This is a genomic window from Staphylococcus massiliensis CCUG 55927 (assembly GCF_000298075.1).
Classification (GTDB): domain Bacteria; phylum Bacillota; class Bacilli; order Staphylococcales; family Staphylococcaceae; genus Staphylococcus; species Staphylococcus massiliensis.
Window position 1 is genome coordinate 1,306,080 of the sequence record NZ_JH815593.1, and the last position, 57,671, is coordinate 1,363,750.

The 57,671-nt window shown below is 39.2% G+C and carries 44 protein-coding genes (1 of these 44 only partly in view); 10 read left to right on the forward strand and 34 right to left on the reverse strand.

Going from position 1 to position 57,671, the window contains the following annotated elements:
- The 6 genes from A33S_RS0106550 to A33S_RS0106575 form a co-directional block, all read right to left on the reverse strand.
- Positions 1-830 (reverse strand): EamA family transporter (locus A33S_RS0106550; RefSeq protein WP_009384070.1); only part of this gene is annotated, 830 nt, incomplete at its 3' end.
- Between the two features lie 183 nt (positions 831-1,013).
- On the reverse strand, positions 1,014-2,090 hold the full coding sequence (locus A33S_RS0106555) for a M42 family metallopeptidase (RefSeq protein WP_009384071.1): 1,077 nt from the start codon (positions 2,088-2,090) through the stop codon (positions 1,014-1,016).
- A gap of 371 nt (positions 2,091-2,461) precedes the next feature.
- A complete protein-coding gene (locus tag A33S_RS0106560; RefSeq protein ID WP_009384072.1) occupies positions 2,462-2,818 on the reverse strand; it encodes a DUF3139 domain-containing protein in 357 nt (118 codons plus the stop codon).
- A gap of 188 nt (positions 2,819-3,006) precedes the next feature.
- Entirely contained in the window at positions 3,007-5,070 is a 2,064-nt protein-coding gene (locus A33S_RS0106565) for an AAA family ATPase (RefSeq protein ID WP_017176657.1), read from the reverse strand.
- 320 nt (positions 5,071-5,390) lie between these two features.
- Positions 5,391-6,548, reverse strand: coding sequence for a nitrate/nitrite transporter (locus tag A33S_RS0106570; protein ID WP_009384074.1), 1,158 nt, complete (start codon positions 6,546-6,548; stop codon positions 5,391-5,393).
- 409 nt (positions 6,549-6,957) lie between these two features.
- Entirely contained in the window at positions 6,958-7,512 is a 555-nt protein-coding gene (locus tag A33S_RS0106575) for a helix-turn-helix domain-containing protein (protein WP_009384075.1), read from the reverse strand.
- A 109-nt stretch (positions 7,513-7,621) separates the two neighbouring features.
- On the opposite strand from A33S_RS0106575, the gene A33S_RS0106580 reads away from it, so the two are divergent.
- The 3 genes from A33S_RS0106580 (at position 7,622) to A33S_RS0106590 (ending at position 9,423) form a co-directional block, all read left to right on the forward strand.
- Entirely contained in the window at positions 7,622-7,879 is a 258-nt protein-coding gene (locus tag A33S_RS0106580) for an aminotransferase class IV (RefSeq protein ID WP_009384076.1), read from the forward strand.
- A gap of 73 nt (positions 7,880-7,952) precedes the next feature.
- Complete coding sequence (locus A33S_RS0106585; protein WP_009384077.1) at positions 7,953-8,456, forward strand: L-lactate permease; 504 nt, start codon at positions 7,953-7,955, stop codon at positions 8,454-8,456.
- A gap of 1 nt (position 8,457) precedes the next feature.
- Positions 8,458-9,423 carry an L-lactate permease gene (locus tag A33S_RS0106590; protein WP_327078786.1) on the forward strand — a complete coding sequence of 322 codons (966 nt, stop codon included), beginning with the start codon at positions 8,458-8,460 and terminating at the stop codon, positions 9,421-9,423.
- A gap of 304 nt (positions 9,424-9,727) precedes the next feature.
- On the opposite strand, the gene nreC is transcribed toward A33S_RS0106590, so the two are convergent.
- From nreC to A33S_RS0106630, 8 genes are all read right to left on the reverse strand, one after another.
- Positions 9,728-10,378, reverse strand: a complete 651-nt coding sequence (gene nreC / locus A33S_RS0106595) for a nitrate respiration regulation response regulator NreC (protein ID WP_009384079.1) — start codon at positions 10,376-10,378, stop codon at positions 9,728-9,730.
- Between the two features lie 3 nt (positions 10,379-10,381).
- Positions 10,382-11,431, reverse strand: a complete 1,050-nt coding sequence (locus A33S_RS0106600; RefSeq protein WP_009384080.1) for a sensor histidine kinase — start codon at positions 11,429-11,431, stop codon at positions 10,382-10,384.
- Positions 11,428-11,895: a nitrate respiration regulation accessory nitrate sensor NreA gene (gene nreA, locus A33S_RS0106605; RefSeq protein ID WP_009384081.1), complete on the reverse strand. Its 468-nt coding sequence runs from the start codon at positions 11,893-11,895 to the stop codon at positions 11,428-11,430. The genes A33S_RS0106600 and nreA overlap by 4 nt, the downstream gene beginning before the upstream one ends.
- 16 nt (positions 11,896-11,911) lie before the next feature.
- Positions 11,912-12,589, reverse strand: a complete 678-nt coding sequence (narI, locus tag A33S_RS0106610; protein ID WP_009384082.1) for a respiratory nitrate reductase subunit gamma — start codon at positions 12,587-12,589, stop codon at positions 11,912-11,914.
- Positions 12,582-13,157, reverse strand: coding sequence for a nitrate reductase molybdenum cofactor assembly chaperone (locus A33S_RS0106615; protein WP_009384083.1), 576 nt, complete (start codon positions 13,155-13,157; stop codon positions 12,582-12,584). Before A33S_RS0106615 ends, narI begins: the two co-directional genes overlap by 8 nt.
- Positions 13,150-14,703: a nitrate reductase subunit beta gene (narH, locus tag A33S_RS0106620; RefSeq protein WP_009384084.1), complete on the reverse strand. Its 1,554-nt coding sequence runs from the start codon at positions 14,701-14,703 to the stop codon at positions 13,150-13,152. The genes A33S_RS0106615 and narH overlap by 8 nt, the downstream gene beginning before the upstream one ends.
- On the reverse strand, positions 14,693-18,364 hold the full coding sequence (locus A33S_RS0106625) for a nitrate reductase subunit alpha (RefSeq protein WP_017176658.1): 3,672 nt from the start codon (positions 18,362-18,364) through the stop codon (positions 14,693-14,695). Before A33S_RS0106625 ends, narH begins: the two co-directional genes overlap by 11 nt.
- Positions 18,365-18,867: 503 nt before the next feature.
- Positions 18,868-19,755 (reverse strand): nuclease-related domain-containing protein, encoded by an 888-nt coding sequence (locus A33S_RS0106630; protein WP_009384086.1) that lies wholly within the window; start codon positions 19,753-19,755, stop codon positions 18,868-18,870.
- 204 nt (positions 19,756-19,959) lie between these two features.
- Between A33S_RS0106630 and A33S_RS0106635 the strand changes: the two genes are divergently transcribed.
- Entirely contained in the window at positions 19,960-20,727 is a 768-nt protein-coding gene (locus A33S_RS0106635) for a sulfite exporter TauE/SafE family protein (protein ID WP_009384087.1), read from the forward strand.
- Between the two features lie 188 nt (positions 20,728-20,915).
- Here the strand turns inward: A33S_RS0106635 and A33S_RS0106640 are convergent, their stop codons facing one another.
- The 10 genes from A33S_RS0106640 to A33S_RS0106685 form a co-directional block, all read right to left on the reverse strand.
- Positions 20,916-21,350, reverse strand: a complete 435-nt coding sequence (locus A33S_RS0106640) for a VOC family protein (protein ID WP_009384088.1) — start codon at positions 21,348-21,350, stop codon at positions 20,916-20,918.
- A 70-nt stretch (positions 21,351-21,420) separates the two neighbouring features.
- A complete protein-coding gene (cobA, locus tag A33S_RS0106645) occupies positions 21,421-22,344 on the reverse strand; it encodes a uroporphyrinogen-III C-methyltransferase (RefSeq protein WP_009384089.1) in 924 nt (307 codons plus the stop codon).
- Positions 22,335-22,640, reverse strand: coding sequence for a nitrite reductase small subunit NirD (gene nirD / locus A33S_RS0106650; protein WP_009384090.1), 306 nt, complete (start codon positions 22,638-22,640; stop codon positions 22,335-22,337). Before nirD ends, cobA begins: the two co-directional genes overlap by 10 nt.
- A gap of 10 nt (positions 22,641-22,650) precedes the next feature.
- Positions 22,651-25,056, reverse strand: coding sequence for a nitrite reductase large subunit NirB (gene nirB, locus A33S_RS0106655; RefSeq protein ID WP_009384091.1), 2,406 nt, complete (start codon positions 25,054-25,056; stop codon positions 22,651-22,653).
- Between the two features lie 2 nt (positions 25,057-25,058).
- Positions 25,059-25,517, reverse strand: a complete 459-nt coding sequence (locus A33S_RS0106660; protein ID WP_009384092.1) for a precorrin-2 dehydrogenase/sirohydrochlorin ferrochelatase family protein — start codon at positions 25,515-25,517, stop codon at positions 25,059-25,061.
- 1 nt (position 25,518) lies between these two features.
- Positions 25,519-26,247 (reverse strand): sirohydrochlorin chelatase, encoded by a 729-nt coding sequence (locus A33S_RS0106665; protein ID WP_009384093.1) that lies wholly within the window; start codon positions 26,245-26,247, stop codon positions 25,519-25,521.
- 128 nt (positions 26,248-26,375) lie between these two features.
- Positions 26,376-27,206 carry a formate/nitrite transporter family protein gene (locus tag A33S_RS0106670; protein WP_009384094.1) on the reverse strand — a complete coding sequence of 277 codons (831 nt, stop codon included), beginning with the start codon at positions 27,204-27,206 and terminating at the stop codon, positions 26,376-26,378.
- Between the two features lie 224 nt (positions 27,207-27,430).
- Positions 27,431-27,607, reverse strand: a complete 177-nt coding sequence (locus A33S_RS12410) for a hypothetical protein (RefSeq protein WP_009384095.1) — start codon at positions 27,605-27,607, stop codon at positions 27,431-27,433.
- A 94-nt stretch (positions 27,608-27,701) separates the two neighbouring features.
- Positions 27,702-28,175: an SRPBCC family protein gene (locus A33S_RS0106680; RefSeq protein ID WP_009384096.1), complete on the reverse strand. Its 474-nt coding sequence runs from the start codon at positions 28,173-28,175 to the stop codon at positions 27,702-27,704.
- Positions 28,176-28,196: 21 nt separating this feature from the next.
- A complete protein-coding gene (locus A33S_RS0106685; RefSeq protein WP_009384097.1) occupies positions 28,197-28,778 on the reverse strand; it encodes a helix-hairpin-helix domain-containing protein in 582 nt (193 codons plus the stop codon).
- A gap of 245 nt (positions 28,779-29,023) precedes the next feature.
- On the opposite strand from A33S_RS0106685, the gene A33S_RS0106690 reads away from it, so the two are divergent.
- The 3 genes from A33S_RS0106690 to A33S_RS0106700 are packed head-to-tail and all read left to right on the forward strand — an operon-like array spanning position 29,024 to position 30,954.
- On the forward strand, positions 29,024-29,362 hold the full coding sequence (locus A33S_RS0106690; protein WP_009384098.1) for a PadR family transcriptional regulator: 339 nt from the start codon (positions 29,024-29,026) through the stop codon (positions 29,360-29,362).
- A complete protein-coding gene (locus tag A33S_RS0106695; RefSeq protein WP_009384099.1) occupies positions 29,352-30,131 on the forward strand; it encodes a hypothetical protein in 780 nt (259 codons plus the stop codon). Before A33S_RS0106690 ends, A33S_RS0106695 begins: the two co-directional genes overlap by 11 nt.
- Entirely contained in the window at positions 30,121-30,954 is an 834-nt protein-coding gene (locus A33S_RS0106700; RefSeq protein WP_009384100.1) for a hypothetical protein, read from the forward strand. The genes A33S_RS0106695 and A33S_RS0106700 overlap by 11 nt, the downstream gene beginning before the upstream one ends.
- 185 nt (positions 30,955-31,139) lie before the next feature.
- On the opposite strand, the gene A33S_RS0106705 is transcribed toward A33S_RS0106700, so the two are convergent.
- Positions 31,140-31,694 carry a GNAT family N-acetyltransferase gene (locus A33S_RS0106705; protein ID WP_009384101.1) on the reverse strand — a complete coding sequence of 185 codons (555 nt, stop codon included), beginning with the start codon at positions 31,692-31,694 and terminating at the stop codon, positions 31,140-31,142.
- A 231-nt stretch (positions 31,695-31,925) separates the two neighbouring features.
- On the opposite strand from A33S_RS0106705, the gene A33S_RS0106710 reads away from it, so the two are divergent.
- Positions 31,926-33,170, forward strand: a complete 1,245-nt coding sequence (locus A33S_RS0106710) for an aminoacyltransferase (RefSeq protein ID WP_017176659.1) — start codon at positions 31,926-31,928, stop codon at positions 33,168-33,170.
- Positions 33,171-33,246: 76 nt separating this feature from the next.
- On the opposite strand, the gene A33S_RS0106715 is transcribed toward A33S_RS0106710, so the two are convergent.
- From A33S_RS0106715 to A33S_RS0106750, 8 genes are all read right to left on the reverse strand, one after another.
- Positions 33,247-34,641, reverse strand: a complete 1,395-nt coding sequence (locus tag A33S_RS0106715) for a branched-chain amino acid transporter BcaP (RefSeq protein WP_009384103.1) — start codon at positions 34,639-34,641, stop codon at positions 33,247-33,249.
- Positions 34,642-34,794: 153 nt separating this feature from the next.
- Positions 34,795-35,850 carry a PTS sugar transporter subunit IIC gene (locus A33S_RS0106720; protein WP_009384104.1) on the reverse strand — a complete coding sequence of 352 codons (1,056 nt, stop codon included), beginning with the start codon at positions 35,848-35,850 and terminating at the stop codon, positions 34,795-34,797.
- A gap of 242 nt (positions 35,851-36,092) precedes the next feature.
- Complete coding sequence (locus tag A33S_RS0106725) at positions 36,093-36,752, reverse strand: ABC transporter ATP-binding protein (RefSeq protein WP_009384105.1); 660 nt, start codon at positions 36,750-36,752, stop codon at positions 36,093-36,095.
- 10 nt (positions 36,753-36,762) lie between these two features.
- Positions 36,763-37,677, reverse strand: coding sequence for an ABC transporter permease (locus A33S_RS0106730; RefSeq protein ID WP_009384106.1), 915 nt, complete (start codon positions 37,675-37,677; stop codon positions 36,763-36,765).
- A complete protein-coding gene (locus A33S_RS0106735; RefSeq protein ID WP_235044510.1) occupies positions 37,674-38,831 on the reverse strand; it encodes an ABC transporter permease in 1,158 nt (385 codons plus the stop codon). The genes A33S_RS0106730 and A33S_RS0106735 overlap by 4 nt, the downstream gene beginning before the upstream one ends.
- Before the next feature lie 31 nt (positions 38,832-38,862).
- A complete protein-coding gene (locus tag A33S_RS0106740; RefSeq protein WP_009384108.1) occupies positions 38,863-40,374 on the reverse strand; it encodes a DUF6583 family protein in 1,512 nt (503 codons plus the stop codon).
- A gap of 218 nt (positions 40,375-40,592) precedes the next feature.
- The gene (allB, locus tag A33S_RS0106745; protein ID WP_009384109.1) at positions 40,593-41,966 is read right to left on the reverse strand and encodes an allantoinase AllB; all 1,374 of its coding nucleotides are present in this window, start codon (positions 41,964-41,966) and stop codon (positions 40,593-40,595) included.
- Complete coding sequence (locus A33S_RS0106750; protein ID WP_009384110.1) at positions 41,963-43,342, reverse strand: cytosine permease; 1,380 nt, start codon at positions 43,340-43,342, stop codon at positions 41,963-41,965. Before A33S_RS0106750 ends, allB begins: the two co-directional genes overlap by 4 nt.
- 315 nt (positions 43,343-43,657) lie before the next feature.
- Between A33S_RS0106750 and A33S_RS0106755 the strand changes: the two genes are divergently transcribed.
- Together A33S_RS0106755 and A33S_RS0106760 are read left to right on the forward strand one after the other, a co-directional pair.
- On the forward strand, positions 43,658-44,041 hold the full coding sequence (locus A33S_RS0106755; protein WP_009384111.1) for an aggregation-promoting factor C-terminal-like domain-containing protein: 384 nt from the start codon (positions 43,658-43,660) through the stop codon (positions 44,039-44,041).
- A gap of 107 nt (positions 44,042-44,148) precedes the next feature.
- Positions 44,149-44,499 (forward strand): hypothetical protein, encoded by a 351-nt coding sequence (locus tag A33S_RS0106760; protein WP_009384112.1) that lies wholly within the window; start codon positions 44,149-44,151, stop codon positions 44,497-44,499.
- A gap of 315 nt (positions 44,500-44,814) precedes the next feature.
- On the opposite strand, the gene A33S_RS0106765 is transcribed toward A33S_RS0106760, so the two are convergent.
- Positions 44,815-57,671, reverse strand: the 3' portion of a protein-coding gene (locus A33S_RS0106765; protein WP_017176660.1) for an Ig-like domain-containing protein. The gene runs 1,189 nt beyond the window's last position; only the last 12,857 of its 14,046 coding nucleotides appear in the window; its start codon lies off the right edge, out of view — the gene reads right to left on this strand; its stop codon occupies positions 44,815-44,817.

Genomic DNA, 57,671 nt, shown 5'->3' on the forward strand with positions numbered 1-57,671 from the left:
CCAAATGAAACATGTAACCAAAGTACCGATGTTAAGATTGCCATCAGTGGTTCGATTGTCCCAAGTAACCCTGCTTCTTGTGGCGATATGTAATTCAAACTTTCAATATAAAACCAGAACGCAATCATCGTTCCGAAGACAATCGAAATCATAAAACAAATAATGGTCATCATCGACCAACTTAAATAATCCATGTGCCATGGTGGATATATAAAGCTTAGTCCAATGCCACCAATTAGCATCGCCCATCCAACAACGCTTAACGACCCCCATTGCGCGAATAACGGAATTGGATAAATCGTGTAAAACGCGAGCGCAATCGCTGATATTAGTCCCCAAATGATAGCAGGCATTGGTACCGATAAGTTATCAAGCTGCCCGTTCGTTAATAGTAGGAACGTACCACTTAACGCGAGAAGTATCGCGATGGCCTCCTTACGCTTAAAGGTCGCTTTCTTACGCATAACATAATATAAAATGATGACGATAGGTCCTAAATATTGAAGAAGCGTAGCAACCGCTGCGTTCCCATGCTTGATTGCAGACATGAACGTAAACTGAACGCCAAGCATACCAAGTAACCCGTAAATTAAGATTTTAACGACCGACGACTTGTGCGACCATATGTACATCATACTTCTACCATTAATAAAATAAGACACGATGAGTAATAACACGCCTGAGAGTATCAACCGTATCGCAACGAACTCGCCTACAGGTAGGTGCGCCTTCTGGAAAAGCCACTGCGTAACCGTACCACCGACACCCCAACATGTAGCCCCTATGATAACGAGTGAGTAGCCAAACCAACGTTTATCAGTTTGCACCATGTAACTCACCCCTTAATAATATTTTTATTAAATTGTGTGACGATTTCATTTACTTTATCATGACTATTCATCAAAAGGCAATATGACCGTAAATAAAAAAAACGGAACTGAAGTCGCGATCGACTTCAAATTCCGTCTAAAGTAAAGCGTTCCATTGTATAGGGCTTTTCAAAAAGAAAGCAATTACCATTTAATAGATTCAACTTTATCGTCGTCTAAACCTTTCACGATTTCAGTTACGAGTTTAACCGCGTTCAGATAGTCATCCTTATGAATCACTGAAACGTTAGAGTGCATGTAACGTAAAGGAATGCCGATTGAAATTGTTGGCGCACCTTCGTTAGCTAAATGCATGCTACCAGCGTCAGTACCGCCGCCTGGAATGCTATCCCATTGCACATTAATGCCTTTATCTTTCGCAACTTCTTTAATATACTTTCTGAAACCATAGTGACCGATATTTGTCGCATCAAGTAATAGAACGAGCGGTCCATCGCCTAACTTACCGTTGTGGTGTTCGTTATATAAACCTGGTGTATCGTAAGCAACACCCACGTCAACTGCGATTGCTAAGTCAGGTTTAATCTTGTTTGCCGCAACTTTCGCACCTCTTAAACCAACCTCTTCTTGCACGTTCGCACCTGAAACTAAGTTGATGTTGATGTCCTCATCTTTTAAAGCTTCCATAACATCTACTGAAAGCGCGCATCCGAATCTATTATCAAAAGCCTTTGCACAAAGGTAGTTATCATTCGCGAGCGTTTCGAACTCTGAATAAGGCGTAATCATGTTACCAAGCTCGATACCTAACGCTTCAACTTCTTTCTTATCTTTAACACCTAAATCGATGTACATATCTTTAATTTCAACAGGCTTCTTACGCTCTTCTGGCGTTAAGATGTGTGGTGGTTTCGTACCAATAACACCACGGTATGTTTTACCTTCGTCAGTAGTTATGGTTAACTTTTGAGAAAGCATGACTTGGTTCCACCAACCACCAACTGGCGTAAACTTGATGTAACCATTATCTTCAATATAAGTTACCATGAATCCAATTTCATCTAGGTGACCGGCTAACATAAGTGTCTTAGAGCCGTTCGTCGCGTTTTTCTTCCCGAAAATGCCCCCTAAGTTATCTTCGATCAGTTCGTCACTATAAGGTTCAAGTAACGACTTCATTTCCTTCTTAACGTTGTATTCATGTCCAGCAATACCGTTAAGATCAGTTAATTGTTTTAATAATTGAGTTGTTTTATCCAATTTAAATTTCCCCCTTTAATAGTCTCAAATACATTTTAACATTAAATTAATTTGAATATTACAAATTTGATTTTTATTCATTTTATATATAAAAGCGTTAAAGTGTTGAAATAATTAAAAAGTGAGGTTGATTGGGTTGAGAGTATACCGTGGAGATGGCGTCATTTGGGGTACGAGGACGAGGGGCGTTGTTGGGAACTATATGCGATGCGACTTAGATACGTGCAGCACTACTTAACGTTAGCAACATTTAAAAAGCCCCGAATGAACGTTTAATCATTCGGAGCTCTAATTCAGAATCGCTTGTGCCGCTAACGACACGGGTGTAACTAATTTAAATGCCTCGCTTGTAACGCTACGATATCTAAGCGCTAATCTTTTTTCTTATATTCTTGGCTAAAGAAGTTACGCTTAGCATCTTTTTTACTCTTCTTAGTCTTTTTATCAAAACCTTGAGAATAAATACCTTTTTTCATTTTTATTGGTTGTACGATATACGTAAGGTTTGGTTCATCTTTATATTGAATCTCTTTAAAGAAGATACCTTTTCTAGCATCATATTCACTTTTTTCACTCTTAATATCTTTATCCCAACCCTTGTCTTTAACAAAGGAGTCTATAAAGGCTAGGTTCTGATGCTTTTGATAACCTTTGAATCCAAAGAACCCTAACCCGCATAATATAAAAATAAGAATAAGAATGATGATGAGTTTCCAATATTTTTTCATAATTTTATCATCCTTTAATATCTACTCAATTTATCATATTTTACCATACGCTTCCTATCGTAACACGAATCTTTGTCGCCAGGTTTTATATACGTTCATACGTCACAAAACTTTCAAAATCAATTTAAGTGCTTTATGTAAAAAGGTTGGGCCATCGTCCTGTCACGATGACCCAACCTAGTCAATCTTTATTCACCATGTACGATAATTTCATCATTGTCTACATCGATTTTGATGTCTTTTACGTCTGAATGATCTAAATAGTAATCTGTAATTCTATCACGTACGTTACGTTCTACGACGCGACGTAACGGTCTTGCGCCTAACTTTTCATCATAGCCTTTTTCAATTAACCATGCTTTTGCATCTTTTGAAACTTCTAAAGAAATATCTTTTTTATCTAATGTGATTTGTACATCATCTAATAATAAATCTAAAATTTCATGTAGGCTATCTTTATTTAAATGATTAAATTCGACGATTGCGTTGAAACGGTTTAAGAATTCAGGACGGAAGTAGTTGTTTAATTTGTCCATGATATCTCCTTCATCATCCTTATCATATCCGAATCCTGCGTTAGACGTTGCGATAATAATCGTGTTCTTAAAGTTGACGATATTACCTTGTCCATCTGTTAAGTTACCATCATCCATAACTTGAAGTAATAGCGTTAAGACTTGAGGATTCGCTTTTTCAATTTCATCTAACAGAATAATTGAGTAAGGATTGCGACGTACTTTTTCTGTAAGTGTATTGGAATTATCATCATAACCCACATAACCTGCAGTCGTACCGATCATTTTAGAAACCGCAGTTTGGTCCATGTACTCACTCATGTCTAAGCGAATCATCGCGTTCTTGTTACCGAATAAATCAATCGCAAGTTGTTTTGCAAGTTCAGTTTTACCTACACCAGTTGGACCTGTAAATAAGAAACTACCAATTGGTCGATTACCCTCATCAAAGCCTGCACGATTACGACGAATAGCGCGAGATACAGCTTCAACAGCATCATCTTGTCCGATAATTTTAGTTTTTAAGCGTTTAGAAATATTCTTTAAATGTTCAATATCAGATGCATCCATTTGAGAAACTGGAATACCAGTTAAGCGCTCTACAGAATCAGATACGTCTGATACAGTTGCTACTTTAGTTTCACTTTGTACATCTTGATTTAATTGTTCATTTAAAGATTTAATTTCTTTTTGGAGACGATCTGCCTCTTGATATTGTTCATCTTTAACCGCTTTTTCTTTTTCTAATTCTTTCTCTTTTATCGTATTTTCAATTTCTACTTTATTCATTACGGGATGTTGTGCTGAAATGTGAGCTGCAGTGATGTCTAATACATCGATGGCTTTATCTGGGAGTAAGCGTTGAGGAATAAATTGAACCGATAAATCTACGCACGCTTTTAGAACGTCATCTGGAAGTTTCACTTGATGGTGTTCTTCGAATTTATCGCGGATGCCTTCTAAAATTTTGATTGTGTCTTTTGAAGATGGCTCTTTAACATGCACTTCATTAAAGCGTCTTGATAAGGCAGCATCTTTTAAGATGTTGTTTCGATATTCATCTTGCGTTGTCGCACCAATTAGCGCGATTTCACCGCGACTTAACGCTGGTTTAAGAATATCGGATAAACCTTTACTACCTGAGTCAGAACCCGTGCTTCCAGAACCAATAATTTGGTGAATCTCGTCAAAGAAGAGAATCACATTCCCTTTTTCTTTGATATCATCTACAAGTTTTTGCACATTTTCTTCAAAAGCCCCGCGGTATTGCGTACCTGCTTCAAGGGAAGAGATATCAACTGCATAAATTTCTTTATCTTTAATGGAAATTGGTACGTTACCTTTCACAATCTCGTTCGCTAGTCCTTCAACGATTGCAGTTTTACCGACACCAGCTTCACCTACGAGCATTGGATTGTTTTTCGTTCTACGACTTAAAACTTTTGCAGTATCTTGGATTTCTTTGTCACGTCCAATCACTGGATCGAGTAAACCATCTCGAGCTTCTTGTGTTAAATTACGTCCGTGTTTCGCTAAGAAACTATCATCTTGTTGACTTGGTTGTTCTTTCAAAGCAGTAGGCGCACCGCCTTGTCCTTGTCTCATAGCTTGAAGCTCTGCTTCTGAAACTTCTTGACCATTAATATAATATTTTCTTGTACTATTTGAATCATTCATACCTTGCATCATTTGTCTAAAAATTGCATCAAAATCATTACCAAAAAAGTTGTTATTCATACAATTTCACCTCATTAATATTTAGTTGTAGTCGCAACGTCAAAGCGTTGCTCGAGTAAGTCAGTTTCATTTCTTTCAGGATCTTTTATGCCTTACTAACTGACTACATGTCTTATTATATACCATTGGTCAAAGATAGTCAAGGTCAAATATTAACTTTTCTTCACCTTTTGAAAAGTCCTTTAAAACCTGTCGTAACAGTACTTATAGGGCTTTTCATAAAGAAGAAATGATAAAATTAATCAAAAAAGGTCAAACTAACGTCAAAAAAAAAGTTTATCTCTCCTATTCAAAGAGATAAACTTTGACCTTAGTGTATATTAAGCATGCGTAAGTTTCTTAGAATGATGCCACATTGTTACGAGCGCGATTAAACCAAAGATCGCAAGCAAGATAAACGCGAAGTGGCTTGTACCTGTTGCACTTGTCACAGCTGAGATAACAAGTGGTGGGAAGAATCCGCCTAAGCCACCCATCATCGACACGATACCATTGGCAACGCCTGCTTCTTTAGAGAAGTAAGATGGTACGAGTTTGAAGATTAAACCGTTACCAATACCAGCACAAGCGCTGATCACTAAACAACCGATTGTAAATAATAGAATGCCGTTTGAGAAACCAAGCACAAATGCGCCTGCAATCATGAGTACAAACATAAACATTAATACTTTAACAGCGTTGAATTTATCACCTAAGATACCGCCAATTGGGCGTAGTAACGTCGCAATCGCGATGAAGATACCTGTACGGATACCTGCGTCGACTTTGTCGATTGAATAATGTTCAACTAAATAGTTTGGTAGGAATAAACCGAATGCTACGAAAGCACCAAATGTAATAAAGTACCAGAAACTTAAATAGTATAAACGATAATTTTTCATTAATATTTTAGATTGAGCTACTAATGGCACTTTGACTTTCTTTTCTTTGCCGTCACCGAAGATAAACATGAGTAACGCGAATATTGCCATTACAAGTAAGTAACTACGTACAGTGTTTTGCCAACCAATAGCGCCTGCAATAGGTGGCGCTAGGAATGCTGAAACGGCAGTACCTAAGTTCCCCATGCCGTAGATACCGTTCGCAAGACCTACTTTTTCTTTAGGGAAATATTTAGGTAACGATGTAACCCCTACTGAGAAGATGGCGCCCCCAACTCCAAGGAAGAAGCCTGCAATCATTAACATCGTCGGTGAAGTCGCTTGGCTTAAGAAGAATATCTGCACAAGCAACACGATGAAGCTCGAGAAGAACACCCATTTAGCACCTATGATGTTCGTTAAATATCCAAATGGAACACGTAACACTGACCCCAGGATAACTGGAATCGCTAATATAATCGATAATTGTCCACTTGTGATTTTAAAATCTTGGGAGATAAATGGCATCAGTGGCGCGATAATCGTCCAAGCCATGAATCCCGCTACTAAACTTAACGTTTGTAGAGTTAACTGTAAGCTCCCGTTTGACTTATTCATTTTGATTTCACCCTTTAACATGAGATTTTTCGAGTCGTACATGATTTATGATCCAACCATGTTCACGACTTTTAATTCATCTTCATTGTAAGGTGTTTGTGAATTTTTGAACATAAGGATAAACCCTATAGGGTGCTAGGTATTTCCCTGTACTTGTGAATTATTTCTCATGATTGTGGGTGCTATAGGCTGCTCCCTTCCCTCTTCTTGAAAATGGGGGTTCAAGTAGTCGTATGATTGAAGTTAAAATATGTAAAAAATCATTTCGATCAAAAACGAGAATTATTAAACTTCTTAAAGATATCTTTTACCTCAGTTTTATTAAACGGGATATAAGCTCAGTATAAAAATTTTTAATGATGATTCTAATTATGAGCTCATTTATAACCACCTTTATACCCTTTATTATTTAATTAGACGAATCTATAACTAATATATATTCACAAAGATCTTCATTATTATTAATAAATTGATGGCTTACATGAGCCTCAAAGTAAAATGAGTCCCCTTTTGAAAGATAATACCTTTGAACGTCATTATTTTCACTTAATTCCACAGTAATTTCGCCTGTTAAAATATAAATATATTCTTTCACTCCAAAAGTGTGTGCGGGAAAAAGTCCAGTTGCAGAATTGGAAGGTAGCTTATTAAAGATAAATTCAATATTTGACCCTACATTTGGAGATAATAATTTTCTCTCAAAACTGTTTTCAGGGTCAACATATTTTAAATGGTTATTTGCTTTAATTTTTACGACTCTGTTTGCTTCCAATTCTCCTAACAACTCTGAAATGGTAGTATCTAACCCTTTAGCAATTTGAGCAGCTACTTTAATAGTAGGTTGTTTTTCACACCTTTCAATTTTAGATAACATTGCTCTACTTACACCAGTTTTCTTCGAAAGCGCTTCCAATGAATAGCCTTTACTAACTCTTTTGTTTCTAACATTTTCATGAAACTGCATATATAGTTCTCCTATAGTAGAAATTTTTCTTGTATTGTAACTATTAATTAAGTATACTTAACCTAATTCTACTATAGTAGAAACTTGAAATCAAAAAGGGGGGAAGGATATGGAAAATGTGATTTTCATTGATGAAAAATTTTTTACTAAAGAATACGCTAAAATTAGCGTTTATGATCATGGACTTTTATATGGATATGGAGTGTATGAAGGAAATAGGTGCTATTCGAAAAACATTTTTCAACTAAATGAACAAATTGAAAGACTTTATAAGTCAGCTAAGATAATAGACTTAATATTTGTTTATACTATGGCTATCTCAACACGTAGTGAACAAAGGCTTGAATTATATATCAACACCTCCTAACCGTATGATTTTTTCAATAGTAGCTAATGCAAAATCAATCATAAACGATATAAATAACTAAGTAGGTGATGATATGATTCATTTGATCTTAGCCTTATTACCTTTAGTCATTGTTCTAGCTTGTCTTTTAATATTAAAATTTTCAGCTCTTAAAACTGGAATAATAACATTTACAATTTTAGCTATTTTAGTTTTAATTAATACTCCCTATCAAATCACATTCTATAAAGTAGTTGAATCCTCTGTAAACGGGATTTTGATATCAAGTATAGCAGCATATGTAATATTCTTCGGAGTACTACTTTTTCACTTAATGAATGAATCTGGAAAAATACAAGACATTTCTACTCAAATTAAACTTTTAACTAATGACCAAGTACTTCAAGTAATAATATTAGTTGTATGTATTTCACCTCTTATAGAATCAACAAGCGGTTTTGGTACAGCATTTTTAGTAATTACTCCTATTTTAATGTCACTAGAAATTAATCACTATAAAGCAGCTTGTATAGGAATTTTAAGTTTATTAGCTGTTCCGTGGGGGGGCTTTAGCTACCGGTACTGTTATTGGGACTGAAATAGTCAATCTCGACTTAAAGCATGTAGGGTTTTTGACTTCAATATTAACCGTTCCATCAATATTATACTTTTTAGGACTATGTATCTATATACTCGGAGGCTCTACTTTATTAAAAAACAATATATATAAAATACTAATATATACCTTAATTTTTTCGTTATCTAATATTTTCTTCAATTTTTTTATTAGTGTAGAACTTGCTGGGGTTCTAAGTTCTTTATTAACACTAGTAATTGGCATAACTCATATAAACATTCAAAATGGAAGAACTAATAAATCCTTTAATGCACTAATCAAATTATTAAGCCCTTATATTTTCTTAACTATTTTAGTTCTAATTTCACGTACCATACCTATTTTTGAAACCTTTTTAAAAAATCATTTTGTAATATCTATTGAAAAATTTAACTTTAGACTATTACTTTTACATTCTCCAGGGTTTTGGCTTATTATAACTTGTATTTACACTATAATTAAATTTAAAATAAATGCACACATTATTTTTAAGTCATTGCATAAAACTTTGAATCAATGGGGAATTTTTGTAATTTCAACTACACTTTTTATTTCAATGGCTGAAATTATGGATACCTCTGGAATGATAACTACTATTTCAAACGGAATTAATAATAATGTCGGTAAATATTTTATTGTAATTTCAGGCATTATAGGTAGTGTTGGAGGTTTTTTAACAGGTAGTAACACTGGAGCTAATGCTATGTTCATGAAGTTACAGATCCATACTGCGAGAGAGTTAAATCTATCAACGAGCTTAATCGCTGGATTACAAAATGCATCTGCTTCTAATTCAACTATGAGTACACCTTCTCGTATATTATTAGCAGCTAATTTATGCGACATTAAAGAACATGAAAGCAAATTACAAAGAGAATTCATAAAGATAACCGCTTTTTCAACACTAACTTTAATAGTAGTGTCTTTTTTAATAATTACCTTTATCTAAAATATTTTAATTTATGTAGGTTAGCTAAAAAGGTCATTACATCAATCAATATAATTTTTATTCTCATATTATTAAACTTAAAATATTAAATTTTATTGCTACATTGCTTGGTTGTTGACTCGCCATTAAGTTTCAAGCTATCACGACAACCTCTCTCCGGCCTCTACCACATCTATCCCACCGCCGTCCACCTACTCATACCTCAGTAAAATTCCCTTCCTCCAAATCACTAACACGTTTTCGCCCACCTTCAAACCACAATAAAAAAGCACTCGCAATGAGTGCTTACATCTTAGCTATCCAATTAAAAATCAAGTAACTTCTTCTTCAAGGCATATTCCACAAGCTCAGGCTTCGATTTCAAGTTCAACTTATCCATGATACGCGTTTTATGCGCTTCCACCGTTTTAACAGAAACAAATAACTTATTCGCAATATCTTTATTACCGTACCCTTTCGCGATCAACGGCAAGATTTCAAGTTCACGCTTCGTTAAAATCTTGAACGGATCATTTGAATAATCGTCCTTTTGACTCGTATTCACAAACTCGTTCACTAAAGACGTTGTCATCTTAGGATCAATAAACGTCTCACCCTTATGAACCGTACGCACGGCACTTACAAGCTGTTCATCAGGTGCATTTTTCAAGATATAACCGCGCGCACCGCTTCTAAGCACATGGAATAAGTATTCTTCATCATCATACATCGTCAGTATTAGAATTTTAGTTGACGGAAAACTATCAGTAATCTTGCTCGTAGCAATTAAACCGGATTCACCAGGTGGCATACTTAAATCCATAATTAACACGTCAGGTTGGTGCTCCATCACTTTCTGATACGCTTCAACGCCATCAGCGGCCGTCGCCACAACCTCCATATCTTCCTGGAAATTAAGTATCATCGAAAACCCTGTCCTAACTACCGCATGATCATCCGCAATTACAATTTTCACAATCTATTCTCCTAACTTATCCGTAATCGGTACAACGAGTGTGACAATCGTTCCCTTTCCAATTTCTGTCTCAATATCTAATTGGCCATTCACGAGTTCAGCTCGTTCGTTCATCCCATATAAACCAAGTCCACTACCTTTTGGTTTCTCCGTCCTTGAAAAGCCATTCCCTCTATCGGCTACTTCAGCGATCAACTTTTCACTTTCAAGATGTACATTCACATCAATCACATCGACCCCTGCGTATTTTAAAGCATTAAATATCGCTTCTTGCACAACACGATAGACGACTGTTTCAATCTCATTATTAAATCTTGCACTTTCTAGGTTACCATGATAGTGAATTTCAAGACCATAGTTCGATTCAATCTGCTTAAAATACGTCTTAAACGCTGCCTCTAAACCTAGATCATCTAATGAAGACGGTCTTAATTCCGTTGATAGATTACGTATATCATCAATTAACTTACTCATTAGTCCCTCAATACGCTTCGAATCATTAATTAACGCATCCATTTGGTCCTGATACTTCAAAAGCCTTAACTCAACAGCAACGTTGAGTAGCTCTTGTACAACACCGTCATGTAAATCACGTGAAATACGCTTACGTTCATTTTCCTGAGCGAGTAACGTTTTCTTAATCATTTCCTGCTGATAACGTTTTTCCTGACGTTCAATTTGTGGTAACACATTTTGAAGCGTAAATGCCTTGATGCCCTTTTCCGCATCAATCGTCTGATACGTTGCAGTAAAAGGTTCAATCTTATTCTGAGTTGTTCGCATAAATACTTGAAAGCTCGTGTTGTCCATCGATTCTGCTTCTAAAAAGCAATTTTGACAAGAACGTAAGGCATGTTCGTTTGAATACCCTTCACAACGATTACACACAGTATGCGTAACACCGCTATAGTCATTTTCCTCAGAGATAACGTGCTTCGCCGCTTCATTCATTTCAAGCACATTACCCTCACGATCTAAGAAGATAATCATTTCACGCGTTTGTTTATAATATTGATCTAATAGCTGATTCAAACTTGTATTATCCTTCGTCATAACACACCTCGATCTTTACAAGAATAAGCGCCTATGCCAGTGCGAAGTTTGTCGATTTCGCCATAATGAGGCAAATGATTGCCCTCACGTTGACCGTATAAAAGCACACCACAAACTTTATTTTCAAACCACAAAGGAAGCACTACAACTGCCGTGAGTGCTTCGCTTACAAGAATTGGGTAGTTAAATAATTGGTTACTAAATAAACTTTCTGAAACATCCGGTACGATGAATTCTTTGCCTGTCTTCATTACATTACCGGCTAAACCTTTACCGTTACGCAGAATAATACGCTTGTATCGGTCGTTGATATTGCCTGACACATAACGCCATTTTATAACGGGTACGCCATCTACATCATTATTATCAGGTAGCGCAATACCAGCAAAGTCAAATTGATATTTCTCTCTATATTCATCTAATTGCTGTTGATAATCATGTTGTAAAAAGCAATTTGGGTTCATTGTCCTAGCCTCCACTTCAAGCTTTGTGTTTACGGTAAATAATATAACTACGTGTACCATAGTTCACAGGTACACTCCATACATGGACTAAACGCGTGAAAGGCCAAAATGCCGTAATTAAGAAACCTAAAAGCATGTGTAATTTAAATGACCATGGTACTGTAGCCATTAAACTAGCATCTGGACTAAATGTAAATAAACCTCTAAACCAAACAGAAATCGTCGAACGATAATCAAAGTCTGGTACTGTTGCATTTGTCACAAGAGTTGCATAACAACCCATAAATACAATGATTAATAATAAAATATTTACAAATATATCCGATAGTGAGCTTAAACGTCTCACATTTTGAATCGTAATACGACGCATCGTAAGTAATAACATACCGATTAATGTTATTATACCAAATAAACTTCCGATATACACAGCGCCAATATGATACATGTGATCATTTACGCCAACACTGCGTAACCATGATGCTGGTATAAATAGACCTACGAAATGTCCCGCTGCTACAGGTACAATTCCTAAGTGAAATAGGATACTGCCCCATTTAAGTTGTTTCTTTTCAATAAATTCACTCGATTTAGCTGTCCATGAAAATTGATCATATTTAAATCGTGCGATATGACCAATAATAAATATCGCGATTGCGAGATATGGGAAGATAACCCATAAAAATTGATTAATCACGGCCTGACACCTCACTTTGATGTTCAATACATTGTTTAAGTGTTTCTCTTAACCCTTTAATTAAGTAGTAGTACGGATTTTGCTTCTCCTTAAGATAAGTCATAATCGGATACGTGCCATCTTCAACGATCATTACGAGTAAGTGCGCATTCTCTTGAGCACGCTTATCGCCATCGAAGTTTGCTGCATACAAAAATTCTAAGATTAGCGGCAGATAATCCGATAGTTCTTGGTCAACCATTTGAAGACCGAACATTTCATATAGAACCTTTAATTTCGCAAGCATTTGACCGCGCTCTTTTTGCGTATCAAATTTGTTAAAAGTCATGTGAAGCGTCGCCTTCTTATTAAAATCAAACGTCTCTGTATATAACGTTTTCATTTCAGAGAGACTGCGTTCATTTACAGCCTCTCGATATTGTTTAATCCAAGGTGTAGCTGGGTGCGATGCATCAAAAATTTGATCGACTGTCTTTGGATGGAACGTTAACTTTTCGGGAAAGTTCAGTTGCTGACTCATAAAACCAAATGTATCTTTATAGTGTTTTAACGTCGATAAATTAATCACGGAAGATGCCTCCGTAGAAGTTGTCGTTATAAATTTCTTGTCCTGATTTTCCTGCTGCTACTGGAACGCCGCAACCATCACAATCTGCCCCGAAGTGTTCGCCGCCATAACCTTGGCTACCTTGTGCACGATACGTATCCATATACGCTTCTTTGTGAGACGTTGGGATTACAAAGCGATCTTCGTATTTCGCAATCGCAAGTAGTCGATACATATCCTTTGTTTGTCGTTCTGTTAAACCTAATCGAGCTAAACGGTCTGTGTCATAAGGTTTACCAGTTGTTTGCGCTCTCATGTAACCACGCATCATCGCCATTCTTTGAAGTGCTGTCTTAACCGGTCTTGTATCCCCTGCTGTTAATAGGTTCGCAAGGTATTCAATTGGTAAACGCATTTCTTCGATAGCTGGGAAGATTGCATCTGGGTTGTTAATTGAATCTTTACCTTCAAAGTAGTTCATGATTGGGCTTAATGGTGGGCAATACCAAACCATTGGCATTGTACGGTATTCAGGGTGTAATGGGAACGCAAGCTTGTACTCAATCGCAAGTTTGTAGATTGGAGAGTTTTGAGCCGCTTCAATCCATTCCATTGAAATACCATCTTTCTCTGCTTGTTCAATGACATCTTCATCAAAAGGATCTAAGAAAAGGTCTAATTGCTTTTCGTAAAGATCTTGTTCATTTTCAGCAGAAGCCGCCTCTTGAACACGGTCCGCATCATATAAAAGCACACCTAAGTAACGCATACGACCAGTACATGTTTCAGAACACACTGTTGGAAGACCTGCTTCAACACGTGGGAAACAGAATGTACATTTCTCAGCTTTATTCGTTTTCCAGTTGAAGTAAACCTTTTTATAAGGACAACCTGTCATACAGTAACGCCATCCACGACATGCATCTTGGTCTACAAGTACGATACCGTCTTCGTCGCGTTTATACATCGCGCCTGATGGACATGATGCCACACAACTAGGGTTCAGACAGTGTTCACATAAACGTGGTAAGTACATCATGAACGTTTGGTCGAAGTTGAATTTAATTTCTTCTTCGATTTTTTGGATGTTTGGATCCATAGGTCCTGTTACATGTCCACCTGCAAGGTCATCCTCCCAGTTAGGACCCCATTCAAGATTTAATTTATCTCCTGAGATAAGTGATTCAGCACGCGCTACAGGTGAGTGATTACCATGTTTTTTCGTAGTTAAGTTCTCGTAGTTATACGTCCATGGCTCATAGTAATCTTTAATGACTGGCATATCAGGATTGTAGAAAATTTTACCGAGTGCAATCTTAGATAAACGACTACCAGATTTAAGTTCTAACTTGCCTTTTTTATTGAGGTGCCAACCACCTTTATATTTCTCTTGGTCTTCCCATCGTTTTGGATAACCGATACCTGGTTTCGTTTCAACGTTGTTAAACCACATATATTCTGCACCTGGACGGTTTGTCCAAGTATTCTTACATGTAATACTACATGTGTGACATCCGATACATTTATCTAAGTTAAGTACCATTGCTACTTGTGCTTTAATCTTCAAGCCAGTCAACCCCTTTCATTTTTCTAACTGCAACGTAAACATCACGTTGGTTCCCTATTGGTCCATAGTAGTTAAAGCCGTAACTAATTTGTGCATATCCCCCAACAAGTTGTGTCGGCTTTAAGTGAATTCTAGTTGGTGCGTTATGTGAACCACCACGTGTATCTGTAATTTCAGAACCTGGTGTTTGAATGTGTTTGTCTTGTGCGTGGTACATGAACATCGTACCTTTAGGCATACGGTGTGATACGACTGCACGTGCCGTTACAACACCATTTCGGTTATATACTTCTAACCAATCGTTATCCGCAATATCATGTTTCGCTGCGTCTTCGTTTGAAATCCAAACGGTTGGACCACCACGGAATAGCGTTAACATATGTTGGTTATCTTGGTATGTTGAGTGAATATTCCATTTACCATGTGGCGTTAGATATCTAAGTACTAATGTATCCATGCCGCCTTTAACTTTTTTATCTTTCGTTCCGAATACCATTGGCGGTAATGTCGGTTTGTAAACTGGTAAACTTTCACCGAACTGTTGGAATACTTCGTGATCGATATAGTAACTTTGACGACCTGTTAAAGTTCTGAATGGAACGAGTCGTTCGATGTTTGTCGTAAATGGTGAATAACGACGACCAAGTTTGTTTGAACCTGGGAATACGGCCGTAGGAATAACTTCACGCGGTTGTGCTGTAATATTTAAGAATGTAATCTTCTCTGAAGCACGTTCGCTTGAAATATCCTTTAATTCCATGCCAGTTTGATTTTCTAAATCATCGTATGATTTTTGTGATACGCGGCCGTTTGTCGCTGACGAAATATTGAGTATCGCATCTGCTACGCGGCGTGCCGTATCGATTCGTGGTTTTTGTGACTTAACTGTATCGTCTTCCCAAGTACCTACCATACTCTTTAATTCATCGTATTGTTCTTTTACTGAAAAGCTCACACCGTGAGCGCCGACTTTACCTTTTTCAAGGAGTGGTCCAAGTGAAACGAATTTATCGTAGATTTGCGTGTAATCACGTTCTACAATTGCGAAACCTGGCATTGTTTTACCTGGAACGGCTTCAACTTCGCCTTTAGTCCAGTCTTTGACTTTTCCTAAAGGTGTCGCGATTTCTTGGGCTGTATCATGCGCAAGCGCCGTTGTCACAACGTCTTTGTAAGTTCCAGTCAAATGGACTTTTGCCATATCGGAGAAAGTCTTCGCTAACGTTCTATAAATATCCCAGTCCGAACGTGACTCCCAAAGTGGATCGATTGCCGGATTGAATGGGTGTACGAATGGGTGCATGTCTGTTGATGACAGGTCGTGTTTTTCGTACCAAGTTGCTGCTGGAAGTACGATGTCTGCGTATAAAGGCGTCGCTGTCATTCTGAAATCTAAAGCGACAAGTAAGTCTAACTTACCTTCTGTGTCTTCACGCCATACGATTTCTTCTGGCTTATCTTGTTCGTTTGGTTCAGCGAGTAATCCTGATTTCGTACCGAGTAAGTGTTTCATGAAGTACTCTTGACCTTTAGCTGAACTTGAAATTAAGTTTGAGCGCCATACGAATAGTGTCTTCGGATGGTTTTTGCGAAGGTCTGGATCTTCAACTGCAAATTTTGTTTTGCGAGATTTAACAGACTCTATTGCATGTTTAAGTACGGCTTCGTTTGAGTTATCGCCTTGTTCTTTCGCTTCTTCGCCAAATAGTAAACTGTTTTTATCGAATTGTGGATACGATGGTAACCAACCTAGTCGAGCAGCCGTAACGTTGTAGTCAGCCGGGTGCTGGTGCTTGATGTCTTTTGCTAAAGGAGACTTAAGCTTATCGACACCAGACTCTTCGTATTTCCATTGGTCAGTTGCGAAGTAGTACCAACTTGTTGCGTTTTGAAGTCTTGGGACTGGCTGCCAATCTTTGGCAAAAGCAACTGTGCTCCAACCTTCGATAGGACGACATTTCTCTTGACCTACATAGTGCGCCCAGCCACCACCGTTAACACCTTGGCAACCACATAGCATTACGAGGTTAAGGATTGAACGGTAGATTGTGTCTGAGTTGAACCAGTGGTTGATACCTGCGCCCATGATAATCATTGAGCGTCCGTCAGTGTCGATTGCATTCTGAGCGAATTCTAGACCTACTTGCGTTACGAGTTCAGGTTTAACGCCTGTAACTGATTGTTGCCAAGCTGGTGTGTAAAGTGATTCAGCGTCGTCGAAACCTTTAGCTTCTAATGGGTGGTTGAAACGTTTCACACCGTACTGACTCGCCATAAGGTCGAATGTTGTCGCGATATATGTTGTTTCGCCGTTTTGTAATGTGACTTTGCGAACTGGAATTGGGCGTTTAAAGACACCGTTTCCTTCATTGTCGAAGTACGGGAATTGGATTTCTACGATGTCGTATGTGTCGTTAGCGATTGTCATAGATGGGTCGATTTGTTGACCGTCTTCAGTTTCGAGTTTTAAGTTCCATTTCTTGCCTTCTTCCCAACGTTGACCCATTGTACCGTTTGGAACGACAAGATTATTTGTAAGGTTGTCTAGTACAACCGGTTTCCATTCGCCTTTTTCTGTAGCGTGGCCAAGGTCACTTGCACGAAGGAAACGACCTGCTTTAAGACCGTTCTCGTCTTCGTCTAACATGATGACGAATGGCATGTCTGTATATTGTTTAGCATAGTTGATGAACACTTCTGATGGTTCATCGATGTAATATTTCTGTAGAATAACGTGCGTCATTGCTTGTGCTACTGCAGCGTCTGTACCAGGGTTAGGTGCGATCCAGTCGTCTGCGAATTTAACGTTTTCTGCATAGTCTGGTGCTACTGACACAACTTTTGTACCTTTGTAACGTACTTCTGTCATGAAGTGTGCGTCTGGTGTACGTGTTAGTGGTACGTTTGAACCCCACATCATGATATAAGCCGCGTTGTACCAGTCACTTGATTCTGGTACGTCAGTTTGTTCACCCCAAATTTGTGGTGAAGCAGGTGGTAGGTCGGCATACCAATCGTAGAAGCTGAGCATTTCGCCACCTAATAAGTTGATAAAACGTGCACCAGAAGCGTAACTAATCATAGACATCGCTGGAATTGGTGTGAATCCTGCGATACGGTCTGGGCCGTCCTTTTTAATTGTGTAAATCAGTTGAGCTGCGATAAGTTTAGAGATTTCTTTCCATGATACGCGGATATGACCGCCTTTTCCTCGAGCAGACTTATAAATTTTAGCTTTGTCTGGATCTTCAACTATTGAAGCCCAAGCTTTGATAGGATCTTGGTGTTCGTCCATTGCTGCTGTCCATAAATCCCATAATTTTCCACGAACGTATGGGAACTTAACTCGGAGCGGACTATATTCATACCAAGAGAATGACGCTCCACGCGGACAACCTCTAGGTTCAAATTCAGGCATATCAGGTCCACAACTTGGGTAGTCAATTTGTTGGTTCTCCCAAGTGATTACACCATTCTTAACGAATACTTTCCATGAGCAAGAGCCCGTACAGTTAACACCATGTGTTGTACGAACTACTTTGTCGTGGCTCCAACGCTCACGATACATTTTCTCCCATTCACGACTTTTATTTTCCAAAACAGACCAATCACCATTAAACTTTTCCGTAGGTTTAAAGAAATTCAATCCAAATTTAACCATCAATAATCCTCCCTTAATATCGTCCCGTAATTCATACTATGATTGTACAATTTTTCACAAGGCATAGATATTAGGGAATAACCTATATAGATGTTGGAAAACCCTTATTCTTTGAAATTATGATGTGGTAGATGGAAGTGCGGAGGTGAGAGTTGGGGATAGGGTGTTGATGGGGGGAGTGCTGGGATAAGAGCCATGTCATAGCTCCACTTGGCTCTTACAGGCGTTTTAGAGCCATGTCATGGTTTCACTTGGCTCTTACAAGCAATTTAGAGCCATGTCATGGCTTCACTTGGCTCTTACAAGCAATTTAGAGCCATGTCACCTCTTCACTTGGCTCTTACAAGCGATTTAGAGCCATGTCACCTCTTCACTTGGCTCTTACAAGCGATTTAGAGCCATGTCACCTCTTCACTTGGCTCTTACAAGCAATTTAGAGCCATGTGACCTCTCAACTTGGCTCTTACATACGATCTACAGCCAACACGCTTACCCATCGCTCACTAAATAAAATACTTTTTATTACGAACACCTTTATATATGAAGAAATCATTACTAATCCTTCTAACAGTATTAAAGCTCGCCCCTTCACACCAGGCCATAGCTTCTTTCAAAGTGAAACCGTCGTCCTTAATATAGTAAAGCTCCTTCAAATGCTCATAATACACGTCACGCTTAATAAAGTTAGAACCACAACGCGTACATCTTACAGTTTTCTTATGAGGTACAGGTTCTATGAATCCAATTTCCTTACAACAACTACAACGCAAACCGGTCCTAGCCTGATCCAGACCATAAGGCTTTTCAAAATTTAAACGGTGGGTTAAATCTATCTGCTGGGTACGTATCTTATCCAATATAATTTGATCTTTCGAGGTAAAACGCTGAGGAAATAAAGTAGGAATTTTGTGAAGTTCGGTCGGCAATAAGGTAAACCCGCGGTGCGGTATACCTCCGCTCAAAGTAAACGTCGGATTCGTATACACTACGTAAGCACTGACCGACATACTCAAGCCCGCTCGCTTCAGTACCATCTTAAGCTCGTTCACCTGCTTCAACAATTGTACATGCGGCGCCGCAAACCTAAAGCCTTTAGCCGACTCGAGCGCATCGCCGTCGTACTTGTAATCGCCACTATAATGCTTCACTTCAAATATCATCGCCTGCTTTCCGTTAATCACCAGAAAGTCGATCTCCAAAGGGTGCATTTGATTAAAGTACAAATTGCGCCCATACACAATCCGGTCGACCGCTTTCAAGTGCTTTTCAAAGAGGGACTCACCCTCCAAACCGACCTTAATATTCTTAATCTTACTCGCAGTTTTAGAATCCACATCACATCTGCCATCAATCGCTAACCAGTACGCATTCATCATTTCGTTGATGTTCATATCTTGTTGCTCCTCTTCATTAAATTTCTTTAACTATATCACCTTTCAATGCCCACGCCCACCATACTTTAAAAGCCACATACAATTACTCAGAAACTGCGCAAATTCCATTTCCAAATGAATAAAATTGCAGACGAAATCTACCCCGCACCAACCTAAAACCTATGATATATTAGGTATAAATCATTTGAAGGAGTTGGAATTATGGACTTAGACATGATTATCATCATCATACTATTCGGGTTTCTATCCGCATTTATCGATTCAGTAGTTGACGGCGGTGGACTCATCTCAATTCCAGCCCTACTCGCAATCGGCTTACATCCCGCTACGGCCCTCGGAACAAACAAACTCGCAAGTTCATTCGGATCGCTCACATCAGCCATCACATTCATTCACGCGCGGAAAGTCGACTTACATATCGTCAAAAAATTATTTCCGCTATCATTCATAGGTTCGGTCTTCGGGGCACTCATCGCAACCCGCATACCGCCCGAACTCTTGAAACCGCTCGTCATTATCATGCTGTTTCTCGTATTAATCTACACGCTCGTTAAGAAAGAATGGGGAGAAACTTCCACCTATCAGAAACTCCCTCCTAAGAAAGCCATCATCTTCGCGGCCTTCGTCTTCATCATCGGCATGTATGACGGATTCCTAGGCGGAGGTACAGGTAGCTTCTTCTTATTCCTATTATTAATAGTAGGTTTTGACTTCCTTAAAGCAGCGGGTAACGCCAAAGTTATTAACTTCGCAAGTAACGTCGGCGCGATTATTCTCTTCGCGTGCTTACAACACGTTGACTATAAAGTAGGACTCATTATGGGTATCTCAATGATCGTAGGTAGCTTCGCCGGTAGCCAGTTCGCGATTCGTAAAGGCGTATCATACGTCAAATTCCTGTTCATCGGCGTCACACTCATATTGCTTCTAAAGAACGTGTACGACTATGTTACGAAGCACTTTTTGTAGATTTATCGAAAACCATTACTTTCACAACTTTACGCGTCGCACGTATTTCATTCTCAAGCGCGACTCAACATCATATATAACACCTTAATCACTTAAACGCTTTCAAAACGTTTATGAAACCAAACAAAACCCCTCGACATTACGCAAATGTTGAGGGGTTTATTCTATATCATGATTTATAAAGCAAATTATTTTTGACCGTGGAACATCCAACGAATATTATATTTATCGATTAGTGTACCCATAGCGCCGCCCCAGAATTGTTTTTCTAACGGCATTTCAACTTTCACAGTAGAATCTTGAGAAATGTGATCGAATAATGTTTTCATATCCTCAAATTCCTTCTCGTCTGAAACACTGAAATCAATCATTAATGAAATGGCATGGTTAATATTAGTTTCATGATTTCCGAAACTATCTGAAGCCATTAATTTCACACCGGCGATTGTAAATTCTGAGTGCATCGTTTTATTAGCGGCTTCTTCTTTTGATACGCCAAATTGTTCAGCTTGTGCTTCGCCTACAGGTAAACGGTTAATGTCAGTCGCTTTAAATACAGTTTCGTAATATTCTAATGCTTCTTTAGTATTTTCAAATGCGATGTAAGGATGTAATTGTTTCACTTTCTAAAGACCTCCAAATAGATGATATCTAATATTACCCACCTTAGTTTAAACTAATCTACTTATTTGCTTAAACTTTTATAAAATCATCAAAGTGTGTCTCTTCAATAATCTCCCTTTGAAAAGCCCTCTGAGATGGATGACGCGTTTCAGCCTCGTCTACCTCAATAAAACACTCATATCCGTCGTCATATAAATCTAAAGCTTTAGTCATCGCATCATCATACATACCTTTAATTAGAAAACGCTTTTTAATAATATGTTGCTTTTCCAAAATGGAAGTCGTTACATCACCCACGATAATAACAGCCGGACCAGCTACGTCTACGTTCGCCACTTGATCCGCGATATTCGACACCGTGCCCTCGACTTTAAACTCGTTAAAACGCGTCGCATTGAAGATCACAACAACGTTATAATCCACTTTAGCTTGCGTCATAATAAAGTCCATGAGCTTCGGCAAACGCTTCACGCCCATATAAATCGCGAGCGTGCCACCATCTAACAACGATGTGATATCAATATCGCGTTCCATTGAGTCTTTAAAATGTCCGGTCGTAAACGTAATACTTGTCGCAACGTTACGCTCTGTTAAACCAACGCCATATGACGCTACCGCCGCTGACGCCGACGTGATACCGGGCACGATTTCATACGCAATACCTTCCGCTTCTAAAGCCTCTACCTCATCCTTTACACGACCGAAAATCGCAGGGTCGCCACCTTTCAAACGAACCACATGCTTGTGATTAAAAGCAGCTTCAACCAATAGCGCATTAATCTTTTCTTGCTTCACCTGCTTGCCGTAAGGTATTTTACCAACGTTGATTAATTCAGCTTCAGGTTTCGCAAACTGAATGATAAAAGGGTTTACCAGACGATCGTACAAGATAATATCTGCACGCTTAATGACACGCTCGGCTTTTCGAGAAAGTAAATCAGGATGACCAGGGCCCGCACCTACTAACGATACAAAGCCTTTAGTTATACACATACAAATACGTCACCATCCACGATTTCAACCGGATACGTTGCGACACAACCTGTATCTGGCGCTTGAACTTCACCTGTGTTTAAATCAATCTTTTGATCGTGTAATGGACAATATACATAGTCACCGCTCACCGTACCTTCAGATAAAGGCCCTTGCTTATGTGGACACACATTATGAACCGCTTTAATGTCACCGTTCTCAGTTAAAAACAACCCGATTTCAGTACCTTTAACGATAACTTTCTTACCAATTAAAGGTGTCATTTCATCTAATGTCGTAACTTTAATTTTCTCCATTATCTTACCCTCACACTTTCTCTACTTCGAAGATTTTTTGATCAGAAGATGCATTCACAATTTCATTCCAAGGTTCCGCCTCAACCGCTTTCTTCGCAATCATAATACGGTCATATAGCTCGTCCTGTTTCTCAGGATCTAAAACAACGTCACGAACGTGCTCAAAGCCCATACGTTTTAACCAAGGCGCTGTACGTTCCGCATAAATACCAGTCTCACGATAATATTGCATGTACGCACCACATAATTTAATCACATCATCTTCAGTCGGCACTGTTGTTAAAAGCGTCGCCGCAACAACGTCCGTACCACCGTTACCACCAACAAAGATTTGGAAGCCATTTTCAACACCAATGACACCAAAATCTTTAACACCTGATTCTACGCAACTTCTTGGACAACCTGAAACACCCATTTTAAATTTATGCGGTGTATCAATATATTCAAACGTTGATTCAAGTCGAATACCAAGTTTCGTCGTATACTGCGTACCAAAACGGCAGAATTCCTTACCGACACAACTTTTCACAGAACGGGTCTTCTTCGCATAAGCAGACGCAGATCGCATACCAAGGTCGCGCCATACATGCGGTAAGTCTTCCTTCTTAATGCCATATAAACCAATACGTTGAGAACCTGTCACTTTAACAAGTGGCACATTGTATTTCTTCGCAACTTCACCTAATCGGATTAATTGGTCAGGGTTCGTCACGCCACCTTTCATTTGAGGAATGACAGAGAACGTACCGTCGTTTTGAATATTGGCATGGTAACGTTCGTTCGCAAAGCGTGACGCTTTCTCGTCCTCATGTTCAGTAGGATGAATCATATTTAAATAGTAATTAATCGCTGGACGACACTTCGGACAACCGCCCTTATCATTAAAGTCTAAGACGTGGCGTACTTCTTTAGACGTCTTAAGACCTTTCTCACGAATCGCCGCTACGATTTCATCACGGCTTAAATCTGTACACGCACAAATACCTGTTGCCTTACTTTCAACAAAGCCGTCACCAAGCGTAAACGCAAGTAAGTCACCAATCTGACCTTTACACTTACCGCAAGAGTTACCTGCTTTTGTACATTTCGTAACTTCATCTACAGATGTCAGACCTTCATCTTGAATTGCTTTAACGATTTGGCCTTTTGAAATACCATTGCAACCACAAATCGTTTCATCGTCATCCATCGTTTCAACACTAATTGCATCTACTTCACCAGCTTTATGAAGTAACGATACAAGCGTGTATTCTTCAATTGTGTCGCCTTTCTTCATCATATTATAGAAACGGTTACCTTCTTCAGTATCACCGTATAATACAGCACCTACAATATGTTTATCTTCTACAAAGATCTTTTTATATACTTTATCGACACTATTAAATACTTCAATACCATGAATATTTTCAGTTTCATAAATTTTACCGGCACTAAATAAGTCACAGCCCGAGACTTTTAAAGAAGTAAACGTTGTCGAACCTTGGTAACCTTCCGTCGCGCGACCTGTAATATGGTCCGCTAAAACCTTACCTTGATCGTATAACGGCGCAACTAAGCCATAAACTTTCGAACGGTGCTCACAACATTCACCAACCGCATAAATATCATCGTCACTCGTCTTCATAAAGTCGTCAACAACGATACCGCGACCTATTTCAAGACCCGACGCACGTGCAGCTTTTGTTACAGGACGAATACCAACCGCCATCACAACCATATCCGTTTCTAAAACTTGACCGTCAGATAAACGCACCGCTTCAACATGCGAATCACCAATAATTTCCTGCGTATTCGCTTGTAGCTTAAACTTCATACCTTGCGCTTCTAAATCAAGCTTCAACAGCTCACCAGCCTTACGGTCAAGCTGCATTTCCATAAGCCATTCACCTAAATGCAACACCGTCACGTCCATACCTTGATCAAGTAAACCACGCGCACACTCTAAACCAAGTAATCCCCCACCGATTACAATCGCTTTACGCTTCGTTTGCGCCATTTCAATCATGCGTTTCGTATCATCAATCGTACGCCAGCCCATAACGCCTTGAAGTCTCGAACCGTCTACAGGTAGAATAAACGCCTCAGAACCTGTCGCAATAATACATTTATCATACGTCACTGCTTGACCTTTCGAAGTCACGACCTGCTTACGTTCACGGTCAATTTCAACCACCGGGTCATCCGTAATTAAGTGAATATTGTTCGATGCGTACCAGTCGTACGGATTCATAATCGTTTCTTCAATCGTCATTTTATTCTGAAGTATATTCGATAACATGATGCGGTTATAGTTTGGATAAGGTTCTTTACCGATCACCGTAATATCGAACATATCCGGTTCACGTTCAATAATTTCCTCGATCGTTCTAATCCCAGCCATACCATTACCAATCATAAGTAATTTCGTCTTTGCCATTTTTACAGTTTATCCTCCTTGTAAGTCCCGTCTAAATACGTTTCAATCGCTTGAGAAAGTGCTTTAACACGTTCGTAATCCGAGCCATTCGAACCAATATTGATCGTTATGCCATCATATTCAATCGTTTTCATATCATAGAAATCTGATTGCGTACGGTCTCCCGTATGATTCACAAGTTGTTGCGCCGTACAATCACGACGAATTTGGTCATTTAATTCATGATCATTTGTCGCAATGTACACAATATCAGCCGCTTCAATATCCGATTTCTCATAGGGCTTTTCAATGAGTGAGACGTTAGGTGCCTTCAATCTTTGAAAAGCCACATCGAATGACGGACTCACGACATCAATCGTTACCGCCTCTCGAACGAGCTTCGATACCTTTCGAAATCCGATACGACCGCCCCCGACGACAACAATATGTTTACCTTGAATTTGAAGTTGAATGGGATACATGTCAGTACTCCTTTAACGTTTGATAACGCGAAATAATAATGTCACGTAACATTGAATCCAAATTAAGTGAAGGTGTGATGTGAAGTGTTGATGAAAGTGCCAAACTTTCGAGCTTACGTTTAATCTTGTTGACGAGGTAGCCGTCATATAGAAATAACGGCACGACGATTAAATCTGTATAGCGTTCGGCAATGTCAGGCAAATAAGTCTCAAAGGCCTTGTTGCCATAAAGCATATACGCGTAAGCATCTTCATCAAGTGACAATTGTTCGCACAACGTCTCAAGTTCATAGTCTGGTCGCTGAAATTTAAAGCTACCGTGCGCAATGACAACGACAGCCGTGCGTCGCTCCGAAACGGTATCCCTCATTTGGATACGCGCATCTCGTACGCGCTTCTCAACGATGTCGACCATATCAGGATGCGTGCCAAGCGGTAACGACCATTTGAAAGAAATATCGTCATAACGCGCTTTAAAAGCGTCCATAATTTCAGGAATGTCCACCGAATAATGCAAGGCAGTAAAGAGTAATAAAGGTATTAAATTAAAGTCACGTTCCCCACGCGCAACGTGTCTGTCAATCACTTGTTCCAAGCTCGACGTTTCACTTTCTAGAAAAGCCACTTCGAAATCAAGCGTATCTTCAGCTAAAAGCGCATGAATAAACGTTTTTAAAGCATCATTTTGCGGACCCTTTCGCATACCATGAACAACAAGAATCGTTTGCAATTCAAATCACCTCTTCACTTATATTGTACGTCAAAATGACATAAATTTGTGATATTTTTCACATTAACATTCAAAAATAGGGTTTTCCCCTACCTATTAAGTAAGTGAAAACCCTAATAAGATTTACGTTATTTTTTAAGCTTGAATGTATCACGTGAACCGTTCACAAATGCATACATAAGACCGATTAAAATACCCCCACCGATATAGTTACCAATGTATGCAAAGACAATATTTTTAAGTACACCTAACCAATTCAATGCATCAATGTTATAGAACAACATACCTACAAATAAACCTGCATTGTATACAACGTGTTCAAACGCCATAAACACGAAGATTACAACACCGATTGAAATAAAAAATGCTTTCATTAAACCTTCTTTAAATTGAAGTGAAATAAAAATACCAATATTAATGAAAAAGTTCGCAAAGATACCTTTAACTAAAATCGTTTGCCACGTCGACTCTACAGTCTTACTCGTAACGGTCTTCGTCAACGCTTCAAGCATCTCAGGCGTCATAATATTCGACCACACCATCATGCCGAAGAACACGAAGGCACCTAAAATATTTCCGATAAAGCAGACCGTAAATAACCATAGCGCGCTCTTCAAGTTGATCGTTCTAAAGAACAAAGCCACCGTGACGAACATAAAGTTACTTGTTAACAACTCCGAATGCGTGAGCACGATAAATACTAAACCTAAACTGAACGCAAACGCGCCCATTAAATTAACGACGCCCGGCAGACTGCCCGCAAATTGCGTTTTAATTCCCAGCATAAAAATCGTACAGATTGCGAGTAAGAACCCTGACATCATCGCTTTCACAAGATATCTCGAGAACGATTTGTACAACATCGTTTCTTTCATTGCGACAGATCCGACGATGCCCTCGACCGTTTCTCGCGTTGAAAATGAATCGGCAACTGTCTTATTCGGTTTTTGAATCCCCATTTTACATACACCCTTCTTTCTACTTGTAATAAATCTTTATTCGTATACATATTATAATAAGTCAATGTTTATTGACTAGAACTTTTTTGAAATTAAAATCTTCGAGTGTTGTTCAAATATCTATTTCACCCAGCAATTTCACACTTAATCGCATATTTCCCATTTAGAAAAAGCCCTATGCAATCACGTTTTCATGCATAGGACGCTTACATTGATATTGCGCATTAACCGCGCTTTTGTTGTTTCATTACTTTTAAACCAGCCGCAAAAATACCATATCCTAAAGTTGTATAAAGGAAGAAGCTTTTAAATAATTGCTTAGAAAAGCCTTCACTGATAAGCGCTGGTACGAATGTACTTAAACTATATAGTCCAAGTACCTTTAAATAACGTTTATTCATCACAAGCACCTCTTTTCAAAGCCTATTATAACGCTCTTGATGCACAAAAGTTGTGACGAATTTCTTAAAATCCTTTTCAAGGAGGCAAACGCATCTACGCTTTAGCCAGTAATCGATCTAAATTATTCCAAGTCGAATGCATACCTTGTTCGACGCCCATGTCGACAAGTTGTTTCGCCGTAGCAGCATCTTTCAAAGTCGTCGTCGAAACGAGGCGCGTCTTACCGTCTCCCGCATCATGAAACTCTAGCGCAACTTTCATCGGTGGCATATCTGGATTAATTTCACCCTTCTCATTCGCGAAGTAATCACGATATACAAGCTGATTTGGACGCTCCAACGTCTCATAAATCGATACACCATAACTCGTGATATCGTCGCCAAACATACCATAATGCACGTGGCCATTCGGTTTCGGATCAAACGCTTTGACTGTTGTCGTCCAACCCTCAGGATGGAACCAAGCCTCAAATTGATCTTGAGTGACATAGGCATCATACACCTTCGAAGGTACCGCATCGAAAGTGCGTTCTATCTTAATTTGATTATCTTCTCGTTTAAAACTCATAACGATCATCCCCTCTATAATTTAAATAACATATGACGTAATGTCTTGAATCTTGGCGTCTTTCTTGTGCCCTTCAAATTCGAAGAAGCTTGCGAAATAAATGGTCGCATCAGAAGTCGTTAACACGCCATGTGCAGACGCCAGTTTACCATGGGTCAATATCGACGTAATTTCAAGCGACTTAACATCCTGCTTGTTGTCCTTCAATGCTTTGATGAACGCCGCCTTGCCAGATAATTCTAAGTCACCAGGTACGTGCCACGTTAGTGAATCGCTGAGTAAGGCGTCTAGTTTATCCTCGTCACATGCAGCCGATGCGATCAAATACGCTTTGATTGTGCGTGCTTTAGGCGCATTGTCGCACGACAGGTCTGCCACAACTTCGAAGGGCGCGTCTTTATTTGAATCCGATTCTTGGTGCTTCAATGAAAGGTTCACCTCGTCCAAAGCTTCCTTCAATATGCGTACTGCTTTTGGACCTACACCATGTAAGTCGAGTAGAGCCGCTTCATCATGTTCTGCGACTGCCTCTAACGTTTCAATGCCCGCTTTATGTAATGCTTGCGTCGCCGGTTTGCCAATTTTAGGTAATGCGTGTCCCATCCACATCCTCCTTATTTTCATTTCGTCATGCCTTAATAAAGCTACTTTCAGAATAACACAAGCACCTTTTTATACAATTTTCTATAAATAAATTTCAATTTATTTTATTTCGATTTCTTCTTGAAAAGCCCTTAAAAGACCGCCACATCAACTTTAAAATCCATCTAACTTATATTATAAGATAGTTGACAAATCGTGAGAATAGTACTACCTTATATTATAAGATAGTTAAAGCAGGTGATGACTTGTCAATCTCTAAACAAATGATGAAAGGTTTACTTGACGGGGCAATTTTAGGCCTCATTGCTCAAGGTGAAACCTATGGCTATGAAATACTCGAAAAACTCAATAACTTAAACTTTCCTGAAATAAGCGATGGCAGTATTTATCCCGTGCTCCTTCGCTTGAGTAAGAAAGGTTACATTCAGTCAGAAACGAAAAAGTCCACTTCAGGCGGACCTAAACGTAAATATTACACCATTACTGATTTAGGTCTCGAAGAACTTACCGTATTCAGAGAAAAATGGAAGCAACTTAACTTTGGAATGAATAATGTGATAAGAGGTGATGATGATGCTAAGTGAAAAATCAGAAAAATTTCTACGCGAATTACGTATTGAACTCTTGTACCGAGGCAAAAAAGACGAAGAAGTCTACGAAATTGAGGATGAATTACGCGACCATTTGATACACGCTGAAGAAAACGGTGATTCCGTGGATAATATCACAGGCGGCTCACCAAAAGCTTATATCAAATCGATTTCAAATGAAATGTCGTTTGATAGAACTGTTATCAAATCGCTCATTGGTGGATTATTCGTTGCAATCGGTTTCTTTATAATCTCACCTTTAATCGAAGGTCATTTCACGCTTACGATTGGTAATATCTTGACGTCCGTCGTATCGATGCTTGTATCGCTTTTATTATTTCTCATAGCAATCAAGTGGATGGTAGTTAAGTTAGGCAACCAAAACTATAACCAACTTATGTTAATACTCGGGGCTGGTACTGTCGCAGTAGTCATCCATGCTATCGGAGCTCGAATATCCAATTCATATCCCATTATGACACTTTTTAGTCTAAGTCCGTCACTTAGTTTAACTATAGGTATCACAATCTTTGCATTACTTTTAATTGGCACAGCAATAACGAAATCATGGGTCTTATTCTTTATGGTACTAATTTCAACACTTCCTGAACTTTTAGCTAAGTTATTTACAGGAAAAACTGGTTCTGAATCAGATTTTATTTTCTTTACAGTTAGCCTGTTTATAATATTTGTCTTTATCACAATCCTAGTTAGCTTTTATAGAAATTGGAACAAAATTGAGGTGAATAATGATGAAAAATAAATATCATGCGAACGGCGATATCGTATTAAGCGACAAGTCAGAGAAGTTCTTAAGAGAGCTACGCGTTGAATTGATGTATCGCGGAAAGAAAGATGAAACGATTTTCGAAATTGAAGATGAACTACGAGATCATTTATATCACGCGGAACAAAACGGAGAATCCGTCGACAACATTACTGGCGGATCCCCAAAAGCTTATATTGATTCCATTTCCAAGGAAATACCTTTTGATAAAAGTTTATATAAAATCCTAGGTTTAGCAGTAATAATGGTTATTATGCTAACAGTTTTACCGGAATTATTAGATAGCACTTTCGTCGTAACGCTAGGTGGCATATTTTTTAACACTATTTTCTTTTTAATAGGTTTAGCAATTCAATTAGCGTTTATAAAGCTTTTCGCAATCAAGTTCGGTGAAATTAAGAAAAGAATGTACGCCTATTTCTTATTAGTAGGAGCTATTAGCTTTGGTTGTTACTTATTAGGTGCCTTTTTAGCAAGAAAATTTCCTATAATGACAGTTTACAAACCTAGCGAACGCGCTTCATTTATTATCGGTCTATGCTTACTAACTATCATGGTCATATTTTTAGTTTTAACGAAACAATGGATCTATTTAGTACTCATTGCAATTGTAACCGCACCATTCTTTATCACATCAGTATTTATAGACGGTAATGGCAAAGATACAACATTTATGGTAGTAAGCTTCTTTATCTTCATAGCATTTCAATGGATCTTAATCGGTTACTTTATCTATCAGCAAGTTAAAGAATATAAAGCTGATAAACGACGAAAGGCCGAATTAAATAAAGAAGATTAATTATATAAGAAGCATTTGCGATAATATTCGTGAATGCTTCTTTTCTTTTTGAAAATGCCTTTAAGATAGCTTAAGAACTTATCGTAAATATATTAATTTCAGTTGAATATTTTAAAGAATCGAGTTGTAACGGTTTCACTCCTCCATTCCGACGCAAACTGCCCATATACCACCTAAACCTCTTTCTACAAACCCTTCATTGCCGACCACTCTTTTCGAAGTATCCCCATTTTAATCGAATCATAATACAAGCCGTTAACTAGGCGCGCCTCACGTAACCGCCCCTCTAGCACCATACCGCAACGTTCAGCTAGTTTCATCATGCGCGTATTACCCGACCACGTCGAAATACTAATCCTATGGGCGCTTGTATTTTCAAAGAGGTAATCGATCCAGAGCTTAAACACGTACCGACCAATCCCCTGCTCCCAGTAATCAGGATCATAGATCACAATACCGATTTCAAGCCATTTCGAAGACGTATCCTCATAATGACAACCGACCATACCTATTACACGGTCCAGATGTTTAATCGCAAACGCGCTTCTAACATTTCCTTCAATATACCGTGACTTTTCAAAGGATTTAATATAAGTATGAAAGGTCATTAAAGGCTCTTTAATATAAGGACCGTTCCACTTCTTAGCCGCTTGAAGCGGTTCTTCATACTTCCAATAATATAAAGCTTTCATCTCGTCGAAACCAATTTCACTTAACGAAATACCATCCTGAATTGTCATCATCCTCGCCACCTAACGCGCTCATTTAATCACATTAAGTATAACACTTCTTTAATTTTAAATATTTAATTTTCAAAAGATGTAATTTAATCCGTTATATTTTGTCATGAAAATGATTTCATTTTGTAATCAAATTCTAGTACATTTAACCTTTTATCACATAAGTGTATAGACTATAATTAAATTAAATATTTGTGTTATACGATACGATCAGAGAAGGAGGTTTACCCTTTGAAATTCTGCAAGTTAGAGGCGGATGAATATAGTCAATTTTTACAACAGACCAATAAACATTTCGCGCAATCTCGTATTCACTATGATTACTTAAAGAACCATAATCTTGAAGTTCATCTTCTCGGCGTCAAAAGCCACGATGGCACCATTATCGCTGCAGGGCTTTTCACAGCGACGCGCGCACTTAAATATTTCAAATACTTCTATAGCCAAAGAGGGCCTATGATGGACTATTCGGATGTAAAACTTGTAAGGTTCTTCTTTAATTCGCTTAATGCCTATTTGAAAAAGCAACGCGCACTTTATACGAGAATCGATCCGTATCAACTTGAGAATATACGCACATCACATGGCGAAATAACGCATTCATTCGACAATCGCGCTTGGGCGCACACAATTCGAAAGCTTGGTTATAAGCACCAAGGTTACACGGTCGGTTACTCCGAGACGAGTCAAATTCGTTGGTTATCGGTCCTCGATTTAAAAGGCAAGCACGAACACGAACTGCTTGACGATATGGATTACCAAACGAGACGTAATATCAAGAAAACTTATGAAATGGGCGTACAAGTTCGTACGCTTTCATATGACGAAACGGATATCTTCTATCGATTATTTAAAGCTGCTGAAACAAAGCACGGCTTTAAGTTTCGTTCAAAAGATTATTTCTTAAAACTTCAAGATATATTTGAAGACCAGATTAAGATGAAATTTGCCTATATCGATTTAAATCATTATCTTGAGTCACTTCAACGTCGCTTTACCATTCTAAAAATCGAATATAACGATGTTGTTGAGGCGCTAGATGAATTACCGAATTCTAAACGAAATAAAGTGAAGTTCCAACAAGTACGTCAACAATACGAGAGTGTTAAACGTAAGATTCATAATACCGAGCGTTTACGAGAGCGTGAAGGAGATATATTACATCTTGCTGCGGCTATTTACATAGATAATGGCGATGAACTTTATTACTTTTCAAGCGGGTCGAACCCGAGATACAACGCCTATATGGGCGCTTACCGCTTACAATGGGAAATGATTCAATATGCATTAAGACAGGGCCTACCAAGATTTAACTTCTACGGCATTACGGGTGATTTCGATGAAGATGCTGATGATGTCGGCGTACAATACTTTAAGAAAGGGTTCAACGCTCATGTTGAAGAATATGTAGGCGACTTTATCAAAGTACATCGTCCTATCCTCTACCACCTCATGAAAATGAAAACCAAACACTAACACAAAACTACCTGCAATTTTTCATTTTGCAGGTAGTTTTTATATGATATTCATTCTCCTAAATGGATGTGAGACGTTAAGATGCATCTTTCAATTTAGAATGTTTCACGGAATATGTGAAGTAAATGACTGCACCGATGAGTAACCATACTAAGAAGCGTAACCATGTGAGTGGATTTAAGTTGAGAATTAAGAATCCACAGAACAAGACCGCTAGAATCGGTACTACAGGAACCATTGGACACTTAAAGGCACGATTTAAATGAGGCTCTGTTTTACGTAATACGATAACTGAGATCGCTACTAGAATGAAGGCACTCAACGTACCAATATTAACGAGTTCAGCAAGTTGTGTTAAAGGAATAAATGCACCTAACACAGCTGAAATTAAACCGAAGATCCATGTAGAAACAAATGGCGTACCGAACTTAGGATTTACCTTCTGGAATATGTTAGGGATTAAGCCGTCACGTGACATCGCAAACATGATACGTGTTTGACCATATAACATTACTAGCATAACCGTTGTCATACCAAGGATTGCACCTACATCTATAACACCTGAAACCCAGTTTTGCCCCGCTACCTTTAAGACAGCAGAAACAGGATGATCGATGTAACGTTCAAATTCTAGAAATGGTACAACGCCTGTCATAATACCTGATACGATGATATACAATACTGTACAAATACCTAATGAGAACAGAATTCCTTTAGGCAAATTCTTTTCAGGTTGAATCGTTTCCTCAGCACTTGAAGCTACCGCATCAAAACCTATAAACGCGAAGAACACCGTTGCTGCAGCGGTAAAGACGCCTTGGAAACCGTATGGCATAAATGGTGACCACTGCGCAGGCTTCACGTAAAAGATAGCGACTGCGATGAACAAGAGGATAACGGAAACTTTAACCACTACCATAATGTTGTTCACGCGCTTCGTTTCTTTAATACCGATTGATATCAGTAACGTGATGAGCATAATGATTACGAACGCAGGTAAATTAAATAGTGTAAATTCACCGTCAGGGTTTGTACCAGGTGCACCTGTAAACATTGTTGGTAAATGCATACCGAAACCATCTAATAACGATTGAAAGTAACCTGACCAACCTACTGAAACACTACTTACTGCAAGTAGATATTCAAGGATCAAGTCCCAACCGATTATAAACGCGACGATCTCACCTAACGTTGCATAAGCGTACGTGTATGCCGAACCTGCGACAGGAACCATAGAAGCAAATTCTGCGTAACATAATGCGGCAAAGCAACATGCTAAAGCTGCAATAACGAACGAAACCATTAAAGCTGGTCCTGCCGTTAACGCACCTGTACCTGTTAATACAAAAATACCCGTACCAATAATGGCACCGATACCAAGCATCGTTAAATCAAACGCATTCAACGCTTTCTTCAATGTTGAGGGTCGTTGTGCTAATTGTTGAAAATTCTTCTTTCGTAGTAAATTCATGATGTCTTCCTCCTACCATTAGCATGCCATTATTATACATGAAATTTATAAAAGTGTATGTAGTTTTATTAATATTTCTATTAAATTTTTATTTAAAATAAAATGCGTGCCCGAGACGTCTAAACGCCTCAAGCACGCATTTTAAATTTCTTGCTAGTCTTCATCTTCAAGTTCATATCTAAATATTTTATTCGGATAGACTTTTAACACATGGCATAGTATCAAGTGAACAAGGTACGAAATCACGCCAGGAAAGACGAAATACGTAAATCCAATCGTAAGCAGGTTCATCATCATTGAACCATCCATGTATTTCATCGCGTTTACCGGACCTACTAGTCCCATAAAACCAAATCCTGCTGTTTCTTTGTTACCTTCAATGCCAATAAAACTACCCATCATGCCTGTTAATGCCGCAGATAATGCTATCGGCAACATTATGATTGGATGCTTAATCATATTAGGCATCATCATCTTCATACCACCTAAAATAAGCGCAATTGGAATACCGATTTTATTTACGCGAATCGCACCAATCGCTAACATCCATGAACAAGCCGTAATACCTAAACTTGCGGCACCTGCTGCATGCCCAGATATACCAATTGCCATCGCAATCGCAACAGACGATATTGGCGATGCAATTAAGATACCGAATATAATTGCAACAAGCATGCACATAATTACAGGTTGTAAGCTTGTTAAACTATTAACGACATTACCAATCGCACTTGTAATTAATTTAACGAAAGGTAACGTCATTAACCCGATTAAACCAACACCTGTCGCAACGAACGTCGGCATTAGAATCATCGTTAAACTTCCTAATTTATTACCAATTAAATGTATTACAAACACTGCAATTCCAGCAGTCAAAGTGGCATTAATGATGTCACCTACACCTTCTAAAGTTGCAGTTTTACCATCCATTTTAATAATACCGCTACCAATAAAGGCTGCCGCACTTACTGTAGCAGCTTGCAACGCATGGAATTTATACTGCGTCGCAATGAGTGCACCAACAAGTAAAGGAACCGTGAATTGAATACCTAAAATACATTCGTGTACGATCTTGAATACGGGATGAAAACTTGCTAGAAATTTAAATAACTCGCCAAGTATTGCATTTGGTATTAAACCAACTACAATAGCTATAGCCATACCATGGAGCACTCGGTTCAAGTGCTTGTTAAAGTTAATTGATTTCATATATTTTCTCCTTGAAAAAAGTTATGCCTAAATATATCACATAAACAAATTCATAAAAATACATTTATAAATAGTCACAAAATTAATATTATTTTAAATAGAAACTAAATAAGGGTTAAAATCCTTTAGTTATCACATTATTTAAAAAATAAAACTTAAATTTTCAAAGCAAAAATATAAGAAAAGAGTAAAATTTAGAACTGAATCTAAAAATTACTCTTGTTTCAAATTTAATAATTCATTTAACAATTTTCGTATACAAATCCTTGTTTATGCAAAACTGTCTCATAAAATGGATTGTTACCAATTAACTTAATCTTATCCGCAAGTGCTTCAACTTCATCGATATGATGTGTCGTTAATATAATCAAACATGTTTCCTTTAATTCATTTAACAAGCGATGGATATCATACCTCGATTTTAAATCAATACCTTCAGTTGGTTCGTCTAATATGAGCACCTTTGGATTACCAAGTAAACCAATTAAAATATTTACTTTCCGCTTCGTACCACCAGATAATTGGGATACGCGTACGCGTCGCTCCTTTAAATGCATGGTTTCGCAAAAGCCATCTATCACATCATCTGAAACAGGATGTTGATTCAGCGATTTAAAGAACGCAATATTTTCATCAACCGTCAGATGATCAAATAGCGCTATGTCTTGCGGTATATAGCCAATTAATTTTTGAATGTCCTTTTGTCTTAATGGCCGACCATCATATAAAATGTCACCGCTATCTTTAGTTTCAAGCGCTGCAATCATGCGTAACAATGTCGACTTACCTGCCCCATTTTCACCAAGTAACACAGTTAACGTGGAATCATGAAAGGTTGTATTCAAATCTTTAAAAATCGTTTTTCGTTTATACGTTTTAGATACATGTCGAATTTCTATCATCATTTCTCACCTACAATTGAATCATTAACCAAATCAAACCAACGATACATGCATATACAAAAGCCATAAAAATACGATGACTTAATGTCCGAACTATAAATATTAATACACTAAGGCCAAATTCATAAATTAAAATCATACCAAAACTGATGACATAAAACCATATACTTACATTAAATTGAAATACTATCATGGTAAGGAAACATACGCTCATAACAATCAACGACATGATTAATGTATATAAGAAATGTAATTTCAAGCGTGTACCTTTAAACATATACATGCGACTTAGCGCCAATGGTTGGTTTAACCGGTGATACAACACAACTTGAAGACTACTTACTAGTGTCAACAACGTCATCACAATACCCGCTTCAATATGCGTCGACGAATGTTTATGTGCCGTTTCATGCTTTAAAATTGGTGTAGGCATACGTTCCTTTAACGTCTGTTTAATATCAGATTCTGATACATCTTCTTCCTCTAAATGTAGCGCTAAGATGTATGGCGCCTCAGTTTGATATAACGATTGACTTATGAGCTCAATCCCAAGTTTACCTATAAAACCTTCAGCCGCATAAATCGGTAGTGCTTCCTTTAAATCTTGCTCTTTAATCAGGCTATCGAAATCCTCTGGAATTTGGACGACTACGACCGCTTCTTTACGCGAAACAATCACCTTTAAGTCACGCTCAGCCTTATCAACTTGCTTAACGTTTAAAACCTTTGATGTCTTAATATGATCCACAAACGCTTGAGACACTTCAGTTTGGTTTAAGTCTTGAACCCCTATAGGAATTTGTACGACCTGATTTAAACGCGAACTCAACATGTGCATGATAATCACCGCCGACACTAAGATGGCGATAAATAAGATATGTGCTTTCACTGAATGAACGGTAAGTAACTTTAAAATTGCTTTCATCGTAAATACCTCCACACATATACGCCACACGTGCTCACACCAAGCAACCCTATTACACAAACAAATGCTATTGGCGTATCAATCAAGTAATTGTGTAATAATAGCTCTAGAAATTGTTCATTCACATATTGAAACGGCAGGTATTGAAGCACGCCACCTACAGTATCTTTCAAATAAACAAAAGGTATCATAGCGCCAGATAATACAACTATGCAAATCATTAAACTTACCTTTATAATCATTTTCACAAAAGCACGCTCGATTAATTCAATCAGCATAAACAACATATATAACAACAATATGTTGTAGCTTACTAAAACAATTAAAGGTCCTAAGTTATAACCTTCATATGCGACATCCATACCATTCACAATTAATACCAATCCGATAATCGCCCAGATTAACGTATATATCGCCGCAATCGTTACGTTCACAAAGATGATCTTCTCTTTCGCGAAGTGATACATTGCCATACGATCTTGTAGCGCTTGCGATTGATTCATGTTCAATATCGACACCATCGTCGACATAAGTATAAACATAGATACGACGAACAAGGACACTGTATAATATTGCGCAGTATCATACAGTTCAATGCTTTCTAATTCAAAGGCACCCTTTTGATTGAGTCCTTTAACCAACAAATCCATCAACATCTGGGTCAAATCCTCATCATTGTCAGACGTGCTCAAATCTTGATACGCAAGTCCGCCGCCCATCATCATCATAAACCGTTGATACACTGAATCCGTAACACTATAAATCATCTTGGCATCTAAAGAAGACTTATCGTACGTATGGACGGTTATGGGCAAGTCGCCATCTTCCGCGAAACGCGCCATCATATCTCGTTCAAACACCACATAACCCTTGATTCGCTTCGCCTCCAAAGCACGCTCAGCCTCATCTTGTGTCATCTCTATAATCTTTGAATGCTTGCCCAAGTGTGCCGTTTCCGTAATTTGCTTCGAAATCATCTGCGTTTCCTCAGCATCATCCAAATTCACAACCCCGATATCAAATCGCTTGTCGTCTTGCTTAACTGATTGAATCGCGAAGGATGACGTTAACAACACTAGGAAAAGCCCTAAAATATAAACAATTAAATACCACTTCTTTAATAAAAAAGAGTGGTAAATGAAAAACAAACGCATTGTTTTCACTTTTTACCACTCCTTTAGCTATCTATTTATCTTCTGCTTTTTCAATAATGTCTCCAGCGATTTTAGTAAAATTTTCTTCAATCTCTGATAAAATATCTTCTTTTTCAGATTCTGAAATACCGTTTAAGTTCTTAGCACCTTTTGTATCGAACTTCACTTTTTCTTTAAGTTTCGTTTCATCTTTGACGTTAACGCCTACTTGAGAACCATCTATGTCTGAACTAAAGTTGCTATTCGTCTTCATCGAATTGTTCTTAAGATCCGTTTGACGCTCACTCTTGAAATCTAATACGAATTGATCTAAGTCGACAGATACTTTAACCGTACCTTCATCACTTGTTTTATCGCCGTCATGGCTATTTTCGTTCTTAAATTCTAACTTAGACTCGATATCTGAACCATCCACACGAATCGTATAGTCATCCTTCACAGTTTCAGAAGGTTTACCTTTAGATTCACCTTTAATTTCAATTTCAAATGTACCATCGTTATATTTCGTTTCGTCACCGAACTTATAGTCGACGCGTAACTTGTCATCTTCGATTTTACTTGTTCCATGTAAACGAAGCGTTGTGTCATCTTGCGTTAATTTTAAGTCACGTTTCACAACTTGTTCGTCCTCAACGTAAATCACTGAGTTAACTTTCGGATACTCTGACGCTTTTTTATCTTTAGCTTCTTTAATCATATCTTTTAAAGACTTATCGAAATCTTTGTCATTTTGTGCGTTCGCAAGTACCTCTTTAAGCTCTTTATCTTTTTTCGCTTCTTCTAATACGTACACAATTGTTTCTTTAACTTCTTTATTAGAAAGCTTCATCGTTAACTTATCAAGTTCTTTTTCTTCTCCAAAGATATCAACCTTTTCTTTTTCTTTTGAAAAGTTATCATCATCAAGCTTATTGATGAGTTTTTCTTGGTACTTTTTATCTACTTTTTTAACATCTTCACGAGAAACCGTTTGCCCTAAAATCGTATTTAAGTTTAATGAATCATTGTTAAGTTCTCCAGCTTGTGTTTCATCGATAGATTCACCTAATAATTCTTCATATGTATCTTTAATTTTATCGTTAGGAACTTTGAATATATCGTCAAAAAGTGGCGATTTGAAATATTGATTATCCGCATCAGCGTCCCACTCAAACGTACCAACTTTACTATCAGCAACAGTTGGTGTTAACGCAATTTGTGACTTCTTATCTTTTGAATCATGCGCTACCACTGTTTCAAGCTTCGTCGCATCTACCACAGATTTAGGTAATTCTAATGAATCTATTACATCATCTGATAAATCTAAACTAAATGATGTCTTACTTTGATACGAATTATCATTCATTTCTTCCATAAATTTAAATTCATTATCATAACGTTTTTCTAAATAATCGTTAAATTTTTCCATTGTCTTTTGTTCACTTAACAAGTAGCTGTTCTTAGGCGAGTTTACTTTTGAAAAGAATGCAAATAAACTACCGCCACCTACTACTAAAAGCAGTGCTAAAACAACCCCAATGATGATCTTTGCTTTTTTCGACATGATGTCACCCCTTAATAATTAGATGTATACATCATATCAAATTTCGAAATACTTTTGTACTACCCTTATTAAATAAATTCATTAATATTAAACATCACTTAAAAATATTTATATTAAAGCTTAAAATATGAGTTAGTTTTTCTTTAGAAATAAAAAAGAACTTAAGAATGAGCTGAGGCACTTGCCTCAACCGTCTTCCTAAGTTCTCCATTAAACCTTTAGGGCTTTTCAAATAAAAATGTACCAAGCTTACGTGACGCCACGCCGCCATCAATATCGTATACCGTCTCGCCTCTTAAAATGGTGCGAACGACACGAGCGCCTATGTGCATGCCGACGTATGGACTCATTGGATTACGGTATTCCAAATCGTCCTCGGATAAAGTGTAACCTTGGTTCGGATCAATCATCACAAAATCCGCATCCTTACCAACTTCGATAGTTCCTTTATCACTCAGATTAAATTTAGCAGCAGGGTGCTTCGCGATCACTTCTTGAAAGCGTACCAACGACATGCCACGTTTATTGACCGCTTCATCAAAGAGTATATCAACATCATTTTGCAGACCACTAATGCCGCCCCATGCCTTAAATGCATTGTCCGTATCCTTAAGATCAGGTGTACATGGTGAATGGTCTGACGTCACGAAGGAAATGTCCCCGTTAATTAAATCTTTGAAAAGCGCTTCACGTTGGTCGGCTTCACGAATCGGAGGTGCACTCTTCGCAACAGGTCCGAGCGCGTTCAACATGCTTTTAGCGAAGTATAAATAATGCGTACACGTTTCACACGTGATATCGACACCATCTCGACGCGCAGCAACGACCGCTTCAACGCCTTCATGACACGCAACATGCACGATGTGAACCGGGCACCCTGTCTCTTTCGCAAACAGGATCACTTTTCGTATCGCTTCTACCTCAGCAATAACTGGTCGTGAATCAACATAGTCGGTCATCGATGTTTTACCTTCATTTAAATAGCGTTCTTGCAACTTATCCGTAATAGCCGCATTCTCCGCATGAACAAGTAGCGTCTTACCCGTCGCTTTAACCTGCTTCATGCCCTCGTATAAACTATAGTCGTCCACATTCATAAAGTCACCCTCAATCGAAGGGTCGCCACATGTCGCTAAGAAGCATTTAAACCCAACAACGCCATCTTCATGTTGTTCCTGAATGCCACCATTTAAATTGTATGGCACAACGCCACCGTAACTCGCGACATCAACCGTCAATTTACCTTCACCTGATTTAAGTTTCGTCATAAACGATGCGTGGTCTGTTGTCGCAGGAATCTGATTTAGCGGCATCTCGATAAACGTTGTAACACCGCCTTTTGCGGCTGCTCTCGTACCAGTTTCATAGCCTTCCCATAAATCTCTGACGCCGCCACCTGGTTCACTAATATGGACGTGCGCATCTACCATGCCTGGTGACACAATCAAACCTTTAGCATCAATAATTCGTCCAAACTGCGCAATATCGTCTCCAATTTCAACGATTTTACCATTTTCTACATTAATATTCGTAACTTTAGCTTGATTCGGTAACAATACCGTTCCATTTATAATCGATAAACGATTCGTCATAGACTTGAGTCCTCCTTTTTCCTTTTGAAAAGACACATCGTATAAATCACTGAACTTACAACTAAACCTAACAAGAGTTGATAAGATTTTAAAGCTTCGAACAGCGGCACAAATCCTATTAAAGAACTGAATATACCAATAATAACAGAGGTAAGGGCTCGCTTTTCATAATGAGGCACGCGCTTATGAGTAGAAAGTCGCCCCTTTAAAAAACGTATAGTATCGATAACGAGAATACTGACGACAGGACCTAAGAACGCACCAATAATATTTAAAAACGTGAAGATACTTTGGCTATGTGCCATCATTTTCCAAGGCATAATGAGTAAGCAAACTAGGCTTGCCACGATTACGCCTGTACGATACGACAACTTATGCTTAGTGAGCGCTTTAAGTTGGTAAGCCGTTGGAATAATATTACTCGTAACATTCGTTGAAAGCGTCGTTAAAATGAGCACGCCTATTGCGAGATATTTGACGCTTTGATGATCCCAGGCTTGAATAATATCAATGAGTTGCCACTCGCTATGATTAAGGTAAACCGAACCACCAATTAGAATCGTTAAGCTCGCAAATGCGAACAACACGTGAGCCGTTAGAATACCTACAAATTGACCTATGATTTGGCCTTTTGATGAAGTGGCATGTTGGGTGAAGTCGGACACACTTGAAATCGGCGCAATCCAAACGCTCAACATCGCATTCAAAATGATGCATAAACTTACAAATAACGTTTGGTGATGTTCTAAGCCACTGTCGTAACGATAACTCATAATCGTATCGAAGCCACCTGAAGCTGAAAGTGCCCAAACACTCATACTTACAAACGTGATTAAGACGAGCACAGGAATCCACATCGTAATCTTATTTAACGCGCGTTCGCCACCGTAACCAACGCCGATATTGATAAGCCAGAATAGAAGAAATGCTATCCAAAGCGATCCATTCATACCTAAAAATGAAACGTCAGCGAGCGGTCGCATGATACTTGGCAGCATATCCTTAAGAATTAAGTTTAAGGCTTCAGCGCCTGCATAGATTTGAAGACCATACCACATGATGCTTACGATAATGCCACGTAATATCCCGGGAAATAATGCCCCCTTTTGACCAAAGGACATTTGAAGTTGTTGTGAAAAGTCGAGCTGCCTGTGACTCCCCATGATACCGTTAAGTGTTAAGAAACACGCGATGAATAGCGCACTTAACATAATAGAAATGAATATCATTAACGGTGAGATACCCAATGCGAGAAAGCCACCTACCATCGCGTAGTTAGGAATATTGTGTACCGCACCCATCCATATCGTAAAGTAATTAAATGGTGTCATTTTATGAGCATGATGATCGTGATTAAAATCTTTGAATCGTCGCATATGAGATCATCCCTTATATTAATATTCGAATTATTGTGATGTATTACTAGAAAATGACAACTAAAATTAAAATTATAAATTAAGTATACATTAATATAATGAGCTTTTAAACAAGAATGTCACAAAATTTTTTGTGCATGTATATTAAATATAACAATAATGTTTCATTTCATTAATCACTTTGAAATAAATGATATAACGTTTTTACCTTGGTGTAACCTATGAAAACTCTTCAGGTGTTATAGTTATCATTAACATCATAAATATGACCTCAATGAACAAAGAGATATAAAATTTCAAGGAGGACTTAGTACTATGAAAAAGTTATTATTTGCAACAACTGCAACAATCGGAATTCTAGCAACAGGTGTTACAGCGAATACCCAATTAGAAGCAGCTAAAACGCAATCAAACACAACTACACAACAACAAGGTGTAGATCAAACTAGTACAGTGCATGATCGCTTCATTAAAGCAGGCGGCACAGAAGCAATGTGGCAAAACATTGTACTGCCAGAATCTGGAGGCGACCCTAATGCAGTAAGTCCTCAAGGCTACAAAGGTTTAGGTCAAACTAAAGAAGCTTGGGGTACGGGAACAGTTGAAGAACAAACTAAAGGCATGATTAATTACGCTGAAGAACGCTATGGTTCAATCGATGCTGCTGTTCAATTCCGTATCGCTAATGGTTGGTGGTAAGCCAACCGTACCGTTCTAGGTACGTATTCTAAGAGGAAGGTTGTGATGTATGAAGCACTCATAACTTCCTCTTTATTTTGATTTATTTAAGAAAAGGAGTATAATTCATGACTAAATTTGCATGGCTCAGAATTGTATCTGTAACTTTTGCAAGCGTGGTTATACTTATGCTTTTTCGAACTTGTACGTTCCCATTTAATCATGGCGAAGTCTTTTTCCAGTTTGGCGATATCTATATTTTAGAGACAGTAATCGTTTTATCATTAATTCTTACGTATCTTTTTGAAAAAACATATGTTGCAAAACGTAAACTCTCGCAAAAGCAATATATTTACAGAGTATTGATGCTCATGTGCTTACTTATTATTTCAGTTGATGGTATCGCACATTTAAATGAGATTGTGGATGGGTTTACGAGAGGCTTTCAATCATTCAGATATAATCCATTTCTAGACTAAAAAGCACACCCTATTTAAAGAAAATAAGGTGTGCTTTTAGTATGCAAAATTTTATATATGCTTAAAAAAATTCCCTTAAACAGCATGCTCTCCTGTAAAGTACAACTCGAATTTCAAATTCGCTAGTTGTACTTACAAAGAAGCTAATGCTTCTTTGCTCGTTTAGGATCTAGCCCTGGCTTCCTTAGCTTGAAAATTTGCTTGCGCAAATTTCTTTGCCGGGGCCCCATCCCCTAGGAGTCAGCTGTTAAGGGAATTATTTAGTAATAAGTTATTTAGCCTTTAATCTAACCTTGTTTAAGACTTTCTATTAACTTATTTTTCTTCTTCTGTTTCTTCTTCTGTTTCTTCTTCGTCTTTGCGACGTCTGTAAGCTAGGATGAAGAATCCTAGTGCTGCAATCATCGTACCGCCGATTAATCCTGCTCTATTCAGATTAGAAATACCTGTTTCAGGTAGTGCTTCTAATGCTTCTTTTGCTTTCTCAGAAGCCGTGCTTCCTTTATCAGTTTGTTGCGCAGTTTCACGTGCCGTACTTTGATGTCCTTCACCTTGTTTAATGCTTGATTGATGCATATCAGAAGTAGAACCTCTTTCATTTGATGCTGTTACTAAGATTGTATCAGTTGGTTCTAAGTTCATATCCTCTGGAATTTGAGCGTGCCATTGACCATTTTCATCAGCTTTCGTAGTTGTTGTCGTCACATTAGGATACGTGATACGGATAACTTGTCCTGGTTCACTTGTACCTGTTACTTCACCTTTTTCAACATCGATAGGGTTTACTTGAGGTGGATTAACGACAGGTTGCGCTTCTTGATCCGTCACTGTTGATGTGACTGCCTTAGATGGATTGTGCGCTGTGTCAATTGATACTACTTTGATAGTATCTTGACCTTCAAGCTTAACATCACGAGGCACTTCAACTACCCATTCCCCGTTTTGGTCCACTGTTGTCGTTACTTCTTCACCGTTAGGTAAATTCACTTTGATCGTCGTATTAGGTTCGCCTGTTCCAGAAATTGTGTCATCTCCGATAAATACATCATCAACATGTGGTCTTGCCGGTTGTGTAAGGTCTGTTACTGTAACCTCTGCTTTATCAGATGTGTTATGCGCTTGATCAGTAGCTGTTACCACTAATGTTTCGTCACCAGTAAGTTCAATGTGTGGTGGTACTTGAACCTCAAAGCTACCATCTTGGTTCACTGTTGTTGAGCTTGTTGTTTCATCTGGAAAAGCCACCGTAATTGTTGAACCTGGTTCTGCATGTCCTGTAATAACCGCATCTGATTCATTAACCGGATTCACAGTTGGCTTTTCAGGAGGTGTAACATCTTTAACCGTTGTAGATGCTTCCTCAGAGTCATTACCGTCTTGGTCAGTTGCGTGAACATGAATGATTTCATTTCCAATTAACACAACATCTTCAGGTATTTTAACTTCATAATTACCGTCTTCATTTGCTGTCGTTGTAACCGTGCTACCATCCGGGAATGTCACTGTTACGGTTGAACCTGGTTCTGCTGTACCTACAACAGTTGTATCTTCGCTCGTTACTGGATTCACAGTCGGTACTGAAGGTGCTGTTGTATCGGTAACTGTTGTTGTCGCATTGTCTGATTGATTATTTCCTTTATCTGTAACTGAAACTTCTAATGTTTCGCCACCAGTTAGGTCAACATGTTCAGGAATTGGAATAACATAATTGCCGTTCTCATCTGTAGTCGTTGAACCTGTCGTACCATCTGGGAACACTACCGTCACTGTCGTACCTGGCTCTGCAGTACCTGTAACTTGAGTATCTTCACTTGTTACAGGATTAATTGTTGGTGCATCAGGTGCTGTCTTATCGACTACAGTTGTCGTAGCTGTTTCAGATTGATTACCATCTTTATCTGTTGCTGTAACGCTGATTGTTTCGCTACCTTCTAAGTCAGTGCCTTCAGGAATTTCAATGACGTAGTTTCCATTCTCATCAGTTGTCGTCGTGCTTGTAGTGCCGTCTGGGAATGTCACTGTAACTGTTGAGCCTGGCTCAGCTGTTCCTGTAATTTGTGAATCTTCACTTGTTATTGGATTAACTGTTGGCGTCTCAGGTGACGTTTTATCTGAAACGGTTACAGTTGTTGTTTCTGATTGATTGTTAGACGTATCAGTCGCTGTAACTGGTAGTGTTTCACCACCTGTTAAGTCAACAGTTGGTGGAATTTCAATGACATAGTTACCATTGTCGTCCGTAGTAGCTGTTCCTGTTGTGCCATCTGGGAACGTTACCGTAACTGTTGATCCTGGTTCAGCTGTACCCGTAATTTGAGTATCTTCACTATTTACTGGGTTAATTGTAGGTGCATTAGGTTCTGTTTGGTCTGTAACTGTAATAATGGCTTCATCTGAACTATTACCATTCTTATCAGTTGAAATGACCGGAAGCACTTCTCCACCTTCAAGGTCTTTTGCTGGTGGAATAGAGATGACATAGTGTCCTGTCTCATCAGTCTCTCCTGTAGCAATGCTGCCATCTGGGAATGTCACTGTTACGGTTGAGCCCGGTTCTGCTGTACCTGTGATTTGTGTATCTTCACTTGTTATAGGGTCAATTGTAGGAACGCTCGGCTTAGTCGTATCTGTAACTGTTGTCGTTGTTTCGTTAGACTCATTGCCTGAAGCGTCAGTAACTTTGACTGGTAACGTTTCGCCGCCAATAAGGTCAATACCTTCAGGAATAGATACTACGTAAGAACCGTCTTCATTAACGATGCTTGTAGAAGTACTACCATCAGGGAACGTCACTGTTACAGTGCTTCCTGGTTCGGCTGTACCTGTAATTTCAGTAGCATCACTTGTAACTGGGTCAACGATTGGTGCTTCAGGAGCAGTAGTATCAGATACTGTAACATTTGATTGTTCTGACGCATTACCGTCTTTATCTGTTGCTACAACTTCTAAATGCTCGTTGCCTACTAAATCAATTGTTTCAGGAATCGCAATTGTGTAATTGCCATCTTCGTCCGTAATTCCTGTTGAAATACTGCCGTCTGGGAACGTTACCGTTACTGTTGAGCCCGGTTCAGCTTCACCTGTAATCTCAGTACTTTCGCTTGTTACTGGATAAACAACTGGTGCATTTGGTGCTGTAGTGTCCGTAACTGTTGTAGCAGCTTCTTCTGACGTGTTTCCTGTTTGATCTGTAGCAGTTACTGGTAAAATTTCGCCACCTGTAAGGTCTACATTTGACGGAATGTCTACTACGTAGTTACCTTCTCCATCTGTAATCGCTGTTGATGTTGTACCGTCTGGGAATGTAACGGTTACTGTTGAACCTGGTTCCGCTGTTCCTGTGATTTGAATGTCGTCACTTGTTACTTCATTGATAGTAGGTACTATTGGTGCCGTTGTGTCTTGAACATTAATTGTAGCTTCATTAGACGTGTTATTGTCTTTGTCTGTTGCCTGTACAACTAATGTTTCATCACCCGTTAAGTCAACGTTTGATGGAATATCTACTACGTAGTTGCCATCTTCGTCTGCCGTGCCTGTTGATGTTGAACCATCTGGGAATGTTACCGTTACTGTTGATCCTGGTTCTGCTGTTCCTGTAACTTGTGCATCCTCACTCGTTACTGGGTTCACAGTTGGTACTGTTGGTGCTGTCGTGTCTGTTACTGTCGTTGTTGCTTGTTCGGATTCATTACCTTCTTTATCTGTTGATGTGATTGGTAATGTCTCACCACCTGTTAGGTCTACGTTTGATGGAATGTCTACGACGTAGTTACCGTTTTCATCAGCTGTACCTGTAGAAGTCGTGCCATCTGGGAATGTCACAGTTACCGTTGATCCTGGTTCTGCAGTACCTGTAACTTGAGTGTCTTCGCTTGTTACTCGGTTCACAGTTGGTACTGTTGGTGCTGTTGTATCCATTACTGTCGTTGTTGCTTGTTCGGATTCATTACCGTCTTTATCTGTTGATGTGATTGGTAATGTCTCGCCACCTGTTAGGTCTACGTTTGATGGAATTTCAACTACATAGTTACCATTTTCATCGGCTGTACCTGTTGAAGTCGTGCCGTCTGGGAACGTTACAGTTACCGTTGATCCTGGTTCTGCAGTACCTGTAACTTGCGTATCTTCACTAGTGACAGGATTTACAGTCGGTACTGTTGGTGCTGAGATATCTGTTACTGTTGTTGTCGCTTGTTCGGATTCATTGCCAGCTTCATCTGTAGCAGTGATAGGTAACGTTTCGCCACCTGTTAGGTCTACGTTTGATGGGATTTCTACTACATAGTTACCATTTTCATCGGCTATACCAGTTGACGTCATACCGTCTGGGAATGTCACCGTTACCGTTGATCCTGGTTCTGCAGTTCCTGTTACTGTAGTGTCCTCACTCGTTACCGGATTGATAATTGGCGCACTTGGTTGCGTCGTATCCTCAACTTCAACACTCCCATCATCAGAAACATTGCCTGATTGATCAGTCACATCTACAACTAAAACTTCATTGCCGATTAGATCGACTTCATTTGGTATAGCTACAACGTAATGACCATTTTCATCAGTTACGCCAGTCGATGTTGATCCATCTGGGAACGTTACCGTTACGGTGCTTCCTGGTTCTGCTGTTCCTGTTACTGTAGTGTCCTCACTTGTGACAGGATTTACAGTCGGCACTGTTGGTGCTGTTGTATCTGTTACCGTTGTTGTCGCTTGTTCGGATTCATTACCATCTTTATCTGTTGACGTAATTGGTAACGTTTCGCCACCTGTTAAGTCCACATTTGATGGGATCTCTATAACATAGTTACCGTTTTCATCCGTGATACCTGTTGAAGTCGTACCATCTGGGAACGTTACCGTTACATTGCTTCCTGGCTCTGCTGTACCTGTAACTTGAGTATCTTCACTCGTTACAGGATTTACAGTCGGTACAGAAGGCGCCGTAGTATCTGTAACCGTAGTCGTCATTTCAGTAGATTGATTACCAGCCTCATCTGTAGCCGTAACTGGGATTGTTTCGCCGCCTTCAAAATCAACAGTTGTTGGAATGTCAATAACATAATTACCATTCTCGTCTGCAATCGTTGTAGAAGTCGTACCATCTGGGAATGTTACTGTCACTGTTGAACCTGGCTCTGCTTGACCTGTAATCGTAGCATCTTCACTTGTTACTGGATTGATTGTTGGTGCACTTGGAGGTGTTACATCTTCTACAGTTGTCGATGATTCAGTTGAAGCATTACCTGTTTCATCCGTAGCATTCACAACAATATTTTCGCCGCCTACAAGTTCCACATTTTCAGGAATGGCAATCGTATAATTACCTTCAGGGTCAGCTAATCCAGTAGATACGCTGCCATCAGGGAATGTCACCGTCACTGTTGAACCTGGCTCAGCCGTTCCAGTCACAGTTGAATCTTCGCTTGTTACTGGATTAACAACAGGCGCTAATGGTGGTGTTGTATCCTCTACCGTTGTCACTGCTTCACCTGATTCATTACCATCTTTATCTGTTGTTGTTATTGGTAATGTTTCACCGCCTACTAAATCAACACTAGATGGAATGTGAATGACATATTGGCCACTTTCATCTGTAGTCGCAGTTGATGTCGTACCATCTGGGAACGTTACGGTTACCGTACTTCCTGGTTCCGCTGTACCTGTAATCGTAGCATCCTCACTCGTTACAGGATTAATTGATGGTGTTTCAGGTGCTGTCGTGTCAACTACTGTCGTACTAGCTTCTTGAGAAGCGTTACCTGAATCGTCTGTAGAAACAATTGGTAACGTTTCACCGCCTGTTAAATCTACACCTTCTGGAATCACAATTACATAGGCACCGTTTTCATCCGTGATACCTGTTGACGTTGTACCGTCTGGGAATGTAACCGTCACCGTGCTTCCTGGCTCGGCTTGACCTGTAATTGTTGTATCATCACTTGATACAGGGTTAATTGTAGGTGTAACTGGCGCTGTTGTATCCGTAACAGTCGTTGTCGTTTCATTTGAAGCATTACCTGAGTCATCTGTCGCAATGATTGGTAACACTTCGCCACCTACAAGATCTACACCTTCAGGAATTGTAATCGTGTAGTTACCTTCAGCATCTGTAATTGCTGAACCTGTCGTACCGTCTTCAAACATTACGGTTACCGTACTTCCTGGTTCCGCTGTACCTGTAATCGTAGTATCTTCGCTTGTTACAGGATTAATTGTAGGTGCGACTGGTGGTGTAACATCTTGTACAGTAGTTGTTGCTTGCGCTGACGTATTACCAGCTTTATCTTCAGTCGTTACGACAACTGGTTCATTGCCTGTTAAGTCTTGGTCAGTTGGAATTGCAACAACATAATTACCGTTTTCATCCGCAACGCCAGTTGAAGTAGAACCATCTGGGAATGTAACCGTTACTGTACTTCCTGGTTCTGCTTGACCAGTGATTGTCGTATCTTCACTTGTGACAGGATTTACAGTCGGTGCATCTGGTGCCGTCGCATCTGAAACTGTTGTTGTCGCTTGTTCAGATGTGTTGCCATCGTTATCTGTGGATGTGATTGGTAGTGTTTCACCACCTGTTAAGTCCACATTTGATGGGATATCTACAACGTAGTTACCATTTTCATCAACCGTACCTGTCGTTGTTGATCCATCTGGGAACGTTACCGTTACAGTACTTCCTGGTTCCGCTGTACCTGTGATTTGCGTATCTTCACTTGTGACAGGATTTACAGTTGGCACGTTTGGCGCTGTTGAATCCGTTACAGTAGTTGTAGTTTCCGTTGACGTATTATCAGATGCATCCGTCGCAGTTACAGTTAATGTTTCATCACCTGTTAAGTCGATGTTTTCAGGGATGTCTAATACGTAATCACCATTGTCATCAGCAGTCACAGTGCTCGTAGTTCCATTAGGAAAAGCAATTGTAACTGTCGTATTCGGTTCTGCAGTTCCTGATATTTGCGTATCCTCGCTCGTAACAGGATTTACTGTAGGTGCTAATGGTGGTGTTTGGTCTGCCACATCTGTTGATGCTTGTTCAGACGTATTACCATTCGAATCAGAAGCTGTTACATTTAAAGTCTCGCCTCCGATTAAATCCAATTGCTCAGGAATATCTACAACATAATGACCGTTCTCATCTGCAGTCGCTGTAGACGTAATGCCGTTAGGGAATTCAACTGTAACAGTTGAACCTGGCTCTGCTTGACCTGTTACAACAACATCCTCGCTTGTAACTGGGTTAACGACCGGTGCGTCTGGCGCTGTTACATCTTCTACTGTCGTAGATGACGCTTCAGATTGATTATTATTTTGATCCGTAGCTGTAATTGGAAGCACTTCGCCGCCTGTTAAATCTACACCTTCTGGAATCACAATCGTATAATCACCGTTCGCATCTACTATAGCAGTCGAAATACTGCCATCTGGGAATGTCACTGTAACCGTACTACCAGCTTCTGCAACACCTGTAATATATCCATCTTCACTTGTAACAGGATTAATTGTTGGTGCATTAGGTGCTGACGTATCTTCAACCGTAGTTGTTGCTTCACCTGATTCATTACCTGCTTTATCTGTCGCAGTTACCGGTAAAACTTCGCCACCTGTTAAATCAACACTTTCTGGAATACTAATCACAAATTGACCTTCGTCATTCGCTACCCCAGTTCCAGTTGTACCGTCTGGGAATGATACTGTAACGGTGGAACCTGGCTCTGCAATACCTGTAATATTCGTATCTTCACTTGTTACAGGGTTCACAACAGGTGTCTCTGGTGTTGTCGCGTCTGTAACAGTAGTTGTAACGTCACCTGACGCATTGCCCGCTTCATCTGTAGACGTAACTACAAGTACTTCGTCTCCAACTAAGTCAATTGTTTCTGGGATAGGCATTGTATAAGAACCATCTTCATTCACTGTCGTAGTTGACGATGAACCATCTGGGAACGTAATCGTAACTGTTGATCCAGGTTCACCTGTACCAATAATTTCTGAATCCTCACTTGTAATTGGGAATACAGTTGGTGTTGTAGGTGCCGTCATATCCGTTACGATAACTTCTGATGTTTGAGATTGATTACCTTGTCCATCTGTAGCTGTTACAGGTAACACTTCGCCACCGATTAAATCAACTGTGTTTGGAACGACGATTGTATAATTACCTTCAGCGTCCGCTATTGTTGATCCCGTTGTACCATCTTCAAATGTAACTGTAACTGTAGCACCCGGTTCCGCAATACCTGTAAGTACCGTATCTTCACTTGAGATAGGGTTCACTACTGGCGCTTCAGGAGGTGTCGTATCTTGAACAGTTGTAGTAGCTTCACTTGATGCATTACCTGATGCGTCAGTAGCCATTACTGGAAGTGTTTCGCCACCCACTAGGTCGATATTCTCAGGAATCGCAATTGTGTAATTACCTTCAGCATCTGTTAATCCAGTTGATACGCTGCCATCTGGGAACGTTACCGTTACACTCGAACCTGGTTCCGCATTACCAGTAATGAACGTATCATCACTTGTTACAGGTTGAATTGAAGGTACGCTTGGTGCTGTAACGTCTGAAACAGTCGTTGTCGTAACACCTGATTCATTACCAGCTTTATCTGTAGCACTTACTGGTAACACTTCACCACCAGTTAAATCGACTGTATCTGGTACTTCAATAATATATTGTCCTGTCTCATCTGCAATACCCGTACCAGTCACGCCATCAGGGAATGTAACCGTAACTGTACTTCCTGGCTCAGCTTGACCAGTAATCACAATGTCATTACTATCTACTGCGTCTACTACTGGCGCTTCAGGAGGTGTTACATCTGAAACTGTTACACTCGCTTCATTAGAAGTATTACCCGCTTCATCCGTAGACGTCACGACTAAGCTTTCGCCACCTACTAAATCTTGTGACTCTGGAATCGCAACTTCATAATGACCGGATTCATCTGTTACAACTGTGCTGATACTACCATCTGGGAACGTCACAGATACTGTACTATTAGGTTCTGCAGTACCTGTTAACGTTGTATCTTCACTTGAGATTGGGTTCACAGTTGGTGTGTCAGGATTCGTCGCATCAGAAACTGTAGTCGTCACAACGCCTGATTCATTACCTGCTTTGTCCGTGCTTGTAACCGGAAGCACTTCGTTACCTTGTAAATCAACACCTTCTGGAATCACGACTGTGTATGAACCATCTTCTGTCGTCGTAGCTGTAGACGTCGTACCGTTAGGGAACGTCACAGTTACAGTTGATCCTGGTTCTGCTTGTCCTGTAATAGTCGTATCTTCACTCGTTACAGGATTGACGACTGGTGTATCTGGTGCCGTTACATCTGTTACTTGAGCAGTTGATTGAGCTGAGTCATTACCAGCTTCGTCAGTTGAGATAACATTTATTGTTTCTCCCCCTGAAAAGTCCTGTGAGTCAGGTATCGCAATTACATAGTGTCCTGATTCATCTGTTAAGCCAGTAGACGTTGATCCATCTGGGAACGTTACCGTTACAGTTGATCCTGGTTCTGCTTGGCCTGTGATTGTTGTATCTTCACTTGTTACAGGGTCAACAACCGGTGCATCTGGAGCTGTTACATCCGATACAGTCGTTGATGTTGATGGTGACGTATTGCCAGCTTGGTCAGTAGCTGTAATCGGTAATGTTTCACCGCCTGTTAAATCGATATCAGCTGGAATTTCAATACTATAGTTACCTTCATTATCTGCGACATCAGTAGATGTTGAACCATCTGGGAAGTTTACAATGACAGTTGATCCTGGTTCTGCTTGACCAGTAATCGCTGTATCATCACTTGTCACTTGGTTCACTACTGGGGCTTTTGGTGCAGAAGTATCTTGAACTGTTGTAGAAGCTTCACCTGAAACATTACCTGCTTCATCTGTGGCTTTTACAGAAATATTCTCGCCACCGATTAAGTCTTGGCTTTCAGGAATCGCAACCACATAGTTACCATCTGCATCAGACACTGCCGTTGAAGTTGAACCATCTGGGAACGTTACCGTAACTGTTGAACCTGGTTCACTTGTACCAATAATTGTGGCATCTTCACTTGTTACAGGACCTACAGTTGGTGCTTCAGGCATTGTTGTATCAGTAACAGTCGTAGCCGTTTCTTCTGATTCATTACCTGCTTGGTCAGTAGACGTTGCAGAAATCGTTTCGCCACCCTGAAGGTTAACTGAATCAGGAATTTCACTTGTGTAATTACCATTTTCATCAGTTGAAACAGTCGTAATTGAACCATCAGGGTACGTAATTGTGACAGTACTATTTGGTTCAGCCATACCTGTTACTGACGTATCTTCACTTGTTACAGGATTAATAACAGGCGCACTTGGTGCTGTTACATCTGAAACTGTTACAGGATTTGAAGGTTGACCTGTATGATTATCTAAAGTCGCTGTAGACGTAATCACAGTACCAGCAGCTAAAGGTTCATTTAACTGAACAACACCTGATGTACCATCTTCAGGAATTACTGTTGTTCCAATAATTGAGCCATCACTTGCCTTAACAGTGACTGTTGAACCTGGGTGACCTTCAACAGTAATTGTTGTGTCTTGGTCATTTACAGGACTAATTTCAGTTTGTAATGCCGTTTCATAATTAATGATTTCAAACGTGTTAACTTCAGGATTCACATAGCTTGGAGACACAATTTGAACGTGATATTGACCTTCTGGTGATGACGGGATTGTAACATTGAAAGTTCCGTCCGCATTCACTGTAGATGTACCGATGACCTTTTGATTTTGATCAACAATGTTAACCGTTTGCGTCTCGTTAAGGTTAGGTGCTAACGGAACAGTACCTTTAACTACCGTGTCACCAACCGCCATGTTCGGTACTTCAGGAATACCAACTAATGGTGATGTTTGATAATTTTTAACTTCATCGCCATCGTTTTTACCATCATTATCCGTATCCGTCACACTTGGATTAGTATGAGTTACTTGTTTTTCGTACGAATCTAACAGACCATCTTGGTCAGCATCTTGTAAGAATAACGTTGAGTTACCGTACGTATTGTTAATAACGCCGCCATTTTTGTCTGCTAAATAACCACTGAAGTTGAAATCTTCTTTAATATCAGACGTACCAATAATCAAGTTACCATTTTCATCGTATTGGCCATCCTTCGTTAAAATGTTGTTGATGTCTTGATTTAATACAACAACCATACGAATACCTACAGACTCTGGTGTAGAGTTATTAAACTCGATTAATTTATTCATATCAGCATCTGTAATCGAACCTGTTCCATCCGCATTAAGTTTTAAGTCAGCAACTTTATTCGCTGGGTAATAATTCTGGTCAAAGCCTGTTACACCTTGGAAATCCAGTCTGTGTAACTTTACATGGTCGATATAAGGAATTAAATCTGGGTCAATCATGTAGTTATAAGAGAATTGCTTCGTACCAGTACCTGTATTCGCTGATACGTTATAGTCGAAGATACCATTTTTCATGATTGTTTGGTCAACGATAAAGCCACCATTGTTACCAATTGTATCTTCATATTTAACACTACCGTTACTTGCTTTAAATTGATTATTAAGTGTCGTACTTGTAGACGTCGGTAAGTTCGCAACGTAATTGTCTTTTGTTACAAAGTAACCTGACGTATCAGCCGTCTTAATAATCGTATTAGTTTCAGAGTCACGTACATAAATTCTGTAATCTAATTTATCTAACGTTACATCCGTACTATTCACGATATTGCCGACCGTGTCGTCTAAATAAATTTTACCGCCTGTTGCCGTATAAGGTTTCAGAATTTCAGCGCCACCAAATAAACCGTTATTCGCACGGATAAAGTTAACTTCCCACGTATCCGTTAAATTACCATCAGCATCTTTAAGACGTGTGAATTCACGTTGTTTATTCTGGTTAGCAGAGTTAACAGTAATGCGCGTAACGTGATCCGCAATAACAGGGTCTAATTGTAAATCGACTTTATAACGGTCACCTGAGTTAGAACCTGTCATGTAGTCGTGAATTTCAAATGGAATGGTATTACCCTTTAAAACTTGATCACTCGTTAATGGTTGCGGGTCAAACATAATTGTTTGGAACGTATAGTTCTCTGAGTATGGTAAGTCAGCTGTTGTAGTCGTTGTATTCGCATCAACTGCCGCAACACCTGCGTATGTCATTGTCGACATTGAGCGTACTGTCGTTTTCGGTAATTGATTTGATTCAATATCATCCGCTACTGTTTTTAATACCGCTTGATCAACGGCAGCTTGAATTTCTTCAGTTGAAGCAGTGTTTAGGTCAACTGATGGGTCGATGTTCGATTGAACTTCAGCCGCTTCAGCTTCATTTAAATTAGATGTTAAATAGTCATTTACCGCTTCTGTCTTAGAATCTGACGTTTCCAATGCTTCAGTAAGGTCAGCCTTGTTCGCATCAACTGTAGCTGGATCTACCGTGTTATCTGAAGTGCTCGCTTCGCTTGTCGCATCCGCTTCTTTAACAGTGTTCATTGATTCAACAACAGGCGCCGCTTCTGTTTGTGATTCTTCATTTGAAGCTACAGCATCCGTATTAACTGACGTTTCTTCAGTCTGAGGTGCTGATTCTGAAGTAATTGCGCTCGATTCCGTCACGTCTTCAGTAGATGGTGTTGTCGTTGCTTCCTCTTGAAAAGCACTATCGTTAGACGTTGGCGTTTCAGTTGTTTCAGTTTTTTCACTTGAAGCTGTTTGGTCTTCAGTTGAAGCTTGCGTGTCGGTACTTGTTTCTGAAGTCGTTGTTTCAGTAGACGCTTTATCTTCAACTTGAGACGTATCTTCTGATTGAGACGTTTCAGTAGTTGATGCAAGAGATTCAGTTGACGTTGTCTCTTCTACTTGTGTTGTATCTTCAGACTGGGTAGAGGCATCTGCTGATTCCTTAGAAGTCGTTTCTATTTTTTCACCCGTCGTTTGTGACGTTTCAGAAACCATTGAATCTGTTGAAGCTTTCTCATCAGTAGTTACGTTCGTAGCTTCTGATTGCGCCTTAACGTCTTCACTAGATGCTTGACTAGTTTCTGGTTCCTCACTTACAAGTTGTGCTTGAGGTGTCTCTTCAACTTGATATTCAGTTTCGTTAGTTGAAGAAGTGTCTGCATTTTCTGAATTTTGAGTTTGTTCACTTTGTTTAGAAT

Excerpts from the sequence above, each read along its gene's own strand:
- A33S_RS0106755 (WP_009384111.1), top strand. The coding sequence starts at position 43,658 with ATGAAAAAGTTATTATTTGCAACAACTGCAACAATCGGAATTCTAGCA.
- A33S_RS0106760 (WP_009384112.1), top strand. The coding sequence starts at position 44,149 with ATGACTAAATTTGCATGGCTCAGAATTGTATCTGTAACTTTTGCAAGC.
- A33S_RS0106750 (WP_009384110.1), bottom strand. The coding sequence starts at position 43,342 with ATGCGACGATTCAAAGATTTTAATCACGATCATCATGCTCATAAAATG.
- A33S_RS0106565 (WP_017176657.1), bottom strand. The coding sequence starts at position 5,070 with ATGAATAACAACTTTTTTGGTAATGATTTTGATGCAATTTTTAGACAA.
- A33S_RS0106715 (WP_009384103.1), bottom strand. The coding sequence starts at position 34,641 with ATGAATTTACTACGAAAGAAGAATTTTCAACAATTAGCACAACGACCC.
- A33S_RS0106570 (WP_009384074.1), bottom strand. The coding sequence starts at position 6,548 with ATGAATAAGTCAAACGGGAGCTTACAGTTAACTCTACAAACGTTAAGT.
- A33S_RS0106735 (WP_235044510.1), bottom strand. The coding sequence starts at position 38,831 with ATGCGTTTGTTTTTCATTTACCACTCTTTTTTATTAAAGAAGTGGTAT.
- A33S_RS0106740 (WP_009384108.1), bottom strand. The coding sequence starts at position 40,374 with ATGTCGAAAAAAGCAAAGATCATCATTGGGGTTGTTTTAGCACTGCTT.
- A33S_RS0106625 (WP_017176658.1), bottom strand. The coding sequence starts at position 18,364 with ATGGTTAAATTTGGATTGAATTTCTTTAAACCTACGGAAAAGTTTAAT.
- A33S_RS0106560 (WP_009384072.1), bottom strand. The coding sequence starts at position 2,818 with ATGAAAAAATATTGGAAACTCATCATCATTCTTATTCTTATTTTTATA.
- A33S_RS0106575 (WP_009384075.1), bottom strand. The coding sequence starts at position 7,512 with ATGCAGTTTCATGAAAATGTTAGAAACAAAAGAGTTAGTAAAGGCTAT.
- A33S_RS0106695 (WP_009384099.1), top strand. The coding sequence starts at position 29,352 with ATGCTAAGTGAAAAATCAGAAAAATTTCTACGCGAATTACGTATTGAA.
- cobA (WP_009384089.1), bottom strand. The coding sequence starts at position 22,344 with ATGTGTATAACTAAAGGCTTTGTATCGTTAGTAGGTGCGGGCCCTGGT.
- A33S_RS12410 (WP_009384095.1), bottom strand. The coding sequence starts at position 27,607 with ATGAATAAACGTTATTTAAAGGTACTTGGACTATATAGTTTAAGTACA.
- A33S_RS0106685 (WP_009384097.1), bottom strand. The coding sequence starts at position 28,778 with ATGGGACACGCATTACCTAAAATTGGCAAACCGGCGACGCAAGCATTA.
- A33S_RS0106660 (WP_009384092.1), bottom strand. The coding sequence starts at position 25,517 with ATGTATCCCATTCAACTTCAAATTCAAGGTAAACATATTGTTGTCGTC.
- A33S_RS0106635 (WP_009384087.1), top strand. The coding sequence starts at position 19,960 with ATGGACTTAGACATGATTATCATCATCATACTATTCGGGTTTCTATCC.
- A33S_RS0106700 (WP_009384100.1), top strand. The coding sequence starts at position 30,121 with ATGAAAAATAAATATCATGCGAACGGCGATATCGTATTAAGCGACAAG.
- A33S_RS0106585 (WP_009384077.1), top strand. The coding sequence starts at position 7,953 with ATGATTCATTTGATCTTAGCCTTATTACCTTTAGTCATTGTTCTAGCT.
- nirB (WP_009384091.1), bottom strand. The coding sequence starts at position 25,056 with ATGGCAAAGACGAAATTACTTATGATTGGTAATGGTATGGCTGGGATT.
- A33S_RS0106725 (WP_009384105.1), bottom strand. The coding sequence starts at position 36,752 with ATGATAGAAATTCGACATGTATCTAAAACGTATAAACGAAAAACGATT.
- A33S_RS0106730 (WP_009384106.1), bottom strand. The coding sequence starts at position 37,677 with ATGAAAGCAATTTTAAAGTTACTTACCGTTCATTCAGTGAAAGCACAT.
- A33S_RS0106670 (WP_009384094.1), bottom strand. The coding sequence starts at position 27,206 with ATGGGGATTCAAAAACCGAATAAGACAGTTGCCGATTCATTTTCAACG.
- nirD (WP_009384090.1), bottom strand. The coding sequence starts at position 22,640 with ATGGAGAAAATTAAAGTTACGACATTAGATGAAATGACACCTTTAATT.
- A33S_RS0106580 (WP_009384076.1), top strand. The coding sequence starts at position 7,622 with ATGGAAAATGTGATTTTCATTGATGAAAAATTTTTTACTAAAGAATAC.
- A33S_RS0106680 (WP_009384096.1), bottom strand. The coding sequence starts at position 28,175 with ATGAGTTTTAAACGAGAAGATAATCAAATTAAGATAGAACGCACTTTC.
- A33S_RS0106630 (WP_009384086.1), bottom strand. The coding sequence starts at position 19,755 with ATGAACATCAACGAAATGATGAATGCGTACTGGTTAGCGATTGATGGC.
- allB (WP_009384109.1), bottom strand. The coding sequence starts at position 41,966 with ATGACGAATCGTTTATCGATTATAAATGGAACGGTATTGTTACCGAAT.
- nreA (WP_009384081.1), bottom strand. The coding sequence starts at position 11,895 with ATGAACCCAAATTGCTTTTTACAACATGATTATCAACAGCAATTAGAT.
- A33S_RS0106600 (WP_009384080.1), bottom strand. The coding sequence starts at position 11,431 with ATGACGAAGGATAATACAAGTTTGAATCAGCTATTAGATCAATATTAT.
- A33S_RS0106705 (WP_009384101.1), bottom strand. The coding sequence starts at position 31,694 with ATGACAATTCAGGATGGTATTTCGTTAAGTGAAATTGGTTTCGACGAG.
- A33S_RS0106720 (WP_009384104.1), bottom strand. The coding sequence starts at position 35,850 with ATGAAATCAATTAACTTTAACAAGCACTTGAACCGAGTGCTCCATGGT.